General features: G+C 71.3%; 47 protein-coding genes and 4 tRNA genes (1 of these 51 cut by a window edge). 20 read left to right on the top strand and 31 right to left on the bottom strand.

Annotated features, from left to right (window positions below):
- Both tig and ACYVIH_RS14855 read right to left on the bottom strand, forming a co-directional pair.
- A protein-coding gene (gene tig, locus ACYVIH_RS14850; protein WP_460870238.1) for a trigger factor crosses the window boundary here: on the bottom strand, positions 1-1,257 show its 5' portion. 132 nt of this gene lie to the left of the window's left edge; 1,257 of the gene's 1,389 nt are visible here — the first part of the coding sequence; it begins with the start codon at positions 1,255-1,257; its stop codon lies beyond the left edge, outside the window.
- A 72-nt stretch (positions 1,258-1,329) separates the two neighbouring features.
- Positions 1,330-1,405: transfer RNA gene (locus ACYVIH_RS14855), tRNA-Pro, on the bottom strand.
- Between the two features lie 148 nt (positions 1,406-1,553).
- On the opposite strand from ACYVIH_RS14855, the gene ACYVIH_RS14860 reads away from it, so the two are divergent.
- Positions 1,554-1,624 (top strand) — tRNA-Gly (locus ACYVIH_RS14860).
- A gap of 29 nt (positions 1,625-1,653) precedes the next feature.
- Here ACYVIH_RS14860 and ACYVIH_RS14865 read toward each other — a convergent pair.
- From ACYVIH_RS14865 to ACYVIH_RS14890, 6 genes are all read right to left on the bottom strand, one after another.
- A complete protein-coding gene (locus tag ACYVIH_RS14865; RefSeq protein ID WP_460870239.1) occupies positions 1,654-2,766 on the bottom strand; it encodes a SpoIIE family protein phosphatase in 1,113 nt (370 codons plus the stop codon).
- Positions 2,767-2,843: 77 nt separating this feature from the next.
- The gene (locus ACYVIH_RS14870; protein ID WP_460870240.1) at positions 2,844-3,701 is read right to left on the bottom strand and encodes an Fpg/Nei family DNA glycosylase; all 858 of its coding nucleotides are present in this window, start codon (positions 3,699-3,701) and stop codon (positions 2,844-2,846) included.
- Positions 3,702-3,713: 12 nt separating this feature from the next.
- The gene (locus ACYVIH_RS14875; RefSeq protein WP_460870241.1) at positions 3,714-4,217 is read right to left on the bottom strand and encodes a ribose-5-phosphate isomerase; all 504 of its coding nucleotides are present in this window, start codon (positions 4,215-4,217) and stop codon (positions 3,714-3,716) included.
- A gap of 13 nt (positions 4,218-4,230) precedes the next feature.
- Entirely contained in the window at positions 4,231-5,127 is an 897-nt protein-coding gene (locus ACYVIH_RS14880) for an alpha/beta hydrolase (RefSeq protein ID WP_460870242.1), read from the bottom strand.
- A complete protein-coding gene (gene metG, locus ACYVIH_RS14885) occupies positions 5,128-6,936 on the bottom strand; it encodes a methionine--tRNA ligase (RefSeq protein ID WP_460870244.1) in 1,809 nt (602 codons plus the stop codon).
- Between the two features lie 84 nt (positions 6,937-7,020).
- The gene (locus tag ACYVIH_RS14890; RefSeq protein ID WP_460870245.1) at positions 7,021-7,650 is read right to left on the bottom strand and encodes a mycothiol-dependent nitroreductase Rv2466c family protein; all 630 of its coding nucleotides are present in this window, start codon (positions 7,648-7,650) and stop codon (positions 7,021-7,023) included.
- A 91-nt stretch (positions 7,651-7,741) separates the two neighbouring features.
- Here ACYVIH_RS14890 and pepN point away from each other — a divergent pair, with 91 nt between their 5' ends.
- Complete coding sequence (pepN, locus tag ACYVIH_RS14895; RefSeq protein ID WP_460870246.1) at positions 7,742-10,285, top strand: aminopeptidase N; 2,544 nt, start codon at positions 7,742-7,744, stop codon at positions 10,283-10,285.
- A gap of 115 nt (positions 10,286-10,400) precedes the next feature.
- Here the strand turns inward: pepN and ACYVIH_RS14900 are convergent, their stop codons facing one another.
- Together ACYVIH_RS14900 and ACYVIH_RS14905 are read right to left on the bottom strand one after the other, a co-directional pair.
- Positions 10,401-10,784: a DUF5130 family protein gene (locus ACYVIH_RS14900; RefSeq protein ID WP_460870247.1), complete on the bottom strand. Its 384-nt coding sequence runs from the start codon at positions 10,782-10,784 to the stop codon at positions 10,401-10,403.
- A complete protein-coding gene (locus ACYVIH_RS14905) occupies positions 10,771-11,142 on the bottom strand; it encodes a hypothetical protein (protein WP_460870248.1) in 372 nt (123 codons plus the stop codon). The genes ACYVIH_RS14900 and ACYVIH_RS14905 overlap by 14 nt, the downstream gene beginning before the upstream one ends.
- A gap of 60 nt (positions 11,143-11,202) precedes the next feature.
- On the opposite strand from ACYVIH_RS14905, the gene ACYVIH_RS14910 reads away from it, so the two are divergent.
- Positions 11,203-12,264: a mechanosensitive ion channel family protein gene (locus ACYVIH_RS14910; RefSeq protein ID WP_460870249.1), complete on the top strand. Its 1,062-nt coding sequence runs from the start codon at positions 11,203-11,205 to the stop codon at positions 12,262-12,264.
- 76 nt (positions 12,265-12,340) lie between these two features.
- On the opposite strand, the gene ACYVIH_RS14915 is transcribed toward ACYVIH_RS14910, so the two are convergent.
- A complete protein-coding gene (locus ACYVIH_RS14915; protein ID WP_460870250.1) occupies positions 12,341-12,766 on the bottom strand; it encodes an OsmC family protein in 426 nt (141 codons plus the stop codon).
- 132 nt (positions 12,767-12,898) lie between these two features.
- On the opposite strand from ACYVIH_RS14915, the gene ACYVIH_RS14920 reads away from it, so the two are divergent.
- From ACYVIH_RS14920 to egtD, 5 genes are read left to right on the top strand one after another with little or no spacing between them, the layout of a single operon-like run.
- Positions 12,899-13,303: a globin gene (locus ACYVIH_RS14920; RefSeq protein ID WP_460870251.1), complete on the top strand. Its 405-nt coding sequence runs from the start codon at positions 12,899-12,901 to the stop codon at positions 13,301-13,303.
- 43 nt (positions 13,304-13,346) lie between these two features.
- On the top strand, positions 13,347-14,594 hold the full coding sequence (locus tag ACYVIH_RS14925) for a glutamate-cysteine ligase family protein (protein WP_460870253.1): 1,248 nt from the start codon (positions 13,347-13,349) through the stop codon (positions 14,592-14,594).
- Positions 14,591-15,937, top strand: coding sequence for an ergothioneine biosynthesis protein EgtB (gene egtB, locus ACYVIH_RS14930; RefSeq protein WP_460870254.1), 1,347 nt, complete (start codon positions 14,591-14,593; stop codon positions 15,935-15,937). The genes ACYVIH_RS14925 and egtB overlap by 4 nt, the downstream gene beginning before the upstream one ends.
- Positions 15,937-16,737: an ergothioneine biosynthesis protein EgtC gene (egtC, locus tag ACYVIH_RS14935; RefSeq protein ID WP_460870255.1), complete on the top strand. Its 801-nt coding sequence runs from the start codon at positions 15,937-15,939 to the stop codon at positions 16,735-16,737. Before egtB ends, egtC begins: the two co-directional genes overlap by 1 nt.
- Positions 16,734-17,711: an L-histidine N(alpha)-methyltransferase gene (gene egtD, locus ACYVIH_RS14940; protein WP_460870256.1), complete on the top strand. Its 978-nt coding sequence runs from the start codon at positions 16,734-16,736 to the stop codon at positions 17,709-17,711. Before egtC ends, egtD begins: the two co-directional genes overlap by 4 nt.
- Positions 17,712-17,726: 15 nt before the next feature.
- Here the strand turns inward: egtD and ACYVIH_RS14945 are convergent, their stop codons facing one another.
- Both ACYVIH_RS14945 and ACYVIH_RS14950 read right to left on the bottom strand, forming a co-directional pair.
- Positions 17,727-18,131, bottom strand: a complete 405-nt coding sequence (locus tag ACYVIH_RS14945) for an acyl-CoA thioesterase (RefSeq protein WP_460870257.1) — start codon at positions 18,129-18,131, stop codon at positions 17,727-17,729.
- Entirely contained in the window at positions 18,128-18,568 is a 441-nt protein-coding gene (locus ACYVIH_RS14950) for an acyl-CoA thioesterase (RefSeq protein ID WP_460870258.1), read from the bottom strand. The genes ACYVIH_RS14945 and ACYVIH_RS14950 overlap by 4 nt, the downstream gene beginning before the upstream one ends.
- Positions 18,569-18,743: 175 nt before the next feature.
- On the opposite strand from ACYVIH_RS14950, the gene ACYVIH_RS14955 reads away from it, so the two are divergent.
- Positions 18,744-19,961, top strand: coding sequence for an acetyl-CoA C-acetyltransferase (locus ACYVIH_RS14955; protein ID WP_460870260.1), 1,218 nt, complete (start codon positions 18,744-18,746; stop codon positions 19,959-19,961).
- Between the two features lie 95 nt (positions 19,962-20,056).
- Positions 20,057-20,548, top strand: a complete 492-nt coding sequence (locus ACYVIH_RS14960; RefSeq protein ID WP_460870261.1) for a MarR family winged helix-turn-helix transcriptional regulator — start codon at positions 20,057-20,059, stop codon at positions 20,546-20,548.
- 14 nt (positions 20,549-20,562) lie between these two features.
- Here the strand turns inward: ACYVIH_RS14960 and ACYVIH_RS14965 are convergent, their stop codons facing one another.
- Positions 20,563-20,931 carry a hypothetical protein gene (locus ACYVIH_RS14965; protein ID WP_460870263.1) on the bottom strand — a complete coding sequence of 123 codons (369 nt, stop codon included), beginning with the start codon at positions 20,929-20,931 and terminating at the stop codon, positions 20,563-20,565.
- A 173-nt stretch (positions 20,932-21,104) separates the two neighbouring features.
- Here ACYVIH_RS14965 and ACYVIH_RS14970 point away from each other — a divergent pair, with 173 nt between their 5' ends.
- Together ACYVIH_RS14970 and ACYVIH_RS14975 are read left to right on the top strand one after the other, a co-directional pair.
- Complete coding sequence (locus ACYVIH_RS14970; protein ID WP_460870264.1) at positions 21,105-22,331, top strand: acyl-CoA dehydrogenase family protein; 1,227 nt, start codon at positions 21,105-21,107, stop codon at positions 22,329-22,331.
- 48 nt (positions 22,332-22,379) lie between these two features.
- The gene (locus ACYVIH_RS14975; protein WP_460870265.1) at positions 22,380-22,517 is read left to right on the top strand and encodes a hypothetical protein; all 138 of its coding nucleotides are present in this window, start codon (positions 22,380-22,382) and stop codon (positions 22,515-22,517) included.
- 76 nt (positions 22,518-22,593) lie between these two features.
- On the opposite strand, the gene ettA is transcribed toward ACYVIH_RS14975, so the two are convergent.
- From ettA to ACYVIH_RS15000, 5 genes are all read right to left on the bottom strand, one after another.
- On the bottom strand, positions 22,594-24,276 hold the full coding sequence (gene ettA / locus ACYVIH_RS14980) for an energy-dependent translational throttle protein EttA (RefSeq protein ID WP_460870266.1): 1,683 nt from the start codon (positions 24,274-24,276) through the stop codon (positions 22,594-22,596).
- A 233-nt stretch (positions 24,277-24,509) separates the two neighbouring features.
- Complete coding sequence (locus ACYVIH_RS14985) at positions 24,510-25,037, bottom strand: single-stranded DNA-binding protein (RefSeq protein WP_460870267.1); 528 nt, start codon at positions 25,035-25,037, stop codon at positions 24,510-24,512.
- A gap of 136 nt (positions 25,038-25,173) precedes the next feature.
- Positions 25,174-26,838, bottom strand: a complete 1,665-nt coding sequence (locus tag ACYVIH_RS14990; RefSeq protein ID WP_460870268.1) for a GTPase — start codon at positions 26,836-26,838, stop codon at positions 25,174-25,176.
- Positions 26,835-28,619: an ABC transporter gene (locus ACYVIH_RS14995; RefSeq protein ID WP_460870269.1), complete on the bottom strand. Its 1,785-nt coding sequence runs from the start codon at positions 28,617-28,619 to the stop codon at positions 26,835-26,837. The genes ACYVIH_RS14990 and ACYVIH_RS14995 overlap by 4 nt, the downstream gene beginning before the upstream one ends.
- The gene (locus ACYVIH_RS15000; RefSeq protein WP_460870270.1) at positions 28,616-29,779 is read right to left on the bottom strand and encodes a PrsW family intramembrane metalloprotease; all 1,164 of its coding nucleotides are present in this window, start codon (positions 29,777-29,779) and stop codon (positions 28,616-28,618) included. The genes ACYVIH_RS14995 and ACYVIH_RS15000 overlap by 4 nt, the downstream gene beginning before the upstream one ends.
- Before the next feature lie 74 nt (positions 29,780-29,853).
- Between ACYVIH_RS15000 and ACYVIH_RS15005 the strand changes: the two genes are divergently transcribed.
- The 3 genes from ACYVIH_RS15005 (at position 29,854) to ACYVIH_RS15015 (ending at position 33,497) form a co-directional block, all read left to right on the top strand.
- A complete protein-coding gene (locus tag ACYVIH_RS15005) occupies positions 29,854-31,332 on the top strand; it encodes an aminopeptidase P family protein (protein ID WP_460870271.1) in 1,479 nt (492 codons plus the stop codon).
- Positions 31,333-31,415: 83 nt separating this feature from the next.
- Positions 31,416-31,640, top strand: coding sequence for a hypothetical protein (locus tag ACYVIH_RS15010; RefSeq protein ID WP_460870272.1), 225 nt, complete (start codon positions 31,416-31,418; stop codon positions 31,638-31,640).
- Positions 31,641-31,718: 78 nt separating this feature from the next.
- Positions 31,719-33,497: a DUF429 domain-containing protein gene (locus ACYVIH_RS15015; RefSeq protein WP_460870289.1), complete on the top strand. Its 1,779-nt coding sequence runs from the start codon at positions 31,719-31,721 to the stop codon at positions 33,495-33,497.
- Here ACYVIH_RS15015 and ACYVIH_RS15020 read toward each other — a convergent pair.
- Complete coding sequence (locus ACYVIH_RS15020) at positions 33,487-34,560, bottom strand: zinc-dependent alcohol dehydrogenase family protein (protein WP_460870273.1); 1,074 nt, start codon at positions 34,558-34,560, stop codon at positions 33,487-33,489. The genes ACYVIH_RS15015 and ACYVIH_RS15020 overlap by 11 nt on opposite strands.
- A 139-nt stretch (positions 34,561-34,699) precedes the next feature.
- Between ACYVIH_RS15020 and ACYVIH_RS15025 the strand changes: the two genes are divergently transcribed.
- On the top strand, positions 34,700-35,452 hold the full coding sequence (locus ACYVIH_RS15025; RefSeq protein ID WP_460870274.1) for a ZIP family metal transporter: 753 nt from the start codon (positions 34,700-34,702) through the stop codon (positions 35,450-35,452).
- Between the two features lie 32 nt (positions 35,453-35,484).
- On the opposite strand, the gene ACYVIH_RS15030 is transcribed toward ACYVIH_RS15025, so the two are convergent.
- The 4 genes from ACYVIH_RS15030 to ACYVIH_RS15045 form a co-directional block, all read right to left on the bottom strand.
- Positions 35,485-36,234 (bottom strand): ABC transporter permease, encoded by a 750-nt coding sequence (locus ACYVIH_RS15030; RefSeq protein WP_460870275.1) that lies wholly within the window; start codon positions 36,232-36,234, stop codon positions 35,485-35,487.
- Positions 36,231-37,166, bottom strand: coding sequence for an ABC transporter ATP-binding protein (locus tag ACYVIH_RS15035; protein ID WP_460870276.1), 936 nt, complete (start codon positions 37,164-37,166; stop codon positions 36,231-36,233). The genes ACYVIH_RS15030 and ACYVIH_RS15035 overlap by 4 nt, the downstream gene beginning before the upstream one ends.
- A gap of 116 nt (positions 37,167-37,282) precedes the next feature.
- On the bottom strand, positions 37,283-40,168 hold the full coding sequence (locus ACYVIH_RS15040) for a DEAD/DEAH box helicase family protein (RefSeq protein ID WP_460870277.1): 2,886 nt from the start codon (positions 40,166-40,168) through the stop codon (positions 37,283-37,285).
- Between the two features lie 151 nt (positions 40,169-40,319).
- On the bottom strand, positions 40,320-42,833 hold the full coding sequence (locus tag ACYVIH_RS15045; protein WP_460870278.1) for a SpoIIE family protein phosphatase: 2,514 nt from the start codon (positions 42,831-42,833) through the stop codon (positions 40,320-40,322).
- Between the two features lie 267 nt (positions 42,834-43,100).
- Here ACYVIH_RS15045 and ACYVIH_RS15050 point away from each other — a divergent pair.
- A tRNA-Arg gene (locus ACYVIH_RS15050) sits at positions 43,101-43,174 on the top strand.
- Between the two features lie 12 nt (positions 43,175-43,186).
- On the opposite strand, the gene ACYVIH_RS15055 is transcribed toward ACYVIH_RS15050, so the two are convergent.
- The 3 genes from ACYVIH_RS15055 to ACYVIH_RS15065 are packed head-to-tail and all read right to left on the bottom strand — an operon-like array spanning position 43,187 to position 46,741.
- Positions 43,187-44,038 carry a ThuA domain-containing protein gene (locus ACYVIH_RS15055; RefSeq protein WP_460870279.1) on the bottom strand — a complete coding sequence of 284 codons (852 nt, stop codon included), beginning with the start codon at positions 44,036-44,038 and terminating at the stop codon, positions 43,187-43,189.
- A 1-nt stretch (position 44,039) separates the two neighbouring features.
- Entirely contained in the window at positions 44,040-45,764 is a 1,725-nt protein-coding gene (locus ACYVIH_RS15060) for a GMC family oxidoreductase (protein WP_460870280.1), read from the bottom strand.
- The gene (locus ACYVIH_RS15065) at positions 45,761-46,741 is read right to left on the bottom strand and encodes a gluconate 2-dehydrogenase subunit 3 family protein (RefSeq protein WP_460870281.1); all 981 of its coding nucleotides are present in this window, start codon (positions 46,739-46,741) and stop codon (positions 45,761-45,763) included. Before ACYVIH_RS15065 ends, ACYVIH_RS15060 begins: the two co-directional genes overlap by 4 nt.
- 128 nt (positions 46,742-46,869) lie before the next feature.
- Here ACYVIH_RS15065 and ACYVIH_RS15070 point away from each other — a divergent pair, with 128 nt between their 5' ends.
- Positions 46,870-49,530, top strand: coding sequence for a cation-transporting P-type ATPase (locus ACYVIH_RS15070; protein ID WP_460870282.1), 2,661 nt, complete (start codon positions 46,870-46,872; stop codon positions 49,528-49,530).
- 25 nt (positions 49,531-49,555) lie between these two features.
- On the opposite strand, the gene ACYVIH_RS15075 is transcribed toward ACYVIH_RS15070, so the two are convergent.
- The 3 genes from ACYVIH_RS15075 to ACYVIH_RS15085 all read right to left on the bottom strand — a co-directional run bounded on the left by ACYVIH_RS15075 (position 49,556) and on the right by ACYVIH_RS15085 (position 51,923).
- On the bottom strand, positions 49,556-50,212 hold the full coding sequence (locus ACYVIH_RS15075) for a universal stress protein (protein WP_460870283.1): 657 nt from the start codon (positions 50,210-50,212) through the stop codon (positions 49,556-49,558).
- Positions 50,213-50,655: 443 nt separating this feature from the next.
- Positions 50,656-51,438, bottom strand: coding sequence for a DsbA family protein (locus tag ACYVIH_RS15080; RefSeq protein WP_460870284.1), 783 nt, complete (start codon positions 51,436-51,438; stop codon positions 50,656-50,658).
- Entirely contained in the window at positions 51,435-51,923 is a 489-nt protein-coding gene (locus ACYVIH_RS15085; RefSeq protein ID WP_460870285.1) for a MauE/DoxX family redox-associated membrane protein, read from the bottom strand. Before ACYVIH_RS15085 ends, ACYVIH_RS15080 begins: the two co-directional genes overlap by 4 nt.
- Positions 51,924-51,930: 7 nt before the next feature.
- On the opposite strand from ACYVIH_RS15085, the gene orn reads away from it, so the two are divergent.
- Together orn and ACYVIH_RS15095 are read left to right on the top strand one after the other, a co-directional pair.
- Positions 51,931-52,683, top strand: coding sequence for an oligoribonuclease (orn, locus tag ACYVIH_RS15090; protein ID WP_460870290.1), 753 nt, complete (start codon positions 51,931-51,933; stop codon positions 52,681-52,683).
- A gap of 78 nt (positions 52,684-52,761) precedes the next feature.
- A tRNA-His gene (locus ACYVIH_RS15095) sits at positions 52,762-52,837 on the top strand.
- Positions 52,838-53,171: 334 nt separating this feature from the next.
- Here the strand turns inward: ACYVIH_RS15095 and ACYVIH_RS15100 are convergent.
- Positions 53,172-53,543: a hypothetical protein gene (locus ACYVIH_RS15100; RefSeq protein ID WP_460870286.1), complete on the bottom strand. Its 372-nt coding sequence runs from the start codon at positions 53,541-53,543 to the stop codon at positions 53,172-53,174.
- Positions 53,544-53,678: the final 135 nt, after the last annotated feature.

Below are 53,678 nucleotides of genomic sequence, written 5' to 3' on the forward strand. Positions count from 1 at the left end.
CTCGACCACGATCGCGAGCGCCTTGCCGCGCACGACCTCGGAGACCATCTCGGGGATGTGGTTGTGCTCGACCATGTGCTTGGCGAACTCGTTCGGGTCCTGCCCGGACTGCTGGGCGCGGCGGAAGATGTGCTCGGACAGCTCCTGCTGCTCGACCCCGATCTGCTCCTTCTTGGCGACCGCGTCGAGGACGAACTGGGCCGCGATCGCGTCGCGGGTGCGGTCGAGCAGGTCGGCCTCGAACTCGTCGGCGGTCTGGCCCTCGGTCTCGAGGTACTGCTCGAGGGTCATCCCGGCATACATCAGCTGCTGCTGGACGTTGTCGCGGCGGGCCTTGAGCTCGGCGTCGACGACGGCGTCGGGCAGCGGGATCTCGACGAGGTCGAGGATCTTCTCCAGCACGGCGTCGCGGGCGGCCGCGGCCTGCTCGAGGCGCTTGCCGCGCTCGAGACGGGTGCGGACGTCGGCGACCAGCTCGTCGACGGTGTCGAACTCGGAGGCGGTCTGGGCGAACTCGTCGTCGAGCTCGGGCAGCTCCTGCTCCTTGACGGCGCTGACCTTGACCTCGACGTCGACCTCCTCACCGGCGACCTCGCCGCCGACGAGGGTCGACTGGAAGGTCTTCTCGTCGCCGGCCTTCATGCCGGTGAGCGCCTCGTCGAGGCCGTCGAGCATGCCGCCGCTGCCGACCTGGTAGCTCATCGCGGTCACCTCGGCGCCCTCGACGACCTCGCCGTCCTTGAGCGCCTTCAGGTCCATCACCACGAAGTCACCCTCGCCGGCGGCGCGGTCGACCTCGTTGAGCGTGGCGAAGCGCTCGCGCAGCGTCTTGACCTGGGTGTCGACGTCCTCGTCGGTGACGACAGCATCGTCCACGGTGACCTCGAGCCCGTCGAGCTCGGGCAGGGTGATCTCGGGACGGATGTCGACCTCGGCGGTGAACTCGAGGGTCTCGTTGTCCTCGAACTTCGTGATGTCGATCTCGGGCTGCGCGAGCGGCTCGAGGTCGTTGTCCTGGAGCGCCTGCACGTAGAGCTTGGGGAGCGCGTCGTTGATCGCCTCGTCGAGGATCGGACCGCGGCCGACCTGACGGTCGATGACCATCGGAGGCACCTTGCCCTTGCGGAAGCCGGGCACGTTGATCTGCTGCGCGATCCGCTTGTACGCCGCGTCGAGGCTCGGCTTGAGCTCCTCGAAGGGCACCTCGACGGTGAGCTTCGCCCGGGTCGGGCTCAGAGTCTCGACGGCGCTCTTCACAGGTCTTTCTCCTTGGTTGCTTGACATCGGTAGCCAGGTGGCAGGCACGCTCATCGTGGTGGTCGCTGAGCATGGTCGGGGCGACAGGACTCGAACCTGCGATCTCCTGCTCCCAAAGCAGGCGCGCTAGCCACTACGCTACGCCCCGGTGAACCCCGGGGAGTCTAGTGGACTATCCCGCGCACGCCGTAATCGCGCTGCCGGCCGGACCTGCTGCGGGACGGGTGTGCCGATTGGGACGAGTCGATCGCCTGTGGCACCATTGTCCCGCTGTCGGCTCCCCCGAGCCGGCGCGCGCGGATGTAGCTCAATGGTAGAGCCCCAGTCTTCCAAACTGGCTACGCGGGTTCGATTCCCGTCATCCGCTCTCAGTCTCCACGTCCGGCGGTACGGCGGTCACCGCCGGTGCAGCAGGAAGAGCGCCCGGTCGTCGCTCATCGACTCCAGCTCGTCGATCAGCCGGTGCGCACCGTTCTCGAAGCCGGTGCGCAGCAGCCGCTCCCCCTGCCCGAGCAGCTTGTCGATGCCCAGCGAGATGTCGCGCTGCGGCGTCTCGACGAGGCCGTCGGTGTACATCAGCAACGCGTCACCCCGACCGAGCCGGCCGGTGCTGACGCTGAAGGTGGCGCTGGCCATCAGGCCGAGCACCGGCCCCTCGGTCTCGTGGATCGCCCAGCGCCCGGAGCCGGCCAGCAGCTGCACCGCCGGCGGGTGGCCCGCAGAGCGCAGCTCGAACTCGCCGGTGTGGAGGTCGAGGGACAGGTGGACCGCCGTGGCGAAGCCCTCGCTCCAGTCCTGCCGCAGCAGGTAGTCGTTGGCCGCGGGCAGGAACTGCTCGGGGGGAAGGGCGCCGAGCAGCCCGCCGAACGAGCCCGACAGCAGCAGCGAGCGGGTGCCGGCCTGCTCGCCCTTGCCGGAGACGTCGACCACGGCGACCTCGAGGGTGCGCAGGTCGGGGGTCGTGCTGGCGACGATGAAGTCGCCGGCGAAGGAGGACCCTCCGGCCGAGCGCATGACCGCCTCGGAGTACCAGTCCGGGGGGAGGATCGGGATCTGGCTCTGCCGGGCGATCCGCTCGCGCAGGTCGACCAGCATGGACTCGCCGCGGGAGCCGGCCACGCCCAGCCGGGACCGGCGGAACGACGAGACCAGGATGATCAGCCCGATCGCGAAGGAGATCACGATCCCCCCGATCCGCCGGCCGTCGAGCATCTGGTCGGCGACCGCGACGCTGACCACGAGCACGCCGAGGGTGAACACGACCACCCACGGCAGCGTGCGCGGGCCGAGGACCTGGTTGCCGAGCACCATCGGGACGATCAGCGCGGTCACCGGCATCACCGACTCCCAGGCAACGACGCCAACGCCGATCAGGACACCCAGCAGGCCGAGGGCCATCACCGTGGAGGTCTCGGAGTACCGCAGCCGCTGCCAGGTCCGCGCCCAACGACGGCTGAGCTGGCCCGCGGGGACGCGGGTCAGCCGATCGAGGTGCGGAGCAGCTGCCACAGGGACGACCTTAGTGTCGGGTGCGCCGGGCCAGACGCAGATTCAGGGGACCGCAGGCCGCGGATCACCATAGCCGGTCAGCGGGTCCGGACTGCGCGGGACCGGAAGACGGGCTGGCAGCGCGGGCACCAGAACGAGTTGCGGGCGGCCAGCACCTCGGTGCGCACGCTCGCACCGCACACGTGGCACGCCTGGTCGTGGCGCCGGTAGACGTAGACCTCTCCGCCGTGGTCGTCGCGCCGGGGCTCGCGGCCCATCGCCTCGGGAGTGTGCTCAGGGCGCACGGTGTCGATCCGCCCCGTGGCGACCCCCTCGGCCATCAGCGCGACGAGGTCGGCCCAGATCGCCTCGAACTGACCCCGCCGCAGCGTGTTGCCGGGCCGCAGCGGATGGATCCGGTGCCGGAAGAGCACCTCGGCGCGGTACACGTTGCCGACTCCGGCCACCACGCTCTGGTCCATCAGCAAGGTGCCGATCGGGGTCCGGCTCGCGCGGATCCGCGCCCACGCAGCTGCCGGGTCGGCATCGGGGCGCAGCGGGTCCGGGCCCAGCCGCGCCACGATCGCGCCGCGCTGGTCGTCGGTCACCAGCTCGCAGGCGGTCGCCCCGCGCAGGTCGGCGTACGACGAGCGCTCCCCCTGTGCGACGGCCGGTGCGACGAGCCGCATCCTGACCTGCCCGACCGGCGGCGGAGGCGGCCCGTCGTGCACGTCGAGCTTGCCGTAGAGGCCGAGGTGGACGTGCACGAACCGCTCGCCCGCGAACCCCACGAACAGGTGCTTGCCCCACGCCTCGGCGCCCTCGAGGAGGGCCCCGTCGAGTGCGGCTGCCTCTTCGGCGAACCGCCCCTGAGGGCTGGAGACCTCGACCTGCCGACCGGCGAACCGGCCGGAGATCGTGCGGGCGAGGCGGTGGAGGGTGTGTCCTTCAGGCATCCGGCGTCTCGGTCAGGGCCGCGACCGCAGGGCCGACTCGGGCAGCGGCGGCAGGTTGCCGGTCTTCTCGTAGCTCGCGATCTGGCCGAGGCGACGGTTGTGCCGGTCGCCGTTGCTGTAGGGCGTGTGCAGGAAGACCTCGATGAAACGGGTCAGCTCCTCGAGCGTGTGCATCCGGCCGCCGACCGAGATCACGTTGGCGTCGTTGTGGTCGCGGGCGAGGACGGCGGTCTCCTCGCTCCAGACCAGGGCGGCCCTGATCCCCTTGACCTTGTTGGCCGCGATCTGCTCGCCGTTGCCGGATCCGCCGATCACGATGCCGAAGCTCTCCAGGTCCTCCTCGCGGTCGGCGACCACGGCCTCGGCGGCACGCAGGCAGAACGGCGGGTAGTCGTCGACGGCGTCGTAGACGAACGGGCCGTGGTCGACGACTTCGTGGCCCTTCTTCGCCAGCCAGTCGAGCAGGTGCTCCTTGAGCTCGAGGCCGGCGTGGTCGGATCCGAGGTGAACGCGCATGAGCGAGATTCTGTCAGAGGGTGCCCAGCAGGAACGCAGCGATCTCCGCCAGCGACTCCTCCGCGGCGTCGAACTGCTCGGGGTGCCGCCAGAAGCCGTGGATCATCCCCGGGCAGACCGACCAGCTCACCTGCCCGCCGGCGGCCTCGATCCGCCGGGCGAGCTCGACGTCCTCGTCGACGAGCGGGTCGTGCTCGGCGGCGATCACCAGCGTGGGCGGCAGTGTGCCGAGCCGCGGTGAGTCCAGCGGCGCGAGGTCCGGGTCGTCGAAGTCGCCGGGCTCGGCGGCGTACTGCTGCCAGTACCAGTCGGCCTCCCGGGCACCGAACCCGGCGGCCTCGCGGCGGTAGGAGTCGAACCGACCGCGCGGGTCGATGAAGGGGTAGACCAGGACGGTCGCGGCGAGCAGGTTGGGGTGCCGCAGCGCCGCGACCAGGGCCAGGTTGCCGCCGGCGCTGTCGCCCATCGTCACCAGCCGTGAGACGTCGAGGCCGAGCGCCGGCGCCGCCCCGACCAGCCACTCCAGGGCGGTGTCGACATCGCGTACGGCGGCCGGGAACCGGTGCTCCGGCGGCCGGCGGTAGTCCACGCTGAGCACCGCCAGGCCGGTCCGGTTCGCCACCCGGCGCGACTGCGCGTCGTGGGTCTCGAGGTCACCGAAGACGAACCCGCCGCCGTGCAGGTAGACGACCGCGCCCGACGCGGCCGCAGGTGCGGCCGGAAGGTAGAGCCGGCACGGCACTCCGGCAGCGTCGACGTCCTCGACGTGGGCGACCTCCTCGCGCGGCTCGGTCGCAGCCGCCCGCCGCGCGGCCCGGCGCTCCGCGGCGACGTCGAAGCCGGGGTCGGTGACATGGGCGCCCTGCATCCACTGCGCGAGCGCGGCCTCGGCCTGGGGATGGAGGGCCACTCAGGCCTCCTCGAGGCGCTTGAGCTCCTCCTCCACGACAGCGGTGTCGAGCTTGGTGAACACCGGCGCAGGCTTCGCGATCGGCGTGCCCGCGACGATCGGCCGCCGCTCCCAGCGCGGGAAGGAGGAGTACTCCCCCGTGATCACCGGGTAGGTCACCGACGCGTCGTCGAGGTCGGTGACCTCGTCGACGCGGGGCATCGGCGCGACGTCACCCGCCCCGCCGAGCACCTGGTCGACGGCGTTCGCGCTGTGCGGCAGGAACGGCGCGAGCAGCAGGTTGCAGTCGGCCACCGCCTGGGCGGTGACGTGCAGGATCGTGGCCAGTCGCGAGGTGTCCGCCTCGGCTGTGCTCTTGGCGAGCTTCCAGGGGGCCGTGTCGGAGACGTACTTGTTGACCTCGGCCACGACCCGCATCGCCTCGCCGATCCCCTGCTTGAACCGGTGCCGGGAGATGAGGTCGCCGACCGTGCCGAAGGCGGCCTCGACCGTCGCGAGCAGCGCCGTGTCCTCGGTGGTCAGCTCGCCGGCCTCGGGGATCTCCCCGAAGTTCTTGGCGATCATGTTGGCGGTGCGGTTGACGAGGTTTCCCCAGCCCGCGACGAGCTCGTCGTTGGTGCGTCGTACGAACTCCGACCAGGTGAAGTCGCTGTCCTGGTTCTCGGGTCCGGCGGCGCAGATGAAGTAGCGCAGGGCGTCGGCCTGGTAGCGCTCGAGCATGTCGCGGACGTAGATGACGACCTTCTTGGAGGAGGAGAACTTCTTGCCCTCCATGGTCAGGAACTCGCTGGAGACCACCTCGGTGGGGAGGTTGAGCACGCCGTACTCCCCGGGTTCGCCGCCGCGGTCGCCCTGGCCGTTGTAGGCCAGCAGCTCGGCAGGCCAGATCTGGCTGTGGAAGGTGATGTTGTCCTTGCCCATGAAGTAGTACGACAGCGCCTCGGGGTCGTTCCACCACTCGCGCCACCGGTCCGGCGCACCGAGCCGGCGTGCCCACTCGATGGAGGCCGACAGGTAGCCGATCACCGCGTCGAACCAGACGTAGAGCCGCTTGGTCGGCTGGTCGCGCCAGCCCTCGAGCGGCACCGGGATCCCCCAGTCGATGTCGCGGGTCATCGCGCGCGGCTTGATGTCGTCGAGGATGTTCTGGCTGAACCGGATCACGTTCGGACGCCAGGTGCCCGACGCCTCCCGCTCGTCGAGCCACTTCGACAGCGCCTCGGCGAGCGCGGGCAGGTCGAGGAAGAAGTGCTGGGTCTCGACGAACTCCGGCACCTCGCCGTTGATCCGGCTGACCGGGTTGATCAGGTCGGTGGGGTCGAGCTGGTTGCCGCAGTTGTCGCACTGGTCGCCGCGGGCGCCCTCGGCCTTGCAGATCGGGCAGGTGCCCTCGATGTAGCGGTCGGGAAGGGTCCGGCCCGTCGACGGCGAGATCGCGCCCTTGGTGGTGCGCTCGACCATGTAGCCGTTGCGGTGCACGGTCGTGAACATCTCCTGCGCCACGGCGTAGTGGTTGCCGGTGGTGGTGCGGGTGAAGAGGTCGTAGGACAGGCCGAGCGCGACGAGGTCCTCGACGATCAGGCGGTTGTTGCGGTCGGCGAGCTCGCGCGGGGAGACCCCCTCCGCGTCGGCCGCGACGAGGATCGGCGTGCCGTGCTCGTCGGTGCCCGAGACCATGAGCACGTCGTGTCCGGCCATCCGCATGTAGCGGCTGAACACGTCAGAGGGCACGCCGAAACCGGCCACGTGGCCGATGTGGCGCGGACCGTTGGCGTACGGCCAGGCGACGGCGGACAGAACTTTGCTCATGCACCCGATCCTAGAGAGGGCGGCAACGGACTTGATCCGCGGACCCGGCGCCCGAGAAGGCGCCGGGAGGGCGTGGCGTCGGCGTCAGGAGAAGTCCGGGCCCTTCTCCCGGGACCGCTTGAGCTCGTAGAAGCCCGGTGTGGCGGCCACGAGCACGACGCCGTCCCAGAGCTTGCCGGCCGCCTCGCCCTTGGGCGCCGGGGTCACGACCGGCCCGAAGAAGGCGACGCCCTCGACGGCGATCACCGGGGTGCCGACCTCCTGGCCGACCTGGTCCATGCCCAGGTGGTGCGACTTGCGGACCGCGTCGTCGTAGGAGGAGTCGTCCATCGCATCGGCAAGCGAGGCCGGAAGCCCGACCTCGGCGAGCGACTCCTCGATGAGAGCGCGGTCGATCTGGCGGCCCTGGAGGTGGATCCGGTGGCCCATGGCGGTGTAGAGCGGGAGTACGACGTCCGCGCCCTCGGCCTGCTCGGCCGCGACGATCACCCGCACCGGGCCCCACGCGGGCTTGAGCATCTCGCGGTACTCCTCGGAGATGTCCTTGTCCTCGTTGAGGTACGCCAGGCTCATCACGTGGAAGGTCGGCGCGACCCGGCGTACCTTCTCGACCTCGAGCATCCAGCGGGAGGTCATCCACGCCCACGGGCACAACGGGTCGAACCAGAAGTCGACGGGGGTCCGGTCGGTGGTCTCCACGTTCTCCGTGAGCACGGGCATCTCCTCAAGTAGTTGAACGTTCTCTCACGTCGTGAACGTCCATTTCGGTTGTCCTGTTCCCAGACCGTGGTGACAAGATGCCTGCATGCCTGGAACAAACCTCACAAGGGATGAGGCGCGCGCTCGCGCCGAACTCCTCGCCGTCGAGTCCTACACCGTCGATCTCGACCTCACGACGTCCGACACCACCTTCGGCTCCACGACCGTGATCCGGTTCTCGTGCTCGCAGCCCGGTGCCTCCACCTTCGCCGACCTGGTGGGCGCGACCATCCACGAGGTCACGCTCAACGGCGAGGCGCTCGACCCGGCCGCGGTCTACCGCGACAGCCGCATCCAGCTCGACGGCCTCCAGGCCGAGAACGAGCTGCGGGTGGTCGCGGACTGCACCTACAGCCGCACCGGCGAGGGCCTGCACCGCTTCGTCGACCCCGCCGACGACCGCGTCTACACCTACACGCAGTTCGAGGTGCCCGACGCACGTCGGGTCTACACCACCTTCGAGCAGCCCGACCTCAAGTCCACGTTCACGTTCAACGTCACCGCTCCCGAGCACTGGAAGGTCGTGTCCAACGCCGCCACGCCTGCGCCCTCCCCTGTGGGCGACGGCAAGGCGGTCTGGAGCTTCCCCACCACCAAGCGGATGTCGACCTACATCACCGCGATCGTCGCCGGCGAGTACCACGAGGTCCTCGACTCCTACTCCGGCAAGCACGGCGACATCCCGCTCGGGCACTACTGCCGCCAGTCGATGAAGGAGTACCTCGACATCGACGAGCTGCTCGAGGTCACCAAGCAGGGCTTCGGCTTCTTCGAGGAGGCCTTCGACTACCCCTACCCGTTCGGCAAGTACGACCAGCTCTACGTGCCGGAGTACAACATGGGTGCGATGGAGAACGCCGGCTGCGTGACCTTCCGCGACGAGTACCTCCCGCGGAGCCGCCAGGTCCGCTCCTTCTACGAGCAGCGAGCCAACACGATCCTCCACGAGATGGCGCACATGTGGTTCGGTGACCTGGTCACCATGCGCTGGTGGGACGACCTGTGGCTCAACGAGTCCTTCGCGGAGTGGGCCTCCCACCACGCGTCGGTGCAGGCGACCAAGTACACCGAGGCCTGGACCGGTTTCACCAACGCCCGCAAGAACTGGGCCTACCGCCAGGACCAGCTGCCCTCCACCCACCCCATCGCAGCCGACAACTACGACCTCGAGGCCGTGGAGGTCAACTTCGACGGGATCACCTACGCCAAGGGCGCCTCCTCGCTCAAGCAGCTCGTCGCCTGGGTCGGCGAGGAGGAGTTCCTCACCGGCCTGCGCGCCTACTTCAAGGCGCACGAGTTCGGCAACAGCGAGCTCACCGACCTGCTCGGTGCCCTCGAAGAGGCCTCCGGCCGTGAGCTCACGTCATGGGCGCAGGAGTGGCTGCAGACCTCGGGTGTCAACACGCTCAGCCCGTCGTTCGAGGTGGACGGCGAGGGCCGGTTCACCTCCTTCGCGGTGACCCAGTCCGCTCACCCGGACTTCCCGACCCTGCGCCGGCACCGGATCGGCATCGGCCTCTACGACCGCCGGGACAACCAGCTGGTGCGTCGTACGTCGGTGGAGACCGACGTCGCGGGCGAGCGCACGGAGATCGCCGAGCTGGTCGGCCAGCAGCAGCCCGACCTGGTGCTGCTCAACGACGGTGACCTGACCTACGCCAAGATCCGGCTCGACGAGCGCTCGCTCGCGACGCTGGTCGACGGCATCGCGTCGCTCGACGACTCGCTCGCCCGCGCCCTGTGCTGGGGCGCGGCCTGGGACATGACCCGCGACGCGGAGATGTCGGCCACCGACTGGGTCACCCTGGTCCTGCGCGGCATCGGCAGCGAGTCCGACGTGATGGCGGTCAGCCGGCTGCCGCTCAGCACGCAGCTGGCGGTGGACAGCTACTCCGACCCGGCCAAGCGGAGCGAGCTCACCGCGGCCTGGGAGCGCGGCCTGCTGGAGCTGCTGGAGGCCGCCGAGCCGGGCAGCGACCATCAGCTCGCGTTCGCCCGCGCCTTCGCGGCCGCCGCCCGCAGCGACGAGGCCCTCGACCGGCTCGCCGGGCTGCTCGACGGCAGTGTGACCTACGACGGGCTCGCGGTGGACACCGACCTGCGCTGGACCCTGCTGCGCGCGTTGGCGGCGCGGGGCCGTGCGGACCGCGCGCGGATCGAGGAGGAGCTCGCCCGCGACAACACCATCTCCGGGCAGGAGCGCGCCGCGGCCGCCCTCGCGGTGCGCCCGACCACCGAAGCCAAGGAGGAGGCCTGGCGCGACGCGGTCGTGCGTGACGACGTGCCCAACGAGACCCAGCGCAACATCGCACTGGCCTTCCACGTGGCGGGTCAGGAGGAGATCCTCCAGCCGTTCCTGGCCCGCTACCTCGAGGTGGCGGCCACGATCTGGGAGGAGAAGGGCACCCAGCGTGCCTCGACGATCCTGGAGTACCTCTTCCCCCGCACGCTGGTGAGCGCGGAGACCCTCGACACGGTCGATGCGTGGTTGGAGTCCTCCGACGCCAACCCGGCGGCCAAGCGCTACGTGCGGGAGGGCCGTGCGGACATCGCCCGCGCGCTCGCTGCGCAGGCGAAGGACGCCGGCTGACCGCCGTACTCCTCGTGAACGCGTGAGGGCCGCCACCCGTCGGGGTGGCGGCCCTTCGTGCCTGTTGCGAGCGCTCGGTTGCTGAGCGCTGGTGCCCGCGCCGGCCCGGCGGTGGTCAGTCCGCGTGCAGCATCCGCGGCTTGCGGGCGTGCTCGGAGAGCATGCCGAGGCCGCGGCAGATGCCGCCGACCAGGTCACCGCCGGCGAACGCACTCTGCATCGCCAGCGCGGCGAGGTGGACCTCGGAGTCCTCGAGGTCGCGACGTACCTCCGAGCCCGTGACGATCTCCAGGACCCTCGCGGCCGGGTCGACCATCACCAGCACGGACCGCTCGGGAGCAGTCAGCGAGGCGTGCAGGCGCTCGGCGAACGCCCGGCTCTGACCCTCGGCTGCGCCGACGAAGACGGAGAACTCGTAGCGCGAGACGGTCTCCGCGTCGCGGATCGCCTTGTCGATGTCGTAGCGCTCTTGTGCGGTGAACGCCTCACCACTGGGCACTGGAGCCCCCTCGTGCGCCCTCGCCCGGCTCGGCGGCGCTCTCCACCTTCGCAGCGTCGGTGCCGTCCTTGGGCCCGCCGAACCACTCGTTCTCGGTGCGCCGCGAGCGCTCGCCGCCCCGGCCACCGCGCGCCATCGCCGGCACCGACGCCAGCAGCGCGATCACGAGGGCGATCCCCAGCGGGATCACCAGCAGCACGAGCAGGAAGTCCACCGCACTCACCGGCTCGGCGTCCGGCCAGGTCTCGGGCGGCGCGGCCAGCGCAGGGGCCGCGACGGACGACAGGAGGGCTGCGGGGGCCAGGGCGAGGGCGCGGAGAGAGCGGCGTACGGCGCGCGAGTTGAGGTCAGACATCACGGGCACAAGCCTAGCGAACCCCGACTTGAACCAGACCGGGCATCTCGTAGCCTGCGACCCATGGAACTGCTGCTGCAAGCAACCGACCTCCTCGACGAGGCCGACGTCTGCTCCGAGGTCGACAGCGTCTGGTGCAACATCACCTACAACACGACCGGCAACGACACCCTGGCGCTGGCGTCGGCGTGGCTGATCGGCAAGCCGCTTGCCGTGATCGGGCTGTTCCTGATGGGGATCCTGATCCGCTGGGTCCTGCACCGACTGGTCGACCGTCTCACCAACCGGGCGGCCGAGGGTGTGGTTCCTCACGCCTTGACGCGGGGCAAGCGTGGACGGTCGGAGAAGGTGATCGTCTCGGCCTCACCGGTGGCCGCCCGGCGTGAGCAGCGGGCCAAGACGATGGGTTCGCTGCTGAAGAGCATCATCACCGGTGTCGTGTTCACGATGGTCTCGATCATGGCGCTGTCAGAGATCGGCGTCGACGTGGCACCACTGATCGCCAGCGCCGGGATCATCGGTGTCGCGCTGGGTTTCGGCGCGCAGAGCCTGGTCAAGGACTTCCTGTCCGGCATCTTCATGATCTTCGAGGACCAGTACGGCGTCGGCGACATCATCGACGCCGGTGAGGCCACCGGGACCGTCGAGGCCGTCGGGCTCAGGGTCACCCGGCTGCGCGACGTCGACGGCACGGTCTGGCACGTCCGCAACGGCGAGATCCTGCGTGTCGGCAACATGAGCCAGAACTGGGCGCGCACCGTGCTCGACATCCCGGTGGCCTACCACGAGGACCTGCACCGGGTCCGCTCGATCCTCACCGACGTCGCCCACGACCTCTGGGAGGACGAGGACTTCAAGGGCAAGATCCTCGAGGAGCCCGAGGTCTGGGGCGTGCAGGACCTCGGCCCGGACTCGATCCTGGTCCGCGTGGTGCTCAAGACGGCACCGCTGGAGCAGTGGGAGATCGCCCGGACCATGCGCGAGCGGGTCAAGGCCCGGTTCGACTACGAGGGCATCGAGATCCCGCTCCCGCAGCGGGTGGTCTGGCACCGCCAGGAGACGCCGGCGCAGTCCGGCCAGGACCGGTTCGAGGGGAAGACCCCCGACAGCACCCCACAGCGCTGAGCGTCCCGGACCGCACGCGGCCCGCCGCCCCGCCCGACGAGCGGAGACGGCGGGCCGATGCCTGCCGGTGGCGGTCTCAGGCCAGCGACGCGTCCAGGGTGATCGTGGTGCCCTTCAGCGCCTGCGACACGGGGCAGTTCTCCTTGGCGCCCTCGGCCGCGCTCTTGAAGCCGTCCGCGTCGACGCCGTCGACGGTGCCGACCACCGTGATGTGGATGCCCGTGATCCCTTCGCCAGGCTGGAAGGTCACCTCGGCCTTCGTGTCCAGCGAGGTGGGCGGCGTACCGGCCTTGGCCAGCGCCGACGAGAGCGCCATCGAGAAGCAGGACGAGTGGGCTGCCGCGATCAGCTCCTCGGGGCTGGTCTTGCCGTTGGGCTCCTCGGCGCGCGAGGGCCAGGAGACGTCGTAGGTCCCGATCCCGGAGGACTCCAAGGTGACCTTGCCGGCCCCCTCCATGAGCGAGCCCTCCCAGCGGGTGGTGGCGGTACGCGTCGTGGCCATTGACTCTCCTTCGGTCTCGATGTCGTCGATGCGGGCAAGGCGGTGGAGCGCACCGGCGGTGCGGCTCTCCGCTGTGGGTGCGGCGCTCCGCCGCGATTACCCGACTCTTGTCCCTATGGGGACAATAGGCAAGTGACCATCCAGGACGACAGCTCGGCCCCGACGTTCTACGACGAGATCGGTGGCATGCCCACGATCGCGAAGATCGTCGACCGCTTCTACGAGGGCGTGGCCACCGACGAGCTGCTGCGGCCGATGTACCCCGAGGAGGACCTCGGGCCCGCCGCGGAGCGGTTCACCCTCTTCCTGGCTCAGTACTGGGGCGGGCCCACGACGTACTCCGACAACCGTGGCCACCCTCGGCTGCGGATGCGCCACGCGCCGTTCGCGGTGACCCCGGGTGCGAAGGACCGCTGGCTGCACCACTTCCGGGCCGGCCTCGACGCCGCGAACCTCACCCCCGAGCAGGACGCCCGGTTCTGGGACTACGTCACGCATGCCGCACAGTTCATGGTAAATTCGCTCGAGGAGCAGTAGCACCCCCTTTCGCGGAGGCGCCGGTTCGTCCAGGATGGGCGAGGTGACCCAGCTCACCGAGCGCACCACACCCGACCCGCGCGGCCCGATCCCCAGCGCCGAGGACGCGGAGGCCTACGTCGCGCTGGTGTGCTTCAAGCACGGACCACCCGAACGCATCGGGGTCGAGCTGGAGTGGACGCTGCACCACCACGGCCGCCCGGAGCGTCCGCTCGACCCCGACCTGCTCGCCTCCGCGCTCGGCTGCCACGCACCCCCCACCCTCTGCCCCGAGACCAGTGCGGGGCCCCTCCCGAACGGCTCCCTGGTCACCGTCGAACCCGGCGGCCAGGTCGAGATGTCCACCCTCCCCCACCGCTCGCTCGGCGAGCTCCTCCCCGCCGTCGAGGACGACCTCCGGCACCTCGACTCCCTGCTGCAGCAGTCCGGCCTCGCGCGCGGGACGACCGGCATCGACCCGCACCGCCCTCCCGCCCGGCTGCTCGAGGTCCCCCGCTACACCGCGATGCAGGCCTATCTCGACTCCCGCGGCCCGTGGGGCTCGTCGATGATGTGCAGCACCGCCAGCATCCAGGTGTGCCTGGACGCGGGCGACGCCGCCGACCTGGCACTGCGCTGGCGCACCCTGCACAGCATCGGCCCCGCCCTGGTGGCGCTGTTCGCGAACTCCCCGGTGGCCCACGGCGTCCGCACCGGCTGGGCCTCCAACCGGCTGCGCGCCACCCTCGGCACCTGCCCGCCGTTCACCCACCCGGTCCGCTGCGACGACCCGGTGGTTGCCTGGGTGGAGCGGGTGATGACCGCACCGGTGATGTGTGTACGACGGACGCACGGTGACTGGGTTCCGCGCCGGCCGATGTCGTTCGCCGACTGGCTCGCGGGCGCCGCGCCGGACGAGGCGCCGCCGACCTACGACGACCTCGACTACCACCTCAGCACGCTGTTCCCGCCGGTGCGCCCGCGCGGATACGTGGAGGTCCGCTACCTCGACGCCCAGCCGGACGGCCGCTGGCACCACCCCGTCCTGCTCCTCGACGCCCTCCTCTCCTCCACAGACGTCGCCGAGCGCGCCTGCGAGATCGCCGGCGACACCGCCGCGCTGGTCGACCCGTGGGAGACGGCGGCCCGGCGCGGTCTCGACGACCCCGCCCTGCGCGCGGCGGCCCGACAGCTCGTCGACCTCGCCGGCGACCACCTCGATCCCAGCGTGGACGAGGACGTGGCCTGCCTCGCGTGGGACGTCCTCGACCGCCGTACCGCTCTCGACCCGGCAAGGAGACAGTCCGCATGAAGACCTCCGAGCAGTCGCCCCTGACCGACCTCTCCGCCGAGCAGCTGCGCGCCCGCACCGCCGATGCGCTCCTCCGCGCCCGCGAACGCAGCCGGCTGCTGACCGATGCCGTCGACGACGACGACCTGGTGCGCCAGCACTCCCCGCTGATGTCCCCGCTGGTGTGGGACCTGGCGCACGTCGGCAACCAGGAGGAGCTCTGGCTGGTCCGCGACGTGGGCGGTCGCGACCCGGTCCGAGCCGACATCGACGAGCTCTACGACGCGTTCAAGCACGGCCGGGCGTCGCGCCCCTCACTGCCGCTGCTGGGGCCGGCCGAGGCTCGCGCCTACGTCCACGAGGTGCGCGACAAGGTGCTCGACGTGCTCGACCACATCCCGCTCGAGGGTCGGCCGCTGCTGCGCGACGCGTTCGCCTTCGGCATGGTCGCCCAGCACGAGCAGCAGCACGACGAGACGATGCTGGCCACCCACCAGCTCCGGGCGGGCGCAGCGGTGCTGCACGCCCCGGAGCCTCCGCCGGCGCAGGCACCGGTCGGGCCCGGGGAGGTGCTCGTGCCGGCCGGCGAGTTCACCATGGGCACCTCCACCGAGCCGTGGGCGCTGGACAACGAACGACCCGCCCACACCGCGTGGACCGACGCGTACTTCATCGACACCACGCCGGTCACCTACGGCCGGTTCCTCCAGTTCGTCGAGGCCGAGGGCTACCACCAGCAGCAGTGGTGGTCGGCCCAGGGCTGGCGGCACGTGCACGAGGCCGGACTGGAGGCCCCGCAGTTCCTCGAGCGCGATGGTGACCGCTGGCTGCGGAGGCGGTTCGGCGTGGTGGAGCCGGTCCGCGACGACGAGCCGGTGACGCACGTGTGCTTCTACGAGGCCGAGGCCTACGCCGCCTGGGCCGGCAAGCGGCTGCCGACGGAGGTCGAGTGGGAGAAGGCCGCCCGCTGGGATCCGGCGACGGGGCGATCCCGGCGCTACCCCTGGGGCGACGAGGACCCCGGACCCCAGCACGCGAACCTCGGCCAGCGGCACCTGCGTGCGGCTCCGGTCGGCGCCTACCCCGCGGGCGCCTCGCCGCTCGGCGTGCACCAGTTGATCGGCGACGTGTGGGAGTGGACCGCCGGCGACTTCACTCCCTACCCGGGGTTCCAGGTCTTCCCCTACGCGGAGTACTCCGCGGTCTTCTTCGGCTCCGACTACAAGGTGCTGCGCGGCGGGTCGTTCGGCACCGACCCGGTCGCCTGCCGTGGCACCTTCCGCAACTGGGACTTCCCGATCCGCCGGCAGATCTTCGCCGGCTTCCGGTGCGCGCGCGACCCGCTGCCGGCGGAGCTCGGCTGATGTGCCGCCACCTGGCCTACCTCGGCGCACCGACGAGCCTGGCCGACCTCGTGCTGTCCCCGCGGCACTCGCTGCTCGAGCAGACCTGGGCGCCGGCGGACATGCGCGGCAGCGGGGTGGTCAACGCCGACGGGTTCGGGATCGGCTGGTACGACGATGCCGGGGACGCTCTGCGCTACCGGCGGGCGGTGCCGATGTGGGCCGACGCCTCCCTGCCGGACCTGGCCCGCTCGATCCGTACGACGGCCGCGGTGGCCGCCGTGCGCAACGGGACGACCGGCATGCCCGTCACCGAGACCGCGTGCGCGCCGTTCCGGCACGGCCGCTGGCTGTTCAGCCACAACGGGGTGGTCGTCGGCTGGCCCGCATCGGTCGAGCCGCTCGCAGAGGCGCTGCCGGCCATCGACCTGATGCGGCTCGAGGCGCCCACCGACAGCGCGCTGCTGTGGGCACTGGTGCTGCGCCGGCTGCTCGACGGAGCCGGCGTCGAGCAGGCCGTGGAGCAGGTCGCCACCGAGGTTGGGCGGGCCGCACCCGGGTCCCGGCTGAACCTGCTGCTGTCAGACGGCGAGACCGTCGCCGCCTCGGCCTGGGGGCACAGCCTCGCGGTGCGCGAGACAGCCGACCACGTGCTGGTCAGCTCCGAACCGTTCGGGCACGCCACCACCGCCGGCTGGCAGCCGGTGCCCGACCAGAGCCTGGTCGTCCTCACCGGCACCGAGGCGAAGACCCGTCCGTTGGAGGGGCCTCCCCCGCTCCGCGCCGACCACGACGCCATCGCGAAAGGGCAGATCCGATGACCACGACGACACCGACCCTCGACCTGCGGCTGACCCCTGGCCACGCCGCGCGGGCGCTGCGCCGCGACGTGCTCACCGGACTGCGGTCGGAGCCGAAGTGGCTGCCCCCGAAGTGGTTCTACGACGCGCGTGGCAGCGAGCTGTTCGAGGAGATCACCAGGCTGCCGGAGTACTACCCGACCCGCGCCGAGCGGGAGATCCTCGAGGCGCAAGCCGGCGCGATCGCCCGGCGCACGGACGCCCGGAGCCTGGTCGAGCTCGGCTCGGGCTCGTCGGAGAAGACGCGCCTGCTGCTCTCCGGCCTCCGCGACCACGGGACCCTGACGGGCTTCGTCCCGCTCGACGTCTCCGAGTCGGCGCTCCGGGCGGCCGTCGCCGCGATCGTCGCCGACTACCCCGGTCTGCACGTGCACGGCGTGGTCGCCGACTTCACCGAGCCGCTCGACGGGGTGCCCGGAACCTCGCCCCGGCTGGTGGCCTTCCTCGGCGGCACGATCGGCAACCTGCTGCCCGAGGAGCGGCACGGCTTCCTGAGCAGCGTGCGGAGCATGCTCGACCCCGGTGAGTGGCTGCTGCTGGGCACCGACCTGGTCAAGGACCCGGCCACCCTGGTCCGCGCCTACGACGACGCCGCCGGGGTGACCGCGGCGTTCAACCTCAACGTGCTCACGGTGCTCAACCGTGAGCTCGGAGCCGGCTTCGACGTGGCCGCGTTCGAGCACGTCGCCCTCTGGGACGCCGACCACGAGTGGATCGAGATGCGGTTGCGCGCGACCCGCGAGATGCGGGTGGAGATCCCGGCCGTGGAGATCGACGTACACCTCGACGAGGGCGAGGAGATCCGCACCGAGGTCTCCGCGAAGTTCCGGCGCGAAGGTGTGGAGCGGGAGCTCACGGCGGCGGGGTTCGTGCTCGACCGGTGGTGGACCGACCAGGCGGGCCGCTTCGCGCTGTCGCTGGCGAGAGCGACCTGACCCGGCCGACGCAGGTCAGCCCTCCAGCACCGCCAGCAACCGCTCGCGCTCCGCCTCGCCCATCGGCCGCGCCCGCTGGGTCTTCACGTCGAAGGTGACCAGGGTGGCGTCGGCGCGCGAGAGGACGGTGTCGCCGTCCTTGATCTCCGCGCTGATCACGAACGACGAGTTGCCGACCCGGCTGATCCACGACTCGATCGGATAGGGCTCGCTGCGGAACAGGATCGGCCGCTTGTAGTCCACGTCGACGCGAGCGACGACCACGGCGAAACCGTGGTCCTCATCCTCGCCGCGACCGAGGCCCATGAAGAACGCCAGGCGCGCCTCCTGGAAGTACTCGAAGTACTTGACGTTGTTGACGTGCCCGTAGACGTCGACGTCGGAGAACCGGACGCGGCACTGGTAGACGTGGCGGCTCATCGGCGCTCCCCGAGGGTCGCGGGCTCGAGGAACCGTTCGAGCACCGACCGCTCCTCCGACCGGAGCCGCCGCGGCCGCTCCTCGCTGAACACGTAGGGCGTCAGCACCGAGTTCGCCCGGGCGTACACCTTCCGGGAGCCGTCGGGCAGCTCGTCGAGGATCTCGTAGGCCATCGTGAACGTCGCGTGCTTGATGTCGGTGATCCAGGTCTCGATCCGCACAGGTTCCATCCGGAACACCAGCGGTGCCGCGAACTCCACCTCGTGGCGGACCACGACCACGCCCTCGGCCAGCTCCTCGCCACCGCGCGCCGGCGCGTGCACGGCGAACATATCGACCCGGGCCTCCTGCAGGTAGTCCACGTAGGTCACGTTGTTCACGTGCCCGAGGGAGTCCATGTCGGCCCAGCGCAGCGGGCAGTAGTAGACGTGACGCACGTGCCGATCCTGCCAGAGCGGTCCGGTACGACGGTCATGCGACCGTCGTGCCCGGCGCCCGGATGTGGCGCCCCGCACATCCCCCGGACATGGAATCCGTTCTAGGCTGTCGGCGTGCCTGGTGCCGCGACCGCGGCGACCGGCCCCTGACACTCGAGAAGATCGGAGTTCCTCCATGCCCGAGGCAGTGATCGTTTCCGCGGCCCGCTCCCCCATCGGCCGCGCGAACAAGGGCTCACTCAAGGACATGCGTCCCGACGACCTGACCGTGGCGATGGTCCGCGCGGCGCTGGACAAGATCCCCGCGCTCGACCCGAAGGACATCGACGACCTCTACCTCGGCTGTGGCCTGCCCGGCGGCGAGATGGGCAACAACATGGGCCGCATCGTCTCGGTGCTGCTCGGCTACGACCACCTGCCCGGTGCGACGATCACCCGCTACTGCTCCTCCAGCGTGCAGACCAGCCGGATGGCGATGCACGCGATCAAGGCCGGCGAGGGCGACGTGTTCATCTCCGCCGGCGTGGAGACGGTCTCCCGGTTCCGCAAGGGCACCTCCGACCACCTCCCCGACACCCAGAACCCGATCTTCGACGAGGCCAAGGCGCGCACCGAGGAGATGGCCAAGGGCGGTCAGGACTGGCACGACCCGCGCGAGGACGGCAAGCTGCCCGACGCCTACATCGCGATGGGCCAGACCGCCGAGAACGTCGCCCGGCTCCGCGGGATCACCCGCCAGGAGATGGACGAGTTCGGCGTGCGCAGCCAGAACCTCGCCGAGAAGGCGATCGCCGACGGCTTCTGGGCCCGCGAGATCACCCCGGTGACCCTGCCCGACGGCACGGTGGTCAGCAAGGACGACGGCCCGCGTGCCGGCGTCACGCTCGAGGCGGTCTCGCAGCTCGACCCGGTGTTCCGGCCCGACGGCACGGTCACCGCCGCCAACTGCACCGCGCTCAACGACGGCGCCGCGGCGCTGGTGATCATGTCCGACACCAAGGCCAAGGAGCTCGGCCTCACCCCGCTCGCCCGGATCGTCTCCACCGGCGTGACCGGCCTGTCGCCGGAGATCATGGGCCTCGGCCCGGTCGAGGCCTCGAAGCAGGCGCTGGCCCGGGCGAACATGACCATCGACGACATCGACCTCGTCGAGATCAACGAGGCGTTCGCCGCGCAGGTGATCCCGTCCTACCGGGACCTGGGCATCGACATCGACAAGCTGAACGTCAACGGCGGCGCGATCGCGGTCGGCCACCCGTTCGGCATGACCGGCGCCCGCCTGCAGGCGACGATGATCAACTCGCTGCAGACCCACGACAAGCAGACCGGTCTGATCACGATGTGCGTCGGCGGCGGCCAGGGCATGGCGCTCATCCTGGAGCGGATGAGCTGACCGTCCCCGCTCGCCTCCAGGGCCCCCGGCAGCGCGCCGGGGGCCCTGCGCAGTTTTATTGAATCTTCAACTTTTGGCCTAGTACCATTCTCACCATGACCGCGAACGCGACCGAGACCCGCTGGCTCAGCGAGGACCAGCAGCGCTCCTGGCGTGCCTACCTCGTCGGCACCACCCTGCTCATGGACCGCCTCGACCGCGACCTCCGCGAGCAGCACGACCTGTCCATGCCGGAGTACGAGATCCTGGTCCGGCTGTCCGAGGCCCCCGACCGGCGGATGCGGATGGCCGAGCTCGCCGGGTCGATCAGCCACTCCCGCAGCCGGGTGACGCACACCGTGGCGCGCCTGGAGAAGGACGGTCTCGTCCAGCGCAGCGCCTGCGCGTCGGACGGTCGGGGGGTCGAGGCGGTGCTGACCGACCAGGGCTTCGCCCGGCTGGAGGAGGCGGCGCCCACCCACGTCGCCGGAGTCCGCCGGTTCCTGGTCGACCTCGCCGGTGACGACGACTTCGCCGCTGTCGGCCGGGTCTTCGACGCGGTCGCCGACAAGCTGATCGAGGGCAACCCCTCCGCCGACATCCGCTGAGGCCCGGGGGCGTCTCAGTCGGCGCTGCGGTCGATCTGCTTGTCCGCGATCTGCGCCGGGGGCTGCGCGGCCCCCGGCCCGCCCTGCCGCAGCCAGTCTTCCAGCGCACCGGTCTGCTCGTCACCAGCGATGCCCGAGAACCACACCGGCCGGCCGCCCTGGCGTCGGGCCCGCGCGCAGGGGCGTACGACGACCACGTCGCCCTGGTTGCACTGGTCGAGGCACTCCACCTCGTGCAGGGAGGCGACTCCGTCTGCGGCGATGTCGCGCAGCCGGCCGAGCTGGCCGTCGGGGCGTGGATCGTCCTCGCCGAGTGTCTCGCCCGCGCACAGCCCGCACACCGTGAGGCCGGGGACCGTGCCGTGTGGCTCGCTGTGGCTCATCTCTGCTCTCAGTCGTGGGTCGAGGATCGGATCGGTCGGTGGTCCTCGCGGGACCGTCCGTCGGTCGGCGCTCCCCCGCGTCGGTCAGCCGCCGAGTCTAGGAGTCAGGTGCCCGTCGTACCGAATCCGCGGCGCCGTCACTGACTGACCGGAATCTGGGTATCTGATCTCCCATGACGACCTGGCACCGCCACAACCTCGACCCGGTGACGACCGTGGCGCCCGCCCACAGCCCGTACCTCACGCCCGCGCGCATCGAGCTGGTGGAGACCTGCCGCGCCTTCGCGATGGACGAGGTGCTGCCGGTGGCCAACGAGCTAGACCTGCTCCACGAGGACATCCCGGCCGCGCTGCTCGAGCGGATCGGCGAGCTGGGCTACTTCGGCATCCTCGTTCCCGAGGACGAGGGCGGCCTGGGACTCGGGGTGCTGGAGTACTGCCTGGTCTCCGAGGAGCTGGCCCGGGCGTGGATGAGTGTCGCCAGCATCATCGCCCGCGGCAACGGGACCGGTTGCGACAGCGCCGACCCCGAGCGGCGTCGGGAGCTGCGACGGCTCAGCGCCCAGGGCCGCCGGATCGGTGCGATCGCGTTCTCCGAGCCGCAGGCAGGGTCGGACCTCGCCAACGTCCAGTGCGCCGCGGAGCGCGACGGCGACAGCTGGGTGATCTCGGGGACCAAGCGCTGGGTCGGGCACGCCCTGTCGGCGGACTTCATCCACCTGCTGGCCCGGACCCGGCCCCCTCGCGAGGACCACGGCCCCTCCGACGGCCTGGAGCTGTTCCTGGTCGAGAAGGAGCGTGGCTCCTTCCCCGAAGGGATCACCGGCACGCCGATCGACAAGATCGGCTACTTCGGCCTCACCACGTGGGAGCTGCGGATCGACGGGCTGCGGCTCCCGGCCGATGCACTGCAGGACACCGGCGAGGGCGAGGGGCAGGGGTTCAAGCACAGCCTGGGCTGGCTGAACGTCGCGCGCGCCCAGACCGCCGCGCGGGCGGTCGGCCTCGCCCGCGGCGCACTCGAGGACGCTCTGACCTACTGCCAGCAGCGCGAGCAGTTCGGCGCGCCGATCGGCGACCAGCAGGTGATCCGGCACATGATCGCCGACATGTCGGCCGAGGTTGCGGCCGCACGCCAGCTTTACCTGCACGCCGCGTGGCTCGTCGACCAGGGCGAGCCCGCCGGCACCGAGACCTCCCAGGCCAAGCTGTTCGCCTCGGAGATGGCCGAGCGGGTCACCAGCCAGGCGCTGCAGGTCTTCGGCGGCAACGGCTACACCACCGACTACGCGGTCGAGCGCTACTGGCGCGATGCCCGGCTCACCCGCATCTTCGAGGGGACCTCGGAGATCCAGCGCCGGATCATCTCCGACAGCCTGATCGCCGAGACCGCGGTCTGAGACGCTCCAGCGGGCATGGCGCTGGGCAGGCCTGGGTACCGTGGCGACATGGGAATGATCAGCAAGGTCGTCAAGCTCGGCATCGCCAAGAAGATCTACGACGAGGCACGCAAGCCCGCCAACCAGCAGAAGGCTCGTGAGGCGTTCGCCAAGTTCCAGGAGAGCCGCCGGCACAACAAGCGCTGAGCCACGAGCACAGCACCCGCGCACATGACGAGGCCCCCGGCACATCGCCGGGGGCCTCGTCGTACGCGACGAGGGTTCAGTCTCGGGTGAGCTTGCGGTGGGTCACCCGGTGCGGGCGAGCCGCGTCGGCGCCGAGACGCTCGATCTTGTTGGCTTCGTAAGAGGCGAAGTTGCCCTCGAACCAGAACCACTTCGCGGGGTCCTCGTCATCGCCCTCCCACGCCAGGATGTGCGTGGCGACCCGGTCGAGGAACCACCGGTCGTGCGAGGTGACCACGGCACAGCCGGGGAACTCCAGCAGCGCATCCTCCAGGGACTGCAGGGTCTCCACGTCGAGGTCGTTGGTCGGCTCGTCGAGGAGCAGGAGGTTGCCGCCCATCTTCAGGGTCAGCGCGAGGTTGAGCCGGTTGCGCTCACCACCGGACAGGACGCCGGCCTTCTTCTGCTGGTCGGGGCCCTTGAAGCCGAAGGAGGCGATGTAGGCCCGGCTCGGCATCTCGAAGTTGGCGACCTTGATGTGGTCGAGCCCGTCGGAGACGACCTCCCAGACGTTCTTGTTGGGGTCGATGCCACCGCGGCTCTGGTCGACGTAGGAGATCTTCACCGTCTGACCGACGTTCAGGTCGCCGGTGTCGGGCTTCTCCTCCCCCACGATCATCCGGAACAGCGTGGTCTTGCCGACGCCGTTGGGACCGATGACACCGACGATGCCCGCGCGCGGCAGCGAGAACGACAGGTCGTGCATCAGCGTGCGGTCACCGAAGGACTTCCCGACCTCGGTGGCCTCGAGCACGACGTCACCCAGCCGGGGACCCGCCGGGATGTTGATCTCGGCGAGGTCGACCTTGCGGTTGCGCTCGGCCTCCGCGGCGAGCTCCTCGTAGCGGGCGAGACGCGACTTGCTCTTGGCCTGACGCGCCTTGGGGTTCGACCGCACCCACTCCAGCTCGCGCTCGAGCATCTTGGCCCGCTTGGCGTCCTTCTGGCCCTCGATCTGGAGGCGGGCCTTCTTGGTCTCCAGGTAGGTGGAGTAGTTGCCCTCGTAGGGGTGCAGACGGCCGCGGTCGATCTCGAGGATCCAGGAGGCGACGTTGTCGAGGAAGTACCGGTCGTGGGTCACGGCCAGCACCGCACCCGGGTAGGTGGCCAGGTGGCCCTCGAGCCACTGCACCGACTCGGCGTCGAGGTGGTTGGTGGGCTCGTCGAGCAGGAGCAGGTCGGGCTGCTGGAGGAGCAGCTTGCACAGCGCGACGCGGCGGCGCTCGCCCCCGGACAGGTTGTCGACCAGCACGTCCGGCGGCGGGGTGCGCAGCGCGTCCATCGCCTGCTCGAGCCGGCTGTCGAGGTCCCAGGCGTTGGCGTGGTCGAGATCGGTCTGGAGGTCACCCATCTCGGCGAGGAGCTTGTCGTAGTCGGCGTCGGGGTCGCCGAGCTCCTCGGAGATCTTGTTGAAGCGGTCCAGCTTGGACTTGATCTCGTGCACCGCCTCCTCGACGTTCTCCAGGACCGTCTTGCCCTCGGTCAGCGGCGGCTCCTGCTGGAGCATGCCGACCGTGGCCTCGGGATCCAGGATCGCGTCGCCGTTGGAGGGCTGGTCCAAGCCCGCCATGATCTTCAACAGGGAGGACTTGCCGGCGCCGTTGGGCCCGACCACACCGATCTTCGCCCCGTGCAGGAACGAGAGGGTGACGTTGTCGAGAACGACCTTCTCGCCGTGGGCCTTGCGCACGTTGCGCAGCGTGAACACATACTCAGCCATAGTCCGACCAGCCTACGGCGCCCCGGCCCGAGCACTCCAATCGGTCCGGGCCGGCGACCGCCGTCTCCCTCTCGGACCGACGACCGGCAAGCCGCCGAGCCGGCCGCGGCCGCGGCGGCCGGCCCCGTTCCCCGCACCGCCTGCGCTGGGTGCGCGATCGTGGACGTCCCAGGCCCCGGTCCACCCCGCCCGGAGGTGCCACGAGCGGCACCCGCACGTGGCGGCGAGGACGCTCAGGCGGCCGGTTCGTCGCTGCGGAGCTCCTCGGAGAGCCGGCCCGATCCGAGTGCGGGCTCGACTGCCGGCTCGACGGGGTTCCCCCAGCTGTCCAGGCGCACGTTGATGTCGACGTCGCCGTGGATGATCTCCGACAGCTCGTCATTGGCGTCGTTCTCCGGCCGCTCCCGCTTCTGCGACCGCAGGAAGACGCTCGTCCCCCGGCACAGGTCGTGGCCGATGAAGGTGGCCTCGACGAGCAGCGTCGTGGAGACCCGGCCGTCCTCGCGCTCCCACTCGTCGCTGCGCAGCCGCCCGTGCACGATGACGGCGTCACCCTTCTTGATCGAGTCGCGGACGTTGTCGGCCAGGGTGCGCCAGGCCGACACCGAGTACCACGTCGTGGGTCCGTCGACCCAGGCGCCCTTGCGCTTGATGCGCGGGGTGGTGCCTACGCGCATGTTCGCCACGTTGCTGCCCTCGACGGTCCGGTGGGTGACGTCGTTGCCCACCCAGCCGTGGAAGGTCACGTAGGTCTCGTGCATGTCGTTGCTCCTTTGCGTCGGTTGCCGTTCGACGCAAGGCTGCCTGGCACGGCCGACCGAGAAGAGGCCTCGTCGCCGACCCTGTGGACGCAACCGGCCGCCGGCGCGGCTGTGGACGAGCGCCGTCCCGACCCGCTCAGCGGCGGAGGGCGGCCTCCAGTCCGTCGAGCGTGCGGCGATACGCCTCGATCTCGGCCTCGATCGGCTCGATGACCAGGTCCTCGGTGACCTCGCCGATCGCCGCGCGCAGCCTCCGGTCGGCCGAGCGCGCCTTGCGGCGGGCGGCCACGGCGGTGAACACCCGCGAGAGCATCGCGAGCAACACCCCTGCGAGCGCACCACCGAGCAGCATCAGCGTGGGGACCGGGAAGCCGCGGTAGTCCGGGGTCTCGGGCTCGGGCATCTGCAGGTAGCCCATCACCGCCAGCCCACCGAGCCAGAGGCCGCCGGCGAGCGCGGTGAGGAACAGCGCCCACTGCAGGCCGCGCACCAGCTGCCACCAGATCGGGGTGCGCGCAACGCCGAGGTCGGTGGTCCCGACGGCCCGGTCGAGGGCGTCGCCGAGGTCGTCGAAGCGGGAGACCGACGCGCGGCGTACGGCCGAGGCCCATTGCGGCGTCAGGTCGGCTGCGGCGTCGTCGGCCACCGCACGCACCGCGGTGTCGACCCGTGCCCGCTGCACCTGCGTCGCCTCCGGCACCGAGGCCCGGGCGTCGCCGACGAGCTCCTTGCCACGGGGCCCGAGGTCGAGGTGCAGCCGCTTGAGCGGGTCGGGCCGCAGTCGGGCCGCCCACTTGGTCACCGGCCAGCCGGTCGCCCGGCGCGACCTGACCCGCGTGGCCTTGTCCACCGCGTGCACGATCGTCGGGACGCCGGCGGCGTCGGCGAACGCGTCGACGAGCTCGGCCTTGCGGCCGCGAGCGACGTCGCTGGGCCGCACCAGCCCGTTCTGCTTCTGCAGGAGCCGTGCGGCGTCCTTGACGTCGGCGACCAGCCTGGTGCGCATCGCCTTCTTCGCGGCCACCCGGTCGGCGAGCGCCTTCTTCAGCTCCGCAACGCCTTCGCCGGTGCGCGCGGAGGTGGTGAAGACCGGCACCCCGTCGAGGCCGTCCTCCTTCAGCAGTCGCTCCAGGTCGGCCACCATCGACGCGCGACGGTCGGCCGGCACCTCGTCGATGTGGTTGAGCACGACGAGCATCACGTCGCGGTGGGAGCTGAGGGGACGCAGGTAGCGGTCGTGGACGGCGGCGTCGGCGTACTTCTGCGGGTCGAGGACCCAGACGAGTACGTCGGTCAGCTTCACCAGCCGGTCGACCTCGACGTGGTGGGACACCTCGGTCGAGTCGTGGTCGGGCAGGTCGAGCAGGACCAGGCCGTGCAGCTCACGGTCCTCGCTCACCGGAGTGTCGAGCATGCTGTTGCGGGTCACCTGGTGCCGCCGGGGCACGCCGAGCCAGTCCAGCAGCTCGCCGGACCCCTCGGCACCCCAGGTGCACGCCATCGTCCAGGACGTGGTGGGCCGCTTGACGCCGACCGCGGCCAGGTCGAGACCGGTGAGCGCGTTGAACGTCGAGGACTTGCCCGACCCGGTCGAGCCGGCGAGGGCGACAACCGTGTGCTCGGCGGACAGCCGCAGCCGTGCCCCGGCCCGCTCGACGACCCCGGCGGCTTCGTCGACCACCTCGTCGTCGAGACGGCCACGAGCGTTCTCGACGGCCTGCTCGAGGCCGGCGACGCGTGCGGCGACGTCGGAGGAGCCCTTCCCCAGCAGGCGCTTGGCGCCCTCCACGAGCGCGGTCACGGCTGACCCGCCTGCGGGTGCGGTGGGGCGATCTGCTGCAACGAGCTCTCCTCGGCGGGGCTGGGGGCGATCTGGGCGGCGAAGCGCAGGTCGTCGATGCGACGCGAGACGGCGCGGAGGTTCTCGGCGGCCTTCTGGTCCACGCCGAGGGAGTCGAGCAGGGTGAGGTAGCGCTGCTTCTCGGTGGCCAGCAGCGCCTCGACCTGGCGGCGCAGGTCCTTGCGGGCGTTGGCGGCGAGCCGGCGCACCGCCTGGTCGCCGAACACGGCCTCGAGCAGCTTCTGTCCGATCACGGCGGAGCCACCCGCGATGCCGACCTCCGCGCCGGTGACCCCGGCGGTGGAGGCGAAGACCACGATCATCAGCGCGACCCCCAGGCCGTTGACACCGAAGGCGAGGACCCTCGCGGTCGAGCGCTTGTCGGCGCCCTCGGTGCGCACCATCTGCAGCACACCCTGCTGCCAGTCCCGGACCGCCCGCTCGGCGCGGGCCCGGAAGTCGCGTGAGGCACGGCCGAGGTCGCGGCCGGACTCGTCGAGGAGCCGGTGGCCGGCCTGCACCGACCGCCAGGACGCCTCGGTGCGCTCGGCGGCGTTCTCGGCGTGCTCGAGGATCAGGGTCTCCAGGCCGGACTCGACGGCGACGGTGACCTGCTCGACCTGCTGCGGGCGTCCCTTGACCAGGCCGACCACGCGGTCACGCAGCCAGCCGACCTTCGACTCGAGGGACCGCAGCAGCTCGCCGGTGCCGACGAACTCCTGCCACCGCGCGAGCACCTCGCCGCGAAGCAGGGTGCCGTCGGCCGAGGCCTCGTCGATCCGGGCGAGCGCCTCGTCGTAGGAGCGGTCCACGTCCTCGCGGAGGCGGCGCACCATCGTCGCCTGGTCCGCGGCGGCGTCCGCGACCTGGTGGGTGTGGTGGGAGAGGCTGCGGATGGCACCCTCGAGCGTCTGCCGGACGACGGCGGCGCGCGCGTTGGAGTCGGCGGCGAGCATGTGCAGCCAGCCGCGGATCTCGGCGACCGCCTCCGGGGGCAGCAGACCGTCCTCGTCGACGGCGCCCTCCGGAACCGTGAACAGCGGCGAGTCCCGGAGACCACGCGTGGTCAGCATCCGCGCGAGGTGGCCACTGACCTCCCCGATCGCCTCGGGGGCGGTGCGGTCGAGCACGATCGCGACCGCGGTGCTGCGCTCGGCGGCAGCCTTGAGGTAGTCCCACGGCACCTGGTCGGCGTAGCGGGCTGCCGAGGTCACGAACAGCCACAGGTCGGCGGCGGCGAGCAGCTGGGCGGCGAGGGTGCGGTTGTGCTCCTCGACGGAGTCGATGTCGGGCGCGTCGAGGATCGCCAGTCCGGCCGGCACCGACTCGGAGGCGACCAGCTGCAGGGCACCGGGGTCGCCGGTGGCGCCGGTGGTGCGGGCCAGGTCGGGGAGGATCCGGTCCTTGTCGAACCAGTCGGCGTCGACCGGGTTGTGCACGAGCACCGGCGATCGCGTGGTGGGACGGAGCACGCCGGGCTCGGTGACCCGGGTGCCGACCAGCGAGTTCACCAGCGTGGACTTGCCGGCACCGGTGGAGCCACCGACGACGGTGAGCAGCGGGGCGTCGATCTGGATCAGCCGCGGCAGGACGTAGTCCTCGATCTGGTCGATCATCTCGCGCTGGTCCTTGCGGCGCTCCTCGACGCCGGGAAGGTCGAGCGGGAGCGGCGCGGACTGCAGGGCCTCACGAAGCCGGACCAGGGCCGTGATCATGTCAGTCGGCGTAGCGGGCTTGCTCACCGTCCACCTTCCAGCCTTGGTTGCATCAGGGCAGTTGTACCAGGCGGCTGCGGCCACACGACGTACGGGCGCAGGGCCGCCAGCCGGTCGACCATCGCCTGCCCGCGGGGCACGACGTCCGCCGGTGCCGTGCCACGGAGGAACCGGTCGTGGAGGAAGCCGAGCTCGATGGCCTGCTCCTGGTACTCCTGCATCACCTTCAGCGCCGGCTCGCCGCCGACCCGCTTGGCGTGGGCGCGCGCCGCCCTGCGGCCGGCGATCCGCGCCAGCCAGGGGACCTCGTAGGGCGCCAGGTACCCGCGCTGGGCGGCGTCGGTGAGCGCGCGTGCAAGCATCCGGCCCTCGCGGCGGCGTGCCCAGATCGCGAACCCGGCCATCAGCACGAACGCGGGGACCATCAGGAACAGGTAGGTGCCGACGAAGTACTCGCCACCGGAGAAGTAGGCAGCCCCGTTCCACAACGCATGTGCCAGCACCGCGAAGGCGTACCCCAGGACCGGGGCCGCCACACGCCAGAACCGGCTCCGGGTCACGACGGCGTAGCCGACCCCGACGCCGACGGCCGCGGTGAAGAAGGGATGCGCGAACGGGCTGAAGATGCCGCGGATGATGAACGTGCCGGTGGCCGCACCGATCCCGCCGGGCCCGATCCCCTCCCCTCCCATGTAGGCGGACGCGAGGTAGAGGATGTTCTCGGTGAAGGCGAAGCCGATCCCGACCATGCCGGCGTAGACGATGCCGTCCAGCACCCCGTCGATGACGCGGCGACGTGCAATCACCAGCAGGAGCACGAAGATCCCCTTCGCCGCTTCCTCGGTGATCGGCGCGACGACGGCGGCGGTGAACGACTCCGGGCGGCCGAACGCGAACTGCTCGAGCGTCTGCAGGATCAGCGCCGCAGCGGTGGCGACCAGCGCCCCCCAGCCGAGGGCGCTGAGGATCAGGCTGCGCGGCTCCGGCTCGTAGCGGTCCAGCCACAGGAACACGGCGACCAGCGGGCCGACGGGGAGCGCGGCGAGCAGGGTGCCGACGACCAGCGCACCGGGTGCACCGGACCCGAGCAGGACGATCGCCATCACCCCGGCACCGGCCAGCATCGCCAGCGTGACGAGGACGGTGAACACCACGTTGCCCTGGTGTCGCCTCGTCGCTCCGCTCATGCGGTGAGCCTATCTGGATCAGGACATAACGTTCCCCTTCGCGACGGCCGCCCTGACCGTCGTACAGTGCATCTGTGAGCGAAGACACCCGCCCCGACAGCACCGACGAGCGCCTCCCTGCGGACGCGGCGACCCCGCCCGAGGGCACCGACAACGGCAAGCAGCTGAAGACCGAGAGCCACGACCCGGCGGTGCCGGAGGCCTACGCGGCGTTCATGCGCACCGGCTGGGGTGACCGGGAGCTCGACCTGCCGCCGCACCCGATCACCGAGTGGGCGCAGCAGCGCCGGGCCCGGCTGGCCGAGACGTTCCCCGGCGAGCGGCTGGTGATCCCCGCGGGCACGTTCAAGGTGCGCGCCAACGACACCGACTACCGGTTCCGCCCGGAGACCGCGCACACCTACCTGTGCGGCAACCAGACCACCGACGCGGTGCTGGTCATCGAGGGCGGCGAGTCGGTGCTCTACGCCCGCCCGCGCTCCTCGCGGCAGACCGACGAGTTCTTCCGGGACCGGCAGTACGGCGAGCTGTGGGCCGGCCGGCGTCCGTCGCTCAACGAGATGCAGGCGTCCTTGGGCATCGAGTGCCGGCACATCGACGACCTCCCCTCCGCGTTGCAGGCGTCGGGCAAGACCCGCGTGCTGCGTGGCGTGGACTCCCGCGTGGACAGCACGGTCACGGCCGACGAGGGACGGGACCAGGAGCTGGCCCGGGTGCTCAGCGAGATGCGCCTGGTCAAGGACGCCTGGGAGCTCGAGCAGCTGCAGGAGGCTTGCGACATCACGACGCTCGGCTTCGCCGACAGCGTCCGTGAGTGGGACAACGTGCTGAAGTACGGCGAGCGCTGGATCGAGGGCACGTTCTTCCGCCGCGCCCGGGCGATGGGCAACGACATCGGCTACGACTCGATCGTCGGCGGCGGCCGGCACGCCACCACGCTGCACTGGATCGACAACAGCGGTCCGATCCGCCCCGGCGAGCTGGTGTTGCTCGACATGGGCGTGGAGCAGTCCTCGCTCTACACCGCCGACGTGACCCGGACGCTCCCGATCGACGGCACGTTCACCCCGCTCCAGCGCGACCTCTACACGTTGGTGCTCGACGCCCAGACCGCCGGCATCGAGGCAGTCCGGCCGGGTGCGCCGTTCCTGGGCGCCCACAACGCCGCGATGAGCGTGCTCGCCCACGGGCTGGAGGACATGGGCCTGCTGCCGGTCTCGGCCGAGGAGGCGCTCTCCCCCGACAGCAAGGTCTACGCCCGGTGGACGCTGCACGGCACCAGCCACATGCTCGGCATGGACGTGCACGACTGCGCGAAGGCCTCGCTCGAGGTGTACCCCCGCGGCGAGCTCGCCGAGGGGATGGTGCTGACCGTCGAGCCGGGGCTGTACTTCCAGGAGGACGACCTGCTGGTCCCCGAGGAGCTGCGCGGCATCGGGATCCGGATCGAGGACGACATCGTGGTCACCGCCGACGGCGCCCACAACCTGTCGGAGTCGCTGCCGCGCGGGGTCACCGAGATCGAGGAGTGGATGGCCGCGCTCCGCGCCTGACCGGCGGCGCTGACCGGGCCTCTCCGCTAGCCCACCTGGCCGCTCCGGCGTCATCGGCCGGCCGAGGGCGCATACTGGAGGCGATGAAGACGCGAACCGCCGGTCAACGGCGACACCTGCCCAGCAGTCCCTTCGCCAACCGACCGGTCGAGCCGGTCGAGGACTTCGCGCTCGACGACCGGGTCACCCACGATGCCCATGGTCTCGGTCGCGTCGTCGGCTGCGAGACCGGCGTCGCGGTGACCGTCGACTTCGGCGCTCACCAGCTGCGGATCGCCTCGCCCTACCCCAAGCTCACCAAGCTGTAGCAGCGGCTCGTCTCACGTCTCGCCGCGGCTGCGCGTGCCGCGGGTGCACCGGAGTCCCGGACAGTGCAGGGTGTGCTCATGCACTTCGTCGGCGTGGACCTCGCCTGGGGCAACGAGAAGACCACCGGACTCGCGGTGCTGGAGGCCGACGGGCGGCTCGTCCATGTCTCGGCGCAGCGCAGCGACGCGGAGATCCTGAGCGCGCTGGCGCCGTACGTCGACGGCGACTGCCTGGTCGGCATCGACGCGCCGCTGATCGTGAAGAACGCCACCGGCAACCGGCCGTGCGAGGCCGCGCTCAACCGCGACTTCGCGCGTTTCGACGCCGGCGCGCACCCGTCCAACACCGGGAAGCCTGAGCTCGCGGGTGTCCCGCGCGGGGCCAGGCTCGCCACCGAGCTGGGGCTCGACCTCGACCCGACATCGAAGGCGCGCCGCCGTGCGATCGAGGTGTACCCGCACCCTGCGACCGTCGCGCTGTTCCGCCTCGGCAGGACGCTGAAGTACAAGCACAAGACGGGAAGGCCGCTGCCCCAGCTGCGGGCCGAGCTGCTGCGGCTGATGGAGCTGATCGAGGGCCTCGCGGACTCCCCGGTGCCGCTGCGCGTCACCGAGCACGAGGACTGGCGTGCACTGAAGGCGCAGGTCGTCGCCGCGGAGCGCAAGAGCGAGCTGCGCCGGGCCGAGGACCCCGTCGACGCGGTGCTGTGCGGCTACGTGGCGATGTGGTCGGCACGACGACCCGAGCAGACGACCGTGTACGGCGACCACGAGTCGGGCTACATCGTCACCCCCACCCTCCCCGAGGGACACGCCCCCTCGCCGCGAGTGCCCGCCGCCGAGGAACCGCCGCCGCCCCCGGACAACGAGCCGGTGCGACAGGCGGTGCGCCGGTACGCCGAGCTCCAGCCCGAGCTGCGCCGCCTCACCGAGCGGTACGTCGCCCTGGTCACCACCCTCCTCGACGACGCCGGCATCAACTACCTGAGCGTCGAGGGCCGAGCCAAGAGCGTGGCGTCGTTCGCGGCCAAGGCGGACCGCAGCGTCGCCGGCCGCCCGCTCTACGCCGATCCGCTCGAGGACATCACCGACCAGATCGGGGTCCGCGTGATCACCTACCTGCACAGCGACGTCGCCGCGGTCGCGGACCTGCTCGGCGACCAGCTGAGCATCCTCGACGACCGGGACATGGGCCAGGAGACCGCGAGCGAGGGCAGGTTCGGGTACGCGAGCCGGCACCTGCTGCTGCGGGTCGACCCGGCGAAGGGCGCTCCCCCGTCGTACGACGAGCTCAGCCGGTGGCGGGCCCAGGTCCAGGTGCGGACCGTGCTGCAGCACGCCTGGGCCGAGTTCGAGCACGCGATCCGCTACAAGGGCACGATCCCCGAGGAGCACGTGCCCGACCTCGACCGGCGGTTCACCCTCGCCGCGGGGCTGCTCGAGCTCGCCGACCGGGAGTTCTCCCTGATCCGGGACCGGCTGCAGGCCACGGCGTCGGAGGAGCTGCCGCCCACCGACGTGAGCGACCCGCGGATCAGCGCGCAGGACCTCGCCACGTTCCTCACCAGCCAGTACGCCGACGCCGGCTGGTCACGGCCCGACCACTACGCGTGGGTGTCCGGGCTGCTCCTCGAGCTCGGCATCACGTCCCTCGACGAGCTCGCCGCACTGCTCACCTCGGTGGACAGCGAGGCGATCAACGCCCGGCTCGCCTACCGGTACCCGCCCGGTGCGGTCCGCCGGCTCGACGACGCGCTGCTGGCGATCTTCGGCCAGCGGTACGTCGACCTGCACGGCAACGCGCACCGGGCGGCGCTGCTGAGCGCCCGGCTCGAGAAGCTGCGCGCTAGCGCGTGATGACCACCTTGAGTGCCTTGGTCTCGGCGGCCCGACCGAAGGTGTCGTAGGCGTCCATCATCTCGTCGAGCTTGAAGTGATGGGTCGCGAACTTCTCCGCGGCAAGCTTGTGCTGGGCGACCAGCTTCAGCAGCATCGGCGTGGTGTTGGTGCTGACCAGGCCCATCGTGATCGACAGGTCCATGATCCACAGGTCCTGCAGCGCCAGCTCGACCGGCGCGCCGTGCACGCCGACGTTGGCCACCGACCCACCGGGGCGCACGATCTTGGTGCAGGCCTCGAAGGTCGCCGGCACACCGACCGCCTCGATCGCCACGTCGACGCCGAGGCCGTCGGTCATCGCCTTGACCTTCTCCTCCCAGTCCGACGCGCCGTTGTTGACCGCGTCGGTGGCGCCGAAGGCCTTGGCCTGCTCGAGACGGTTGTCGTCGAGGTCGATCGCGATGATCCGGGCGGCGCCGTACAGCCCCGCGGTCATGATCGCGGCCAGACCGACCGGGCCGGCACCGACCACGGCGACCACGTCGCCGGGCTTGACCTTGCCGTAGCGGACGCCGATCTCGAAACCGGTCGGCAGGATGTCGGACAGCATCACGGCGGCCTCGTCGTCGACGCCCTCGGGCAGCTTGTACAGCGAGTTGTCGCCGAAGGGCACCCGGACGTACTCCGCCTGGGTGCCGTCGATCAGGTGGCCGAAGATCCAGCCGATGCCGGAGGCGCCCTCGTCGGCGAGGCAGTGAGCGTACAGGCCCTGGTGGCAGTACGAGCAAGATCCGCACGCGCTGATGCAGGAGATGATCACCCGGTCTCCGACGGCGATCGTCGAGACCGCGGAACCGACCTCGGTGACCGTGCCGACGCCCTCGTGGCCGAGGATCCGGCCCTCGGTGACCGCGGGCACGTCGCCCTTGAGGATGTGCAGGTCCGTGCCACAGATGGTGGTGGTGTCGATCCGGACGATGACGTCCGTGGGCTCGATGATCTTCGGGTCGGGTACCTCGTCCCAGGACTTCTTGCCGGGACCGTGGTAGACGAGTGCCTTCATGTGGGTGCCTTCCTCCATGTGGGGAAGCTCGCGGGGCCGGATGCGCACGCGAGCCAGCACCAGTTTCGAGACGGCCGGGGTCGCAGGCACAGGGCCCAACGTCCCGTCCACCGGCCGTAGGTCACGACGATGGGAGGCGGGGGTTAGGTTCGACGTCGTGGCTGTGTGGATCGAGGCGGGGCTGTGGGGCCTCCTGGCAGGCAGCGCGCTGGTGCTGGGCGCGGCGATCGCCTGGTACGTCAGCGTCCCGCAGCGGGTCGTCGCCTCGGTGATGGCGTTCGGGGCGGGCGTGCTGATCTCGGCACTGGCCTTCGACCTGGTCGACGACGCCGAACGCAGCGGTGGCCTGCTGCCGACGATCCTGGGTTTCCTGGCCGGAGCGGTGGTCTATGTCGCGGCCAACGTCGCCCTGGCGAGACGGGGGGCCCGCCACCGCAAACGTTCGGGCGGCCAGCAGGCGTCGGAGGCAGCACAGCAAGGCAGCGGCACCGCGATCGCGGTCGGCGCTCTGCTCGACGGGGTCCCCGAGTCGGTGGTGCTCGGACTCACCCTCCTGGGAGGCGGCGGGGTCGGTCCGGCCGTCCTCGCGGCGATCTTCGTGTCGAACCTGCCCGAAGGGCTGTCCAGCTCGGCCGGCATGAAGCGAAGCGGCCGCACCGCGAGGTACATCTTCGGGGTGTGGGGCGGCATCGCGCTCGCCAGCGGCGTAGCCGGCGCGCTCGGCGCCCTGCTGCTGCAAGGCGCTTCCGTCGAGCTGATCGCGGTCATCACCGCCGTCGCCGCCGGCGCGATCCTCGCGATGATCGCCGACACCATGATCCCCGAGGCCTTCGAGAGCACGCATCTGTACGCCGGCCTGATCGCGACCGTCGGGTTTCTGGCCGCCTTCGCGATCTCACGGAGCACCTGAGACGCGGAACCGCGGGTGGACGGGGTTTCGGGTCAGCCCGCGTCGTCGGCACGCAGCCGCCACGCGGTCAGCAACAGGCTGACGACGAGGAGCCCGGCCATCACGAGAGCCGGGGTGGCGTGCCAACCGAGGTCCAGCCACGGATCCCGCAGCAGCTGCGCGGCATAGGTGACGGGTACGGCGTCGCCGATCCTGGAGAGCGCATCCGGGAGCACCTCCTTGGGAGGTCCGGCACCGCCCAGCATCATGAACACGAAGAAAAGCAGGACACCGAGGCCCTGCGCGGTGCGGGCGGTGGGCATCACGAACCCGAGGAAGGCGCCGAGGGCTGCGAAGCTGGTGCTCAGCAGGAGATACCCGGCCAGCACACCGCCCCAGCTGTGCGGCAGCGGTGCGTCGTACGCGAGGACGGACACGGCGGTCAGCAGGACCGCGCCGGCGGCCGCGACCAGCACGGTGACGGCCATGTGGGCGGCGACCAGGGTCGACGGCGGGATCGCCGAAGCTCGGAAGCGCCGGAGCACCCCTTGCTCGCGGTAACCGGCCAGGTGCACCGGCAGGGAGAGGACGCCGGCCGTGGCGGAGACGAGCGCCACGTAGGAGGGGGTGTAGAAGTCGACGGCGGGGATGCCGCCCCAGACGCTGGGGTCCGCGGGGCCGGCGAAAACACCGTTGAGGACGTAGAGCACCACCACCGGCAGCACCAGGACGAACACCACCGTCAACGGTTCGCGGCCGAACAGCTTGATCTCCACCCAGGTCAGCGCGCGGAACGCCTTCACGAGACCACCCCCTCTCGGATCCCGTGGACCTCCGGTTCGGTCAGGGCCAGGTAGGCGTCCTCCAGGGTGGGGACCACTGGACGGAGGTCCTCGGGCTCCAGCCCGTGCGCGACGAGAGCGTGCCCGACCCGGGCGAGGAGGGCACCGGCACCGGTGACCTGCACTCCTCGGCCGTCCAGGCGCTCGACGTCGTTCACTCCGGGGACCGCCTGCAGGATGCCGCTGTCGAACGCGGGTGGGGCGGTGAAGCGGACCACCTTGAGCGGCTGGTGTCGTTCGATGAGGTCGGCCGAGGTCCCCGACGCCACCACCCGGCCCTCGACGAGGACGGACAGCCGGTCGCAGAGCCGCTCGGCCTCGTCCATGAAGTGCGTGACCAGCACGACCGTCGTACCCCGGTCGCGCACCGCCGCCACCAGGTCCCAGGCGACCCGGCGTGCGGCAGGGTCGAGGCCGGTGGTCATCTCGTCGAGGACGACCAGCTGCGGGTCGGCGACCAGCGCGAGCGCGACGAACAACCGCTGCTTCTGCCCGCCCGAGAGGTCACCGAAGGCAGTGTTCCGGCGGTGGGCCAGCCCCCAATCGTCGAGCAGCTGCTCCCAGGGCGGCCCACCCGGACTGATCGCGGAGAACAGCCGCAGCGCCTCACCTACGCGCAGTCGGTCGGGAAGCGCCGAGTCCTGCAGCTGGCTGCCGATGATGCGGCGGATCCGGGCCGGCTCGGTCACCGGGTCGTGCCCGAACACCGTGATCGTTCCGGCGTCCGGACGGCGGAGTCCCTGCAGGCACTCGACGGTGGTGGTCTTGCCGGAACCGTTCGGCCCGAGCAGGCCGAAGATCTCGCCCTCCTCGACGTGGAACGACACGTCGGCCACCGCGACCGTGGTTCCGTAGTGCTTCCGCAGCGCGGTGACGTCGACGGCCCTGCCCATGGCTCGACGGTCCGCCGCCGAGGATCGTCCATGCCAGAGGCCAAGGTCCCCGCTGTCACCGACCTGGCCCGCATGTCGAGCCCGTCGAGACCGCGCCGGACCCACGGGAGGCGGGCTCACAACCAGTGGCGTCGCAGCACCGTGGTGGCAGCAAACGGGTCGGCCCCCTGCTGGGCAGCCAGCACTCCGGCGCCCTCGGGACTGCCGGTGAACAGCAGACGCCCGGGCGCCACCCATCGGGTCCAGGCGGTCCGGAACGCCTCCGCGCGCGAGGCGTTCACCCCGAGCACCGCAGGCACCTGGTGCCAGGTCTCCGCGTCCGGGCGGAACCCCTGCAGCGCGGAGAGTGCGTGATCGGCGCTCCGAAGCGGCTGGAGGTCGCTCGGGTCAGGCAGACCGGCCACGGTGTGCCGCGACAGCACGTACCTCGGGGTGCCGATCGGCGCGAGCGCCTCGTCGAGCGCCACGGCGAACACCTCGGCGTCGCTCTCCGCGCCCTCCAGCCGGCACCGGTGCTCCCCGCCGGGATGCACCTCGACCACCACGTCTGCGGCGCCGACGGTGGTCAACCCGGACGCGGCGAGTGCGTCGGCGACCGCAGCGGCGACCTGCCCCAGGGAGGGGACCGCCGCCGCCCGGCGAACGTGGTCGATGACCCACTCACGGAGTATCGCGTCACGATCACGACGTCGGGAGCGGATCGCTGCGGCGCCCCCGGCTGCGACGCCGAGCCCTGCCACGGCGTACCAGCCGACGACCGGCGCGGACGCCGCGACGAGGCCGCCACCTCCCGCCGCGACCGCCGCTGCCGTGTCCGTCCACGCAGTCGTCCGAGGCGGCACGACTGCTTGGTCTCGGACCGTGGCGCCGTCCGCGTGCAGCACCACGGGAGCAGGCACCAGCTCGAGCCGGGACACACCCGCCGCCGAAGCAGGAATGGGCGGCGCTGCGGCGTCGGTGCGGACACGTAGCGTCGCCGCGACCGAGTCCCGGTACGGCTCCCCCACCCGCCACCGGTCCCGGATGTCGTCGCGGTCGGCTGCGCGGGCCAGCATGCGCGCGTTGATGTCTGCGAACTCCTCCACCGGCGGCGGTGCGTACGGCGAGAAGACCCCGTCGATGTGCGAGACGCCGTCCACGACGTCGCCGTCCTCGTCGACACCGTGGAACCCCTCGTGCTTGCGCACCAACCTCGCCCAGTCGTTCCCGCCCTTGGGGTGCGCGTCGCTGACGCACACCACCGTCCAGTTCACGGCGACCTTGTCATCCCAGCGCGGGTCGGTGCGCAACGCGCGGCCGCGGGTCTGGACGACCGCGGTCAGGGTGGTTGCGGTGGTCAGGTCCACCACGCCGGTGACGCGCCGGGCGTCCCAGCCCTCCCCGAGCAGACCCCGGGTGCCGACCAGCACCCGGCAGTGGCCGGCTTCGAAGAAGGACGTGACCGGCCGGACCCACGTCCGTGACGACCACGGGCCCACGAGCTCGGCGACCGGGCCGTCGCCGTCGATCTCCAGCTTCCCGGCCAGATGGGGATGGTGCTCGCCGACCCACGCCGCGAGCTCGGCGAGCACCAACGGCGCGCCCGCCACGACCGAGCCGGTGACCAGGAGCGGCGACAGCGCCGCGGTGGTGGGATCGGCGACCAGGGCCTCCAAGGTCGCGACCGCCGAGCCGGACTGTACGTCGAGCACCCCGACCAAGCCGGTCGGCAAGGTCGCCGAGCTGCGCTCGTGGTCACAGAGCACCAGCATCCGGGTGCGGTCACCGAGGATGCCGTGCTCGGCGGTGATGATCTCGACTGCGGCGCTGGTTTTGGCATGGGAGCGGGCCAGCACCCGGTCCACCGGCGAGCGGCCCCGCCGTACCCCTCGCCGGGTCAGCACGTACCCGACCGACGGGAGCGCCGCCTTGACCTTGGCGACCACCTCCTGGTCGCGGGGGTCGCTGCTCCGCAGCAGGTGGGTGCCGGCCCAGTCATCGAGCAGCAGCACCCAGTCCTCTGCATCGGGAGCCCGGCGGTGCTGCTCGAGCAGCCGGGCGCCCTCGGGCAGCTCCAGCAGCTCGGCGTGGCACAGCCGCAACGCGGCGTCCGCGAGCCTCGGCTCTGCCTTCGCGAGCTCGGCCCAGCTGCGCACCTTCGGCACCGGCTCGACGAAACGGGTCCGCACCCACTCCAGGAACGGGACGCTGCCGAACGTCGGGTCGGTCAGGTACAAGGTGAGCTCCCGCCAGCGGGAGGCCTCGGTGGCCAACCACTCGGACTCGTGGGTCGTCGGGGTGGTCAGCCAGGCCAGCTCGGCGAACGGCGCCAGGTCCCCCTCCTTCACCACCGCCGGCACAGCGGCGCGGAACACCACCTCGGAGAACAGGTCGGCGACCAGCTCGGCCTCCGACGCGGTCAGCGAGTCCGGAGGTGTCGCGGTCAGCCCGAGCACCCTGGCGTCCTCGACGGTGTGCAGCAGCTCGCCCAGCAGCTGCCCCCACACCTCGAGCAGGTGGTGGCACTCGTCGAGCACCAGCAACAGCGAGTCCTGCGCTCGCATCTTGTCCACCAGTGCTCTGCCGTTCGGATGCAGCCGGTCCAGCAGCCGGCCTTCGGACTCCGCGGGTGGGGTCTGCTCCGGGTCGTCGTCGACCTCGGCGTCGGCGTCGAACACCGCCAACGCCTGGTAGGTCAGACAGGTGACCTGCGCGGCCAGGTCCCGGTCGGTGCCGGCGTCGAGCCCGTGGGTAGTGGCCGCCGCGACCCACTGCGCCTGGATCGCAGTGTTCGGGGCAAGGACCACCGCCCGGTCCGCATCGCCGTCGGCAAGAGCGTCCGCGATGGTGTCCAGCCCCACGCGGGTCTTTCCGGCGCCGGGCGGCAGCACCACCCAGGCGCGCCTGCGCCCCTTCCCCCACGCCCGGTCCAGGGCCTCCAGTGCGAGCCGTTGATGGGTGCGCAGCGGGGGCGCCACAGCGGGACCGGGTCGCGTGGCCCGACGCGAGGGCACCTCACTCATCCGCCGCTCCTGCGTGTCGTGGGCTCGCTGACCACCGGGACGTTATCCGGAACGTTCTCGCGGCGAGACTCCCGACCCTCCGTAGCGGCCGGAATGCCGAGCTCCCTCACGACGATGGTTGGGCTCCGAGCACTCATCGCCGCCGGCGGGCCTACGGTCCGCCGAACGAAAGACGAGCAGTGAGGACGCATATGTCGTCGGCGCGGGCGAGGCTACCCAGCAGCGCGGTGGTCACTCGCTGGGAAAGCGGCTCGGTCCCACCCGGGTCCGCGACGGTAGCGGCCGTCATCAGCTCGCGCATTCCCTCGTCGATGGGACGGCGGCGGTCCTCGATGAGGCCGTCGGTGTAGAGGATCAGCGTCCCGCCCTCGGGGATACGGTGGCGGCGAAGCGGGAACCTCGCTTCGGGCACGGCACCGAGCATCGGACCTGGCGGATCCTCGAGGAAGGTGCCGGTAGGGCCGTCGACGACCAGTGGCGCGGGATGCCCGGCGTTCGCGTACACAAGCTCCCCGGTCGAGGTGTCGAGCACGCCGTAGAACACCGTGGCGAGCACGTCCGGCAGAAGCCGAGCGAGCGCGCGCTGCGTGTCTGCGAGGACGGCGGCCGGGTCGGCGTTGAGCGCAGCGATCATCCGTAGCCCGTTGCGCAGCTGACCCATCTCCGACGCAGCGTCGATGTCGTGGCCGGCGACGTCGCCGACGACGAGACCGACGCGGCCCGAGTCGAGCTCGAAGGCGTCGTAGAAGTCACCACCGACGCTCACGCCGGTGGTGGCAGGAAGGTACGTCGCCTCCAGCCGGAGTCCGTCAGTGGCCGGCAGCCGCGGCGGAAGCACCGCTCGCTGCAGGGTCTCGGCGACCGAGTGCTCGTGCGCCGAGACCTGCGCGTTGCGCAGTCCGAGTGCGAGCTGTCGGGCCAGCTCGGTCACCAGTGCCGCATCCAGGTCGCCGAAGGGTGGTCGTCCGGCCGACCGGCCCACGGCCAGCACGCCCAGCGTGGTGCTGGCCGTCACCAGCGGCGCGGCGACGAGTGTGGCCGGCTCCAGCAGGGCTGCGGCCCGCACGAGCGTCTGGTCGTCGTACCCCTCGAACTCGCCCATGACGTCATCGACGATCCGGGTGGAACCGGTGCGGAACGCCGAGGCCGGCCCGAGGCGACTAGTGATCGGCATGGTCCTGCCCACCAACCCGAGCGTCAGTCCGCTGCGGGCGGCGTCGGCATGTGCGGCCGCAGCCACTCGCAGTCTCTGCTCGTCCTCGGGCACCAACACGATCGCCCAGTCGCCGAACGCCGACACGACGATGTCCGCCGCGCGCCTGAGCAGCTCGGCGATGTCGCGGGTCGCTGCGAGCAGGCTGCCGGCCCGGAGCAACACCGCCACCTGGTCCTCGGCGGCGGTGGCTGCGGCCTGCGCGGCGAGCTCCCGCTCAGCTGCTGCAGCACGCGCCGCCTCTGCGGTTCGTTGCGCCGTCAGGTCGACGGCATACGTCACCCAGCGCAGCGGATCGGTTCCGATCGTCGCGGCCCCGAGCAGGACCGGCACGCGGTGTCCGTCCCGGTGCACGTACTGCTTCTCGAACGCCGCGCACACTCCCCTGGTGCGCAACTGGTGCAGTGCCTCCTCGTCGGCCGCCTCCCATTCGGGCGGAGTGATCTCGCGCCAGGAGATGCGGCCGCAGTCGAGGTCGGCGCGGTTGTAACCGATCATGTCGAGGAACCGGTCGTTGGCCTCGCGCACCGCCTCCTCGTCGGCAACCGCGATCGCCAGCGCGTTGGACTCCCGGAGCCGGGTCACCAGCTGCTCGCTCTCGGCCAGCGCAGCGGCGGTGCGGCGCGGCTCGGTGATGTCGCTGCTGATCGTGTAGACCCGCTGCGCCGCGCCGGAGTGGTCGAAGGCATCCGGCACCGCAGTCACGTTCAGCCACCGACGCTGCCCGGTGCGACCGTGCCGGATGCCCATCACCACGTCGCGGACCACAGCACCGGTGCGCAGCGCGACCATGGCCGGATGCTCCTGGCCGGGGAAGGTGGTGCCGTCCTCGCGCACGGCCTCCCACTCCGGAGCGTCGGAGTCCCGCCCGAGAAGGCTTTCGGACCCGATCCCGAGGATCGTCACCGCCGCCGGGTTCGCTGCGATGATCTCGCCCGAGGCGTCCTGGTACACGACCGCGGCCGGCAGCGTGTCGAACAGCCGTCGGTGGCGGTCCTCCGCAGCCGCGAGGTCGTGAGCGAGCTCTTCGACCGCACGTCGGGTGCGGACATGGTCACTGACGTCGACGGCATGCACCAACACTCCGGACGGACGCCCGTCGGCGCCTGACACCGGCTGGTAGACGAAGTCCACGAACACCGTGTCCGACCCGCCGGTGCGGTGCAGCTCGACCCGCGCCTCCCGGCGTACCAACGGCTCTCCGGTGTCGAGCACCTCGTCGAGCAGCTCGAAGAAGCCCTGCCCGGCGAGCTCCGGAAGCGCCTCGCGCACGGGCAGCCCCACCACCCGCCGTCCCCCGACCAGCTCCTCGTAGGCGCCGTTGGTCATCGTGAACACGTGGTCCGGTCCGTCGAGGTACGCCACCGCAGCGGGGAGGTGGGCCAGCAGCAGTCGGACCCGATCAGGGTCCAACGGAAGGCCGTTGCCCTTGCGTGCCTGCGGGACGGTCACCGCCCACCTCCCAGTCCCGGCGTGGCGAACGATCCCACGATCGACCACCGGCCCGACCCTGCCAACGCTACCGCCGTCGGCGACACCCGACCGTCGAATCGGATCACCGGCCCTGTGCGCCGACGGCCCCGGGAACGGGTCGGCTCCGGGGAGGACCCGCGTCCGACCGCCGAGGGATCCGGCATACTGGGCCCGGGCCGGTATGCCGGACTGCAGAACGACACGTCGGTGAGCCGACGATCAGTCCGATGGTGTTTCCGACCCCCCGCCCCCGTAGCTCAGCTGGATAGAGCGGCAGACTTCTAATCTGATGGCCGCAGGTTCGAGTCCTGCCGGGGGCGCTTCTGTGTCCGTCAGGCGGGCAGATGCCGCCGACCGTGCCGGGTGGCGGTGAGCAGGCCACCCGCCAGGTGCGTCCGGTACGACGGGTCGAGGTACATGTGCGTCTCGTGCCCGAGCGCGGTGTACCACGACACGCCCCGACCGACTCGGTGCTGCCAGCACATCGGGTGGTCCCCCATCGTCCCGGAGACCGGCTCGTAGCCGTCGGGGAACGTCTCGCCCGGCAGGTGGCTGGTGTTGGGGTCCTGCAGGTGGGTGGACTCGTCGATGCTCAGCAGCACCTCCGCCCTGCCGCGCGGGCTGGCCTTGAACGAGTAGAACTCCTCGAACGGCACCGTCCAGCGCTCCGGCAGGTGTGCGGTCGAGCGGTGCGTGGCCGACTCCCGGACGACCACCCCCGGCTGCTGAACGGGGTGCGCCAGGAAGTACCCACCGGCGAGCAGGCGCGCGTAGAACGGCCAGTCGTACTCGGTGTCCGCAGCGGAGTGCACCCCGACCCAGCCGCCGCCGGAGAGGACGAACCTCCGCAGCGCCTGCCGGCCGCCGGGTGTCATCACCTCACCGGTGGTGTTGAGGAAGGCCACGGCAGTGAAGCGCCGAAGGTTGCGGTCGGTGAAGACCGCGGGGTCCTCGGACGCCTCGACGGCGAAGCCGTGCTCCTCCCCCAGCTGCTCGATCGTGGTCACGCCCACCTCGATCGAGGAGTGCCGGAACCCGGCCGTCCGGGAGTACACGAGCACCCGGTGCCGGCGGCGCGGTGCTGCGGCCGCGGGCGCGGCGCCGATCAACGGCGCACCCAAGGTCGCGGCTCCGGCTAGGCCGCCGCCGAGCAGGAGCGAGCGCCGGGTCTCGTGGTCGCACATGTCAGTCCTCCTGGGCCGAGCGGTCGTCCCCGCCGGCGATGCCGCGCGCGATGCGCAGTGCGTTGGCCATGACGGTCAGGGTGGGGTTGAACCCGGGGAAGGTCGGGAACAGCGAGGCGTCGGCGACGTACACGTTGTCGACCTCGTGCAGCCGCCCCGCGTCGTCGCACACCGATGTCCGCGGGTCGCGTCCCATCCGTGCCGTGCCGGCGAGGTGCGCGGTGTAGGTGATGCCCTCGTTGAGCAGCGGCATCGGCAGCGTCACCGCACCGAGCGAGCCTGGGGCGAGCTGGTGGATCGCCTGCATCCGGGCGCCGAGGTACGTCGCCGCGGCCTTCTCGTGCTGGTGCGGGCTGTAGGTGATCCGGGCGGCGGGGAAGCCGAGGAAGTCGCGGACCTTCGGGTCGAGATCGACTCGGTTCTCGGCCTGCGGCAAATCCTGGTGGATCAGCTGGGAGGCAGCCGCGCGGGCGTGCAGGACGCCGGCCTTCATCAGCTGTTTGAGCGGCATCCCGTAGCCGACGTACCCCGAGAGCATCGTGGCCGCGCCCAGCAGCGGGACCGCGGAGCCGACCTGCACGATCCCGCCGGCGATGTAGGGCACGCCCAGGGCGGAGACCTCCGGTCCGGTGAAAGGGCCGACGAGGTCGTCGATCTGCAGGGTCGTGCTCTGCGCCCGCAGCGGTTTGATGTCCTCGGCGTACAGCGCGGCGGCGTAGGTGAAGTTGTGGAACATCATGTTCCGGCCGACCTGGCCGGACCCGTTGCCCAGCCCGTCGGGGTGCGCGCCGTTGGCCGAGAGCAGCAGCAGCCGCGCGGTGTTGATCGGGCTGCCCGCGACCACGACGGTCGAGGCCGGCAGCCGGTGCCGGCGGCCGCGAACGTCGGTCCAGTGCACGGCGCGGGCGCGGCGGCCGTTGCGGGTGGTCTCGATCCGGTGCACGTAGGCCCGTTCGATCACGCGGACCCGGCCGGTGCGCATCGCCGGGTTGAGCCAGGACACCAGCGCGTCGCCGCGGGCGTTGATCGCGCAGCCGAAGCCGGAGCAGAGCCCGCAGGAGTTGCAGGCCGGCCGGCCGTCGAACGCCCGGGAGTTCACCGCCGCGGGGTAGGGGTAGGCCTGGTAGCCGAGCCGGGAAGCGCCCTCGGCGATCAGGCTCGCGGCGTGACCGGTCGGGTTCGGCGCCATCACGAACTGGTGCCGCCGCGGGGACTGCTCGAGGGTGCGGGCGGGCATGCGCCGCCGGTCGCCCTGGACCCCGAGCCGGCGCTCGACGACGTCGTAGAACGGTGCGAGGTCGTCGTAGGAGATCGGCCAGTCGGCGACCTGCGCACCCTCGATCGGCCCGTGGTCGGAGAGCATCGTGAAGTCCTGCTTCCAGAACCTCGGCGTCTTCGCGTTGTAGTGCAGCGTGGTGCCACCGACCGTGGCACCGAGCTGGCCGAGCGCGCCCTGCGCCGAGCGCGCCACGCCCTGGGCGGCCTCGGCCTGGGTCCGCGTCGTGTACGGCTCCAGCAGCGGGTCGGGGAAGCCGAACTGGCGCATCCCCTTGACCTCGTCGCTGCCGTACTCGGTCCGTAGCTTGCCGCTGGGCACCTCCCCCAGCCCCGGCCGCAGGTTGCGACCTCGCTCGAGCACGGTGACCGCCCAGCCCTGCCGGGCCAGCTCCCAGGCCACCACGCTGCCGGCTGCGCCGGAGCCGATCACGACTGCCTCGCGGCTCACCGGTCCGCCTCCGTGACGCCCGCGAGGAGGTCGGCAGCAACGGACGTGATCCTGGTCAGCTGCTCGGCCACCGCCGGCGCCGGCTCGGTGAGCCGGCCGACCTCCTCACGCATCGCCGTGTAGCGCCCGCCCGATGCGGCCAGCACCCCGTGGAGCAGCTCGGTCGAGCCGAGCGCGACCGCCGGGGCCACGGTGCCGGCCGCCGGGAGCGCACCGGTGCCGGCGAGGTCCCCGACGAGGTCCAGCGGCCCGTCGCTCTCCGGGTTCAGCACCTCGTCGCGCGTGTAGCCGCGCGGTTGGGTGTCGCCGTCGTAGGAGGTGGTCTCCCACCCCACGAGGTCGCGGTTGCCGCCGTACTCGGGCGGGCCGTACAGCAGCTCCAGCGTGTGCGGCACGGCCAGGTCGAGCAGCTCTCGCACGAGGGGGTCGTCGCTGCTCTGCAGCACCAGGTCGCGGGCGGGCCCCGGCAGTGCGGCGAAGCCACCCGGCACCGCTGACTCGAGCGCGCGCAGGCCGTCGCGATAGGTGCGCTGGTATCCCTTGACCCGGCCGTTGCGTTCCATGGCCTTGCGGCCACGGGACCCCTCGATCCGCAGGCGCCAGGCCCGGGACTCGTAACGGTCCAGCGGCAGGAAGCGTTCGAAGTCGTTGCGCAGGCGCCCGCCCCGGTCGGAGAACGGACCACCGGCGTAGATCCGCGGCGGCGTGGACGCGAACGCGCCGAGCAGCGCGTCGATCGCCTCGTGGCAGCCCGCAGCCACCGCGCCGGGCACCGTGTCCTCCGGCGTCCCGGGCACCACGCGGTCGACCACGGCCTCCAGGGTCCGCAGCTCGGTGGGGCGCAGGAATCGGGCACGCGCGGTCCCCAGGGGTACGGCGGCCGCACCGGCACCGGGTCCGCCGGCGAACAGCGCCACCCCGGCGACGGCTGCGCCCGCGAGCACGGAACGACGGGTGATCTGGAGGTCCTCGGTCACGCCAGGTGTAACGCGTTCTCGGCCGGGACGTTACGGACCGTTCACCGGGGCGTCTGCGCGCGGACGGCCGGCCTGACCGGGGACCTCCGGCCCTTGGGAGCGGGTCCCCCGGACGATGGACTGGGACCATGGCCACCGTCGCACCCTCACTCGCCGGACGCACCCACCACGAGCTGCCCGTGCACGAGGTGCTCCTGCTGCTGGAGACGGACCGCCACACGGGCCTCACGGAGCAGGAGGCCGCGCGACGTCTCGAGGAGTACGGCCGCAACGAGCTGCCTCCTGTCGCGGGCGTGAACCCGCTGGTGCGGCTGCTGCGACAGATGCACAACCCGCTGGTCTACGTGCTCCTGGTGTCGGGGGTGGTCACCTTCCTCCTCGAGGAGTACGTCGACTCGTCGGTGATCTTCGGCGTGGTGGTCGTGAACACGATCGTGGGGTTCATCCAGGAGTCCAAGGCCGAGGCGGCGCTCGACGCCCTGCGCTCCATGGTGCACACCGAGGCCCGGGTGGTTCGCGACGGCCGGCAGCGGATGGTGCACTCCGAGGAGCTCGTGCCCGGAGACCTGGTCGTGGTGGAGGCCGGCGACAAGCTGCCGGCGGACCTGCGCCTGATCGACCGGAGCGAGCTCCAGGTGGACGAGTCGGCGCTGACCGGGGAGTCACTGCCGGTGGCGAAGGACGAGGTCGCACTGCCTCCGGCGACCCCGGTCGCGGACCGGCGCAACATGCTGTACTCGGGGACCTTCGTCACCGGCGGGACGGGCCGGGGGATCGTCATGGAGACCGGTGAGGACACCGAGCTCGGGGAGATCCACCGCCTGGTCGGGTCCGCGGCGAACCTGGCCACTCCCCTGACCCGCAAGCTCGCCCGGTTCAGCATCTGGCTCACCGTGGTGATCCTGGGCCTGGCGGCGCTCACCTTCGCGATCGGTGTCGTGCGCGGGGAGCCCGCGGCCCAGATGTTCACCGCCGCCGTGGCCCTGGCTGTCGGCGCGATCCCCGAAGGGCTCCCCGCCGCGGTGACCATCACGCTGGCGATCGGCGTCTCGCGGATGGCCCGTCGTCGAGCCGTCATCCGGCGCCTGCCGGCGGTCGAGACCCTCGGCGGCGCGACGGTGATCTGCTCGGACAAGACCGGGACCCTCACCGAGAACAAGATGACGGTCCAGAGCCTGTGGACGCCGGCCGGCCAGGTCGACGTACCCGCCGACGGCTCCGAGCTGCCCGGGTTGCCGGCCGACGAGGCACTGCGGTGGTGCCTGCTCGCCGGCGCCAACTGCAACGACTCCCGGCTCGCCGAGGACGGCAGCGGCGTCGGCGACCCGACCGAGACGGCGATGCTCACCGTTGCCCGACGGTACGGCGTCCAGCCGCATGCGCTGCCGAGGGTCGACACGCTCCCGTTCAGCTCCGAACGGCAGTACATGGCAACCTCGCACACCGACCCCCCGACCGCCGACGAGACCGTGCTGGTGAAGGGTGGCACCGAGCGGGTCCTCGAGCTCTGCTCGGCGCAGATGGCCGCGGACGGGACCCGCGAGCCCCTCGACCGGGACACCGTGCTGCGGGCCGCCGAGCGGCTGGCTGCCCGCGGGATGCGGGTCCTGGCCACGGCGGTCGACCGGTCGGTCGAGCCCGCCGGCACCCTCACCCACGACGCGCTCGCGGGCATGACGTTCACGGGGCTTCAGGCGATGCTCGACCCGCCGCGGGACACCGCGGCCGCGGCCGTGCGCACCTGCCGCACCGCCGGCCTCTCGGTGAAGATGATCACCGGGGACCACGCGGTCACCGCCCAGGCGATCGCCCGGCAGATCGGGCTGCTCGACGACGGCGAGGACGGGCTGGTGCTCACCGGGGCCGAGCTCGACTCGATCGCCGACGAGGACCTGCCCGACGCGGTGGAACGGGCCGCGGTCTTCGCACGGGTCAGTCCCGAGCAGAAGCTGCGCCTGGTGGAGGCCTTGCAGAGCAGGCACCACGTCGTGGCGATGACCGGGGACGGGGTGAACGACGCGCCGGCGCTGAAGCAGGCCGACATCGGCATCGCGATGGGGCTCGGCGGCACGGAGGTCTCCAAGGAGGCCGGCGACATGATCCTCACCGACGACGACTTCGCCACCATCGAGGCTGCCGTCGAGGAGGGGCGCGGCGTCTTCGACAACCTCACCAAGTTCATCGTGTGGACGCTGCCCACGAACATGGGCGAGGGCATGGTGATCCTCGTGGCGATCCTGCTCGGGTCGACGCTGCCGATCCTCCCCACCCAGATCCTGTGGATCAACATGACCACCGCGGTCCTGCTCGGGCTGATGCTGGCCTGGGAGCCCAAGGAGCACGGGATCATGGACCGGCCGCCCCGGGATCCGCAGAAGTCCCTGCTCACCGGGCCGGTGGTCTTCCGCACGCTGCTGGTCTCCGCCCTGCTGGTCATCGGGTCGTGGTGGGTCTTCGAGTACGAGCTGTCCGCCGGCGCCTCGGTCGAGGCCAGCCGGACCGCGGCGCTCAACGTCTTCGTGGTGGTCGAGGCCTTCTACCTCTTCAGCTGCCGCTCGCTGACCCACCCGGTCTGGCAGATCGGGTTCTGGACCAACAAGTGGCTGATGGTCGGCGTGACCGTCCAGGCGCTCGGCCAGCTGGCGATCACCTACCTGCCGGTGATGAACCGGATCTTCGGCACCGCTCCGATCGGGTGGGCCGCATGGCTGCGGATCCTCCTGGTCGCCGTGGTCGCCTCGGTGGTGGTCGCGGTCGACAAGCACCGGCTGCGGTCGCGGACGCTCTGAGCGCCAGCGGCGACCAGTCGGTCGGTCAGCGCGTCGCAGCCGGATCGGCTCTGCGAGCGCGGCGGCGTGGAGGCGCGGTGCCGACCAGGACCGGCCGGGGCGAGCGTCGTACCACCTCGTCGGCGACACTGCCCAGGAGCATCTCCGAGAGCCCCCGCCCGCGGCGACCGAGCACCACCAGGTCCACGGCGTCGACCACTGCCCGGTCCAGGATCACCTCGGCTGGATCGCCGGAGACCACCTCGTGGACCGGCGGAAGGCAGCCCTCGGGAAGCCGGCTCGCGCGAGACCTGAGCAGCTCGTCGGCGGCTCGGGCGGCATCGGGGTCGTTCTCACCGAGGTCGGGGTTCACCACGGTGAGAAGCACGAACTGTGCGCCCTTCGGGGCCAGCACCCGCGCGGCGTCGGCGAGGGCGTCGTCGGACTCCCGGGAGCCGTCGACCGCGGCCAGCACGGTCAGGCACGGCATCTCCTCGCCTCCTCCGGCACGCGTCCGAGCCAGCAGCACGCCCTGCCGCTCGGCGAGCTCCAGCGCGATCGGGAACAGGATCGGGCCGAGGACGGCGCCGATCACGAACCACGCCGGGCTGCGGCGGCCGTGCCGGCCGAGGAACACCACGGCGCCGATGCCCACCGCGACCCACGTGACGAGAACCAGGATCGGAAACACCGCTTCGGACATCACACCTCCTGCGGCAGCCAGAACCGGGGACGACGGAGCCCCAGTCTCAGCATCCCGAGCCGGCCCCGCGCCGGGCAGAGGCGGGCGGCCCTTGCGCCGGGGACCAGAGGTCCCACACCGCTCGGGCCGAGCCCGGTCCAGACACCAACGGCCGCCGGTTTGCCGCCCCTGGCCCCGGGTAGACGTAGCGAGGCCCCGCAAAGTACGAGTTTGCGGGGCCTCAATCGTGACGGCCGTTCGACGCCAGCCACCTCGCGGACGCGTTCACCGGATCCCCAGCCGCGTCATCAGCTGCAGGTACGCGTAGTCCCTGTCCGGGATCCGAACTTCGTCCGGTCCCATCGGCGGGCGGTCCTCCGTCGATGTGAGGCAAGTCTCACCCGGAAATCCGGATCGCGCAAGGGACCTTCGGCCCCCGAATGATCGGGGCGAAGGTCGCCGGTTCACTGGCCGGCGAGAGCGTCCTCGATGGCCTTCTCGGTGTTGCTGAGCAGGTCCTCGGCACTGGTGAACTCGATCTTCTCGCCGTCCACGGTGACCGTCGGGGTGCCGGTGTGGCCGGCCTCGGACCAGGCGTTGGTGGAGTTGACCACCCACTGCTCGAACTTCAGGTCAGCGATCGGGCCCTCGATCGCCTCGCGGTCGGCGCCGGCCTCGACTGCCATGTCGATCATCTGCTCGTCGGAGAGCCCCTCGCCGCCCTCCTCCGGCTGGTTGGCGAACAGCATGTCGTGGAACTCCACGGCGACCTCGGGACCGGCGGTGTCCAGCACGACCGCGATCGCGTTGGCCGCCCGCGTGGAGTACTTCGTCGACGAGGCGCGGTCGAGGAACGACACCACGTGGTAGCGCACCTGGACGTCGCCGCTGTCGGCGTACTCCTTGAACTTGTCGGAGCTGACGGACTCGAACAGCCCGCAGTAGGGGCACATCATGTCCTCGAAGACGGTGACCTCGACCGGGGCGTCGTCGTCACCCATGGCGAGGGTGTACTCGTCGACGACGTTGGCCGGCGGGGTCGAGGCCTGGCCCGAGGTGTCCCGGCTGGCCTGGACGGCGACGACGATGGCCACCACCAGGACGAGGACGCCGACCACTGCACCGGTGATCATCAGCGCCCGGCTGCGCCGCTCCTTGCGTTCCTGCTCGGCGCGGATCGCGGCGGCGCGCTCGGAGGCGGCGGCCATGTTGGCCTGCTGGGTTGCCTTGGACTGCTTCTTGCTCATCGGGTTGGCTCTCCGGTCGGGGTGCGGTCGATGGTGCTGGGGTGCAGGAGGCGATTGTCCAACGCCCACGGTGTTCGCGGCCGCCAAACCAGCCAGACCGAGGCAAAGAGGAGACCAAGGTCCCGTGCAATCTCCCACGGGTACTTCTCGGTCGCGTTCGCGTCGTACCCTCCCCCGCCGAAGCAGCCGCAGTCGATCTGCAGTCCGCGGGCCCAGGCTGCGGAGATGCCGACGATGAACGCGAGGAAGAGGACCGCGGAGAGGACGCCCCCGATGCGCACGAGCAGACCGAGCACCAGGGTGATCCCGAGCAGCACCTCGACGATCGGCAGCGCGTAGCCGATCGTGGGCACGATCGCCTCGGGCAGCAGCTGATAGGCGCGTACGGCGCGCACGCTGCCGGCTGGGTCAGGAAGCTTCAGCAACCCGGCGACGATCCACACGCCGCCGACCAGCATGCGGAACGCAAGTCCGATCCACCCCATGCGCCCCATGCTAGGGAGTCCTCCTGAGGAGACCCTGAGTAGGGTGCACAGCGTGAATGACCGTTTGGTGTGGATCGACTGCGAGATGACAGGCCTCGACCTCGGCAGGGACGCCCTGATCGAGGTGGCGGCCCTGGTCACCGACTTCGACCTCAACGTCCTCGGCGAGGGCGTGGACGTCGTGGTGAAGCCTCCTCAGGAGGCGATCGACCAGATGGACGACTTCGTCCGCAACATGCACACCGTCTCCGGTCTGCTCGCCGAGCTCGACAACGGCATCACCCTTCGCGAGGCCGAGGAGCAGGTGCTGTCCTACATCCGGCAGCACTGCCCCGACGGCAGCCGGCCCCCGCTTGCCGGCAACACCGTCGCCACCGACCGGGCCTTCCTGCAGCGGGACATGCCCGAGCTGGAGGGGTTCCTGCACTACCGGATCGTCGACGTCTCCTCGATCAAGGAGCTCGCCCGGCGGTGGTACCCCCGGGCCTACTTCAACTCCCCGCCGAAGACCGGCAACCACCGCGCCCTGGCCGACATCCAGGAGAGCATCGAGGAGCTGCGCTACTACCGCGCCGCGGTGTTCGTCCCGTCGCCCGGCCCGGACTCCAGCTCGGCCAAGGCGCTCGCCGCCGAGCACGGCGGGTCGTTGACCGGCGCCGGCGACGAGGCGGCCGCCCCTTCGCCCGAGACCGTCGCCGTCGAGGACGCGGGCACCGACCCGGTCGGCGGGGAACAAGACCCTGGTCAGAACGCTTCTTGAATCCAGGTACACTCTTCCTCGCTCGGCTTCTCGTGGCGCGCCAGGAGGAGCCGACGTGACTGCACAGTCACGGTCATGGTGGGCGTAGCTCAGTTGGTAGAGCACCTGGTTGTGGTCCAGGATGTCGCGGGTTCGAGTCCCGTCGTTCACCCCAGTCGTCGAGGCGCCCCTCACCCGAAGGTGGGGGGCGCCTCCTCGTTCCGGCAGGGTTCCGCCTCGCCGCGTGCGGCTCGGACGCATCAACCCGCCCGGAGCGGGGTATCCCTGCCCCCGGAGGGATCGGAAGCTCGGACCGGGCCTCCACCTCGCTGCATGTGCTCACACCACGCGCTGCCGTCGTGCCCGCGGCTGCTCGTCGGACATCCGGCAGGGAACCCGTAGCCCAAGTGATCCCGGCTCGACCGGGTGCGGGAGTTCGGCCCTGCGAAGACACGGTGCCCCCCGTCCGCTCCGGCGGCCGGGGGCCTTCTTCGTGCGTCGAGCGTCGTCTATCGGCAGGCGCCGATGGTCCACACGTCGTCGCCCCGGCTGGCGCTGCGGGCACGCTCGTAGGCCTCGTCGAAGGGCATCTGCCGTGCACGTCCGGCCCGAGTCACCACGACCACGGTGGCCGGCACCGTGGGCCCCTCCCACGACGCTATGTCGCCGCAGCCCGGGAACCGTCGCGCGTGAGCGGACGTCCACCGGGTGGCGGGGGCGTGCCCCCGAACCTCGCCCCGGTCGACGACGTGGGTCCGGCCGGTGTCCGCCGAGAGCAAGGTGGCGGGTACGGCGTACGTCGCCACCCCCGCGTAGACCAGGCCGGCCACTGCCAGGGCGCGGGCGAGGAACTCGCTGAGCGTGCGCTGCCTGCGGCGCATCGGGCCACCACCCCCTTCGTCGCCTGCTCAACGCGGCGGCGGCACCAGGGTTACGGCCCCGTCCTGATCGCGGTCAGACCCGGATTCGCAGGTAGGTGTGCGGCTCGCCGGGGTGTGAACGCAACAGATGCCTTT

The organism is Nocardioides pakistanensis, from assembly GCF_054781215.1.

What these genes read in the sequence shown, in the direction of transcription:
- ACYVIH_RS15085 (WP_460870285.1), bottom strand. Translation starts at nt 51,923, where the DNA reads ATGGGGTGGATCGGACTTGCGTTCCGCATGCTGGTCGGCGGCGTGTGG.
- egtC (WP_460870255.1), top strand. Translation starts at nt 15,937, where the DNA reads ATGTGCCGCCACCTGGCCTACCTCGGCGCACCGACGAGCCTGGCCGAC.
- ACYVIH_RS14875 (WP_460870241.1), bottom strand. Translation starts at nt 4,217, where the DNA reads ATGCGCGTTCACCTCGGATCCGACCACGCCGGCCTCGAGCTCAAGGAG.
- ACYVIH_RS15040 (WP_460870277.1), bottom strand. Translation starts at nt 40,168, where the DNA reads ATGAGTGAGGTGCCCTCGCGTCGGGCCACGCGACCCGGTCCCGCTGTG.
- ACYVIH_RS15100 (WP_460870286.1), bottom strand. Translation starts at nt 53,543, where the DNA reads ATGCGCCGCAGGCAGCGCACGCTCAGCGAGTTCCTCGCCCGCGCCCTG.
- metG (WP_460870244.1), bottom strand. Translation starts at nt 6,936, where the DNA reads ATGAGCAAAGTTCTGTCCGCCGTCGCCTGGCCGTACGCCAACGGTCCG.
- ACYVIH_RS14945 (WP_460870257.1), bottom strand. Translation starts at nt 18,131, where the DNA reads ATGAGCCGCCACGTCTACCAGTGCCGCGTCCGGTTCTCCGACGTCGAC.
- pepN (WP_460870246.1), top strand. Translation starts at nt 7,742, where the DNA reads ATGCCTGGAACAAACCTCACAAGGGATGAGGCGCGCGCTCGCGCCGAA.
- orn (WP_460870290.1), top strand. Translation starts at nt 51,931, where the DNA reads ATGCTAGGGAGTCCTCCTGAGGAGACCCTGAGTAGGGTGCACAGCGTG.
- ACYVIH_RS14970 (WP_460870264.1), top strand. Translation starts at nt 21,105, where the DNA reads ATGACGACCTGGCACCGCCACAACCTCGACCCGGTGACGACCGTGGCG.
- ACYVIH_RS15035 (WP_460870276.1), bottom strand. Translation starts at nt 37,166, where the DNA reads ATGGGCAGGGCCGTCGACGTCACCGCGCTGCGGAAGCACTACGGAACC.
- ACYVIH_RS14870 (WP_460870240.1), bottom strand. Translation starts at nt 3,701, where the DNA reads ATGCCTGAAGGACACACCCTCCACCGCCTCGCCCGCACGATCTCCGGC.
- ACYVIH_RS15015 (WP_460870289.1), top strand. Translation starts at nt 31,719, where the DNA reads ATGCACTTCGTCGGCGTGGACCTCGCCTGGGGCAACGAGAAGACCACC.
- ACYVIH_RS15000 (WP_460870270.1), bottom strand. Translation starts at nt 29,779, where the DNA reads ATGAGCGGAGCGACGAGGCGACACCAGGGCAACGTGGTGTTCACCGTC.
- ACYVIH_RS15070 (WP_460870282.1), top strand. Translation starts at nt 46,870, where the DNA reads ATGGCCACCGTCGCACCCTCACTCGCCGGACGCACCCACCACGAGCTG.
- ACYVIH_RS14955 (WP_460870260.1), top strand. Translation starts at nt 18,744, where the DNA reads ATGCCCGAGGCAGTGATCGTTTCCGCGGCCCGCTCCCCCATCGGCCGC.
- ACYVIH_RS14975 (WP_460870265.1), top strand. Translation starts at nt 22,380, where the DNA reads ATGGGAATGATCAGCAAGGTCGTCAAGCTCGGCATCGCCAAGAAGATC.
- ACYVIH_RS15020 (WP_460870273.1), bottom strand. Translation starts at nt 34,560, where the DNA reads ATGGAGGAAGGCACCCACATGAAGGCACTCGTCTACCACGGTCCCGGC.
- ACYVIH_RS15055 (WP_460870279.1), bottom strand. Translation starts at nt 44,038, where the DNA reads ATGTGCGACCACGAGACCCGGCGCTCGCTCCTGCTCGGCGGCGGCCTA.
- ACYVIH_RS14985 (WP_460870267.1), bottom strand. Translation starts at nt 25,037, where the DNA reads ATGCACGAGACCTACGTGACCTTCCACGGCTGGGTGGGCAACGACGTC.
- ACYVIH_RS14910 (WP_460870249.1), top strand. Translation starts at nt 11,203, where the DNA reads ATGGAACTGCTGCTGCAAGCAACCGACCTCCTCGACGAGGCCGACGTC.
- ACYVIH_RS15010 (WP_460870272.1), top strand. Translation starts at nt 31,416, where the DNA reads ATGAAGACGCGAACCGCCGGTCAACGGCGACACCTGCCCAGCAGTCCC.
- ACYVIH_RS15080 (WP_460870284.1), bottom strand. Translation starts at nt 51,438, where the DNA reads ATGAGCAAGAAGCAGTCCAAGGCAACCCAGCAGGCCAACATGGCCGCC.
- ettA (WP_460870266.1), bottom strand. Translation starts at nt 24,276, where the DNA reads ATGGCTGAGTATGTGTTCACGCTGCGCAACGTGCGCAAGGCCCACGGC.
- egtD (WP_460870256.1), top strand. Translation starts at nt 16,734, where the DNA reads ATGACCACGACGACACCGACCCTCGACCTGCGGCTGACCCCTGGCCAC.
- ACYVIH_RS14915 (WP_460870250.1), bottom strand. Translation starts at nt 12,766, where the DNA reads ATGGCCACGACGCGTACCGCCACCACCCGCTGGGAGGGCTCGCTCATG.
- egtB (WP_460870254.1), top strand. Translation starts at nt 14,591, where the DNA reads ATGAAGACCTCCGAGCAGTCGCCCCTGACCGACCTCTCCGCCGAGCAG.
- ACYVIH_RS15075 (WP_460870283.1), bottom strand. Translation starts at nt 50,212, where the DNA reads ATGTCCGAAGCGGTGTTTCCGATCCTGGTTCTCGTCACGTGGGTCGCG.
- ACYVIH_RS14965 (WP_460870263.1), bottom strand. Translation starts at nt 20,931, where the DNA reads ATGAGCCACAGCGAGCCACACGGCACGGTCCCCGGCCTCACGGTGTGC.
- ACYVIH_RS14960 (WP_460870261.1), top strand. Translation starts at nt 20,057, where the DNA reads ATGACCGCGAACGCGACCGAGACCCGCTGGCTCAGCGAGGACCAGCAG.